Source organism: Hydrogenophaga sedimenti (genome assembly GCF_051857515.1).
Lineage (GTDB): Bacteria > Pseudomonadota > Gammaproteobacteria > Burkholderiales > Burkholderiaceae_C > Hydrogenophaga.
Genome location: NZ_JBPZHA010000018.1, coordinates 1 through 51,613, shown reverse-complemented (window position 1 = coordinate 51,613; position 51,613 = coordinate 1). Strand labels below are relative to the sequence as shown.

58 protein-coding genes and 1 riboswitch are annotated in these 51,613 nt (G+C 68.7%); of the genes, 44 read left to right on the top strand and 14 right to left on the bottom strand.

Translation table 11 applies throughout. The annotated features are described in order from the left end of the window. Positions 1 to 147 precede the first annotated feature (147 nt). From phnF to ACS5NL_RS21665, 4 genes are all read left to right on the top strand, one after another. Entirely contained in the window at positions 148 to 906 is a 759-nt protein-coding gene (phnF, locus tag ACS5NL_RS21680; RefSeq protein ID WP_439356062.1) for a phosphonate metabolism transcriptional regulator PhnF, read from the top strand. Next, a complete protein-coding gene (locus ACS5NL_RS21675; RefSeq protein ID WP_439356060.1) occupies positions 896 to 1,609 on the top strand; it encodes a DUF1045 domain-containing protein in 714 nt (237 codons plus the stop codon). The genes phnF and ACS5NL_RS21675 overlap by 11 nt, the downstream gene beginning before the upstream one ends. Next, positions 1,606 to 2,175 (top strand): phosphonate metabolism protein/1,5-bisphosphokinase (PRPP-forming) PhnN, encoded by a 570-nt coding sequence (gene phnN / locus ACS5NL_RS21670; protein WP_439356058.1) that lies wholly within the window; start codon positions 1,606 to 1,608, stop codon positions 2,173 to 2,175. The genes ACS5NL_RS21675 and phnN overlap by 4 nt, the downstream gene beginning before the upstream one ends. Before the next feature lie 218 nt (positions 2,176 to 2,393). Continuing rightward, complete coding sequence (locus tag ACS5NL_RS21665) at positions 2,394 to 2,693, top strand: hypothetical protein (protein WP_439356056.1); 300 nt, start codon at positions 2,394 to 2,396, stop codon at positions 2,691 to 2,693. A gap of 5 nt (positions 2,694 to 2,698) precedes the next feature. Here ACS5NL_RS21665 and ACS5NL_RS21660 read toward each other — a convergent pair whose 3' ends face one another. Continuing rightward, positions 2,699 to 2,878 carry a hypothetical protein gene (locus ACS5NL_RS21660; protein WP_439356054.1) on the bottom strand — a complete coding sequence of 60 codons (180 nt, stop codon included), beginning with the start codon at positions 2,876 to 2,878 and terminating at the stop codon, positions 2,699 to 2,701. 69 nt (positions 2,879 to 2,947) lie between these two features. Here ACS5NL_RS21660 and ACS5NL_RS21655 point away from each other — a divergent pair, with 69 nt between their 5' ends. After that, a complete protein-coding gene (locus ACS5NL_RS21655; protein ID WP_439356053.1) occupies positions 2,948 to 3,967 on the top strand; it encodes a M14 family zinc carboxypeptidase in 1,020 nt (339 codons plus the stop codon). A 12-nt stretch (positions 3,968 to 3,979) separates the two neighbouring features. Next, entirely contained in the window at positions 3,980 to 4,747 is a 768-nt protein-coding gene (locus tag ACS5NL_RS21650) for an alpha/beta fold hydrolase (RefSeq protein WP_439356051.1), read from the top strand. Between the two features lie 180 nt (positions 4,748 to 4,927). Here the strand turns inward: ACS5NL_RS21650 and ACS5NL_RS21645 are convergent, their stop codons facing one another. The 4 genes from ACS5NL_RS21645 to ACS5NL_RS21630 are packed head-to-tail and all read right to left on the bottom strand — an operon-like array spanning position 4,928 to position 8,315. Further along, positions 4,928 to 5,947, bottom strand: a complete 1,020-nt coding sequence (locus ACS5NL_RS21645) for a TRAP transporter substrate-binding protein (protein ID WP_439356049.1) — start codon at positions 5,945 to 5,947, stop codon at positions 4,928 to 4,930. A 37-nt stretch (positions 5,948 to 5,984) separates the two neighbouring features. Next, positions 5,985 to 7,277 carry a TRAP transporter large permease gene (locus ACS5NL_RS21640; protein WP_439356047.1) on the bottom strand — a complete coding sequence of 431 codons (1,293 nt, stop codon included), beginning with the start codon at positions 7,275 to 7,277 and terminating at the stop codon, positions 5,985 to 5,987. Between the two features lie 4 nt (positions 7,278 to 7,281). Continuing rightward, on the bottom strand, positions 7,282 to 7,788 hold the full coding sequence (locus ACS5NL_RS21635; protein ID WP_439356045.1) for a TRAP transporter small permease subunit: 507 nt from the start codon (positions 7,786 to 7,788) through the stop codon (positions 7,282 to 7,284). Continuing rightward, entirely contained in the window at positions 7,785 to 8,315 is a 531-nt protein-coding gene (locus ACS5NL_RS21630; RefSeq protein WP_439356043.1) for a gluconokinase, read from the bottom strand. The genes ACS5NL_RS21635 and ACS5NL_RS21630 overlap by 4 nt, the downstream gene beginning before the upstream one ends. Positions 8,316 to 8,473: 158 nt before the next feature. Between ACS5NL_RS21630 and gntR the strand changes: the two genes are divergently transcribed. The 19 genes from gntR (at position 8,474) to ACS5NL_RS21535 (ending at position 25,460) form a co-directional block, all read left to right on the top strand. Then, positions 8,474 to 9,517 carry an HTH-type transcriptional regulator GntR gene (gntR, locus tag ACS5NL_RS21625; protein WP_439356042.1) on the top strand — a complete coding sequence of 348 codons (1,044 nt, stop codon included), beginning with the start codon at positions 8,474 to 8,476 and terminating at the stop codon, positions 9,515 to 9,517. Positions 9,518 to 9,639: 122 nt separating this feature from the next. Beyond that, on the top strand, positions 9,640 to 10,329 hold the full coding sequence (locus tag ACS5NL_RS21620; RefSeq protein WP_439356040.1) for a glutathione S-transferase family protein: 690 nt from the start codon (positions 9,640 to 9,642) through the stop codon (positions 10,327 to 10,329). 84 nt (positions 10,330 to 10,413) lie between these two features. Beyond that, positions 10,414 to 10,655, top strand: a riboswitch (cobalamin riboswitch). Positions 10,656 to 10,964: 309 nt separating this feature from the next. After that, on the top strand, positions 10,965 to 11,747 hold the full coding sequence (gene cobM, locus ACS5NL_RS21615; protein ID WP_439356039.1) for a precorrin-4 C(11)-methyltransferase: 783 nt from the start codon (positions 10,965 to 10,967) through the stop codon (positions 11,745 to 11,747). Continuing rightward, on the top strand, positions 11,744 to 12,634 hold the full coding sequence (locus tag ACS5NL_RS21610) for a sirohydrochlorin chelatase (RefSeq protein WP_439356037.1): 891 nt from the start codon (positions 11,744 to 11,746) through the stop codon (positions 12,632 to 12,634). The genes cobM and ACS5NL_RS21610 overlap by 4 nt, the downstream gene beginning before the upstream one ends. Further along, positions 12,631 to 13,314 carry a precorrin-8X methylmutase gene (locus tag ACS5NL_RS21605; protein WP_439356035.1) on the top strand — a complete coding sequence of 228 codons (684 nt, stop codon included), beginning with the start codon at positions 12,631 to 12,633 and terminating at the stop codon, positions 13,312 to 13,314. The genes ACS5NL_RS21610 and ACS5NL_RS21605 overlap by 4 nt, the downstream gene beginning before the upstream one ends. Positions 13,315 to 13,321: 7 nt before the next feature. Then, the gene (locus ACS5NL_RS21600) at positions 13,322 to 14,524 is read left to right on the top strand and encodes a cobalt-precorrin-5B (C(1))-methyltransferase (RefSeq protein WP_439356034.1); all 1,203 of its coding nucleotides are present in this window, start codon (positions 13,322 to 13,324) and stop codon (positions 14,522 to 14,524) included. Further along, a complete protein-coding gene (cbiE, locus tag ACS5NL_RS21595; protein WP_439356032.1) occupies positions 14,521 to 15,870 on the top strand; it encodes a precorrin-6y C5,15-methyltransferase (decarboxylating) subunit CbiE in 1,350 nt (449 codons plus the stop codon). The genes ACS5NL_RS21600 and cbiE overlap by 4 nt, the downstream gene beginning before the upstream one ends. Continuing rightward, a complete protein-coding gene (gene cobI, locus ACS5NL_RS21590; protein WP_439356031.1) occupies positions 15,863 to 16,669 on the top strand; it encodes a precorrin-2 C(20)-methyltransferase in 807 nt (268 codons plus the stop codon). The genes cbiE and cobI overlap by 8 nt, the downstream gene beginning before the upstream one ends. Further along, the gene (locus tag ACS5NL_RS21585) at positions 16,666 to 17,436 is read left to right on the top strand and encodes a cobalamin biosynthesis central domain-containing protein (RefSeq protein ID WP_439356029.1); all 771 of its coding nucleotides are present in this window, start codon (positions 16,666 to 16,668) and stop codon (positions 17,434 to 17,436) included. Before cobI ends, ACS5NL_RS21585 begins: the two co-directional genes overlap by 4 nt. Next, a complete protein-coding gene (locus tag ACS5NL_RS21580) occupies positions 17,433 to 17,873 on the top strand; it encodes a cobalamin biosynthesis protein (RefSeq protein WP_439356027.1) in 441 nt (146 codons plus the stop codon). Before ACS5NL_RS21585 ends, ACS5NL_RS21580 begins: the two co-directional genes overlap by 4 nt. Positions 17,874 to 17,937: 64 nt before the next feature. Further along, positions 17,938 to 18,123 (top strand): CbtB domain-containing protein, encoded by a 186-nt coding sequence (locus ACS5NL_RS21575; RefSeq protein ID WP_439356025.1) that lies wholly within the window; start codon positions 17,938 to 17,940, stop codon positions 18,121 to 18,123. Positions 18,124 to 18,133: 10 nt separating this feature from the next. Further along, entirely contained in the window at positions 18,134 to 18,979 is an 846-nt protein-coding gene (locus ACS5NL_RS21570) for a CbtA family protein (protein WP_439356023.1), read from the top strand. Next, positions 18,969 to 19,985, top strand: a complete 1,017-nt coding sequence (cobJ, locus tag ACS5NL_RS21565; RefSeq protein WP_439356022.1) for a precorrin-3B C(17)-methyltransferase — start codon at positions 18,969 to 18,971, stop codon at positions 19,983 to 19,985. Before ACS5NL_RS21570 ends, cobJ begins: the two co-directional genes overlap by 11 nt. Before the next feature lie 108 nt (positions 19,986 to 20,093). Beyond that, entirely contained in the window at positions 20,094 to 20,444 is a 351-nt protein-coding gene (locus tag ACS5NL_RS21560) for a (2Fe-2S) ferredoxin domain-containing protein (protein ID WP_439356021.1), read from the top strand. After that, positions 20,434 to 21,192, top strand: a complete 759-nt coding sequence (gene cobA / locus ACS5NL_RS21555) for a uroporphyrinogen-III C-methyltransferase (protein ID WP_439356019.1) — start codon at positions 20,434 to 20,436, stop codon at positions 21,190 to 21,192. Before ACS5NL_RS21560 ends, cobA begins: the two co-directional genes overlap by 11 nt. A 30-nt stretch (positions 21,193 to 21,222) precedes the next feature. Beyond that, the gene (gene bioA, locus ACS5NL_RS21550; RefSeq protein ID WP_439356017.1) at positions 21,223 to 22,602 is read left to right on the top strand and encodes an adenosylmethionine--8-amino-7-oxononanoate transaminase; all 1,380 of its coding nucleotides are present in this window, start codon (positions 21,223 to 21,225) and stop codon (positions 22,600 to 22,602) included. After that, positions 22,592 to 23,272: a dethiobiotin synthase gene (bioD, locus tag ACS5NL_RS21545; protein WP_439356016.1), complete on the top strand. Its 681-nt coding sequence runs from the start codon at positions 22,592 to 22,594 to the stop codon at positions 23,270 to 23,272. The genes bioA and bioD overlap by 11 nt, the downstream gene beginning before the upstream one ends. A 17-nt stretch (positions 23,273 to 23,289) precedes the next feature. Continuing rightward, complete coding sequence (locus tag ACS5NL_RS21540) at positions 23,290 to 24,516, top strand: aminotransferase class I/II-fold pyridoxal phosphate-dependent enzyme (protein WP_439356063.1); 1,227 nt, start codon at positions 23,290 to 23,292, stop codon at positions 24,514 to 24,516. A 35-nt stretch (positions 24,517 to 24,551) separates the two neighbouring features. Then, positions 24,552 to 25,460, top strand: a complete 909-nt coding sequence (locus tag ACS5NL_RS21535; RefSeq protein WP_439356014.1) for a DMT family transporter — start codon at positions 24,552 to 24,554, stop codon at positions 25,458 to 25,460. Between the two features lies 1 nt (position 25,461). On the opposite strand, the gene ACS5NL_RS21530 is transcribed toward ACS5NL_RS21535, so the two are convergent. From ACS5NL_RS21530 to ACS5NL_RS21520, 3 genes are read right to left on the bottom strand one after another with little or no spacing between them, the layout of a single operon-like run. Beyond that, entirely contained in the window at positions 25,462 to 25,914 is a 453-nt protein-coding gene (locus tag ACS5NL_RS21530) for an RNA-binding S4 domain-containing protein (protein WP_439356013.1), read from the bottom strand. Continuing rightward, on the bottom strand, positions 25,904 to 27,343 hold the full coding sequence (locus tag ACS5NL_RS21525; protein ID WP_439356011.1) for a sensor histidine kinase: 1,440 nt from the start codon (positions 27,341 to 27,343) through the stop codon (positions 25,904 to 25,906). Before ACS5NL_RS21525 ends, ACS5NL_RS21530 begins: the two co-directional genes overlap by 11 nt. Before the next feature lie 19 nt (positions 27,344 to 27,362). Next, entirely contained in the window at positions 27,363 to 28,043 is a 681-nt protein-coding gene (locus ACS5NL_RS21520) for a response regulator transcription factor (RefSeq protein WP_439356010.1), read from the bottom strand. Positions 28,044 to 28,162: 119 nt separating this feature from the next. Between ACS5NL_RS21520 and ACS5NL_RS21515 the strand changes: the two genes are divergently transcribed. The 18 genes from ACS5NL_RS21515 to ACS5NL_RS21430 all read left to right on the top strand — a co-directional run bounded on the left by ACS5NL_RS21515 (position 28,163) and on the right by ACS5NL_RS21430 (position 48,352). Next, complete coding sequence (locus ACS5NL_RS21515) at positions 28,163 to 29,128, top strand: Bug family tripartite tricarboxylate transporter substrate binding protein (RefSeq protein ID WP_439356008.1); 966 nt, start codon at positions 28,163 to 28,165, stop codon at positions 29,126 to 29,128. Positions 29,129 to 29,207: 79 nt separating this feature from the next. Further along, entirely contained in the window at positions 29,208 to 29,744 is a 537-nt protein-coding gene (locus ACS5NL_RS21510; protein WP_439356007.1) for a tripartite tricarboxylate transporter TctB family protein, read from the top strand. A gap of 13 nt (positions 29,745 to 29,757) precedes the next feature. Next, on the top strand, positions 29,758 to 31,251 hold the full coding sequence (locus ACS5NL_RS21505; RefSeq protein WP_439356006.1) for a tripartite tricarboxylate transporter permease: 1,494 nt from the start codon (positions 29,758 to 29,760) through the stop codon (positions 31,249 to 31,251). Positions 31,252 to 31,461: 210 nt separating this feature from the next. After that, complete coding sequence (locus ACS5NL_RS21500; protein ID WP_439356005.1) at positions 31,462 to 32,145, top strand: response regulator transcription factor; 684 nt, start codon at positions 31,462 to 31,464, stop codon at positions 32,143 to 32,145. Between the two features lie 61 nt (positions 32,146 to 32,206). Continuing rightward, positions 32,207 to 33,226 (top strand): sensor histidine kinase, encoded by a 1,020-nt coding sequence (locus ACS5NL_RS21495; protein WP_439356004.1) that lies wholly within the window; start codon positions 32,207 to 32,209, stop codon positions 33,224 to 33,226. Then, positions 33,219 to 34,280 carry an ABC transporter ATP-binding protein gene (locus ACS5NL_RS21490; protein WP_439356003.1) on the top strand — a complete coding sequence of 354 codons (1,062 nt, stop codon included), beginning with the start codon at positions 33,219 to 33,221 and terminating at the stop codon, positions 34,278 to 34,280. The genes ACS5NL_RS21495 and ACS5NL_RS21490 overlap by 8 nt, the downstream gene beginning before the upstream one ends. 62 nt (positions 34,281 to 34,342) lie before the next feature. After that, entirely contained in the window at positions 34,343 to 35,365 is a 1,023-nt protein-coding gene (locus ACS5NL_RS21485; protein WP_439356002.1) for an ABC transporter substrate-binding protein, read from the top strand. A gap of 24 nt (positions 35,366 to 35,389) precedes the next feature. Next, positions 35,390 to 37,582, top strand: a complete 2,193-nt coding sequence (locus ACS5NL_RS21480; RefSeq protein WP_439356001.1) for an ABC transporter permease — start codon at positions 35,390 to 35,392, stop codon at positions 37,580 to 37,582. A 16-nt stretch (positions 37,583 to 37,598) separates the two neighbouring features. Then, positions 37,599 to 38,645, top strand: a complete 1,047-nt coding sequence (locus ACS5NL_RS21475; protein ID WP_439356000.1) for an ABC transporter ATP-binding protein — start codon at positions 37,599 to 37,601, stop codon at positions 38,643 to 38,645. Further along, a complete protein-coding gene (locus ACS5NL_RS21470) occupies positions 38,642 to 39,277 on the top strand; it encodes an HAD family hydrolase (protein ID WP_439355999.1) in 636 nt (211 codons plus the stop codon). The genes ACS5NL_RS21475 and ACS5NL_RS21470 overlap by 4 nt, the downstream gene beginning before the upstream one ends. 138 nt (positions 39,278 to 39,415) lie before the next feature. Then, positions 39,416 to 40,891 carry a sigma-54 interaction domain-containing protein gene (locus ACS5NL_RS21465; RefSeq protein WP_439355998.1) on the top strand — a complete coding sequence of 492 codons (1,476 nt, stop codon included), beginning with the start codon at positions 39,416 to 39,418 and terminating at the stop codon, positions 40,889 to 40,891. A 164-nt stretch (positions 40,892 to 41,055) separates the two neighbouring features. After that, on the top strand, positions 41,056 to 42,252 hold the full coding sequence (locus ACS5NL_RS21460; RefSeq protein ID WP_439355997.1) for a substrate-binding domain-containing protein: 1,197 nt from the start codon (positions 41,056 to 41,058) through the stop codon (positions 42,250 to 42,252). Positions 42,253 to 42,376: 124 nt separating this feature from the next. Then, entirely contained in the window at positions 42,377 to 43,855 is a 1,479-nt protein-coding gene (locus tag ACS5NL_RS21455; RefSeq protein ID WP_439355996.1) for an extracellular catalytic domain type 2 short-chain-length polyhydroxyalkanoate depolymerase, read from the top strand. Positions 43,856 to 43,887: 32 nt separating this feature from the next. Continuing rightward, positions 43,888 to 44,661 carry an ABC transporter ATP-binding protein gene (locus ACS5NL_RS21450; protein WP_439355995.1) on the top strand — a complete coding sequence of 258 codons (774 nt, stop codon included), beginning with the start codon at positions 43,888 to 43,890 and terminating at the stop codon, positions 44,659 to 44,661. Then, entirely contained in the window at positions 44,658 to 45,395 is a 738-nt protein-coding gene (locus ACS5NL_RS21445) for an ABC transporter ATP-binding protein (RefSeq protein WP_439355994.1), read from the top strand. The genes ACS5NL_RS21450 and ACS5NL_RS21445 overlap by 4 nt, the downstream gene beginning before the upstream one ends. Continuing rightward, a complete protein-coding gene (locus ACS5NL_RS21440; RefSeq protein WP_439355993.1) occupies positions 45,392 to 46,378 on the top strand; it encodes a branched-chain amino acid ABC transporter permease in 987 nt (328 codons plus the stop codon). The genes ACS5NL_RS21445 and ACS5NL_RS21440 overlap by 4 nt, the downstream gene beginning before the upstream one ends. Before the next feature lie 10 nt (positions 46,379 to 46,388). Continuing rightward, the gene (locus ACS5NL_RS21435) at positions 46,389 to 47,489 is read left to right on the top strand and encodes a branched-chain amino acid ABC transporter permease (protein ID WP_439355992.1); all 1,101 of its coding nucleotides are present in this window, start codon (positions 46,389 to 46,391) and stop codon (positions 47,487 to 47,489) included. Next, the gene (locus ACS5NL_RS21430) at positions 47,486 to 48,352 is read left to right on the top strand and encodes an alpha/beta fold hydrolase (RefSeq protein WP_439355991.1); all 867 of its coding nucleotides are present in this window, start codon (positions 47,486 to 47,488) and stop codon (positions 48,350 to 48,352) included. Before ACS5NL_RS21435 ends, ACS5NL_RS21430 begins: the two co-directional genes overlap by 4 nt. Before the next feature lie 440 nt (positions 48,353 to 48,792). Here the strand turns inward: ACS5NL_RS21430 and ACS5NL_RS21425 are convergent, their stop codons facing one another. Next, the gene (locus tag ACS5NL_RS21425) at positions 48,793 to 49,248 is read right to left on the bottom strand and encodes a GNAT family N-acetyltransferase (protein WP_439355990.1); all 456 of its coding nucleotides are present in this window, start codon (positions 49,246 to 49,248) and stop codon (positions 48,793 to 48,795) included. An 84-nt stretch (positions 49,249 to 49,332) separates the two neighbouring features. Beyond that, on the bottom strand, positions 49,333 to 49,632 hold the full coding sequence (locus ACS5NL_RS21420) for a DUF705 domain-containing protein (RefSeq protein ID WP_439355989.1): 300 nt from the start codon (positions 49,630 to 49,632) through the stop codon (positions 49,333 to 49,335). On the opposite strand from ACS5NL_RS21420, the gene ACS5NL_RS21415 reads away from it, so the two are divergent. Continuing rightward, positions 49,631 to 49,786, top strand: coding sequence for a hypothetical protein (locus tag ACS5NL_RS21415; protein ID WP_439355988.1), 156 nt, complete (start codon positions 49,631 to 49,633; stop codon positions 49,784 to 49,786). The genes ACS5NL_RS21420 and ACS5NL_RS21415 overlap by 2 nt on opposite strands. A 214-nt stretch (positions 49,787 to 50,000) precedes the next feature. Here ACS5NL_RS21415 and ACS5NL_RS21410 read toward each other — a convergent pair whose 3' ends face one another. From ACS5NL_RS21410 to ACS5NL_RS21395, 4 genes are all read right to left on the bottom strand, one after another. Beyond that, positions 50,001 to 50,333 carry a hypothetical protein gene (locus tag ACS5NL_RS21410; RefSeq protein WP_439355987.1) on the bottom strand — a complete coding sequence of 111 codons (333 nt, stop codon included), beginning with the start codon at positions 50,331 to 50,333 and terminating at the stop codon, positions 50,001 to 50,003. Positions 50,334 to 50,395: 62 nt separating this feature from the next. Continuing rightward, positions 50,396 to 50,776 carry a hypothetical protein gene (locus ACS5NL_RS21405; protein ID WP_439355986.1) on the bottom strand — a complete coding sequence of 127 codons (381 nt, stop codon included), beginning with the start codon at positions 50,774 to 50,776 and terminating at the stop codon, positions 50,396 to 50,398. A gap of 23 nt (positions 50,777 to 50,799) precedes the next feature. Further along, positions 50,800 to 51,108: a DUF8220 family protein gene (locus ACS5NL_RS21400; RefSeq protein ID WP_439355985.1), complete on the bottom strand. Its 309-nt coding sequence runs from the start codon at positions 51,106 to 51,108 to the stop codon at positions 50,800 to 50,802. Positions 51,109 to 51,266: 158 nt separating this feature from the next. Beyond that, complete coding sequence (locus ACS5NL_RS21395) at positions 51,267 to 51,470, bottom strand: hypothetical protein (RefSeq protein WP_439355984.1); 204 nt, start codon at positions 51,468 to 51,470, stop codon at positions 51,267 to 51,269. Between the last annotated feature and the right edge of the window lie 143 nt (positions 51,471 to 51,613).

Here is a 51,613-nt window from a genome sequence, read left to right as displayed (position 1 = left end):
GCACGGTGGGTGCGCGAGCACGGCTGGTATGTCCAGCGAACGCGGTCGAATCGCGCCGCTTGCCCGCGTCGGCAACCCTTTGCGCAGCGGGCCACTCAATTCGGCTACTTGTTCAGCGCAGCCTTAGGTTTCACCTGTGTCCCTTTCATGACAAGAACACCCGCCCCTTCCGCTCTTCTCCTGCCCGACCCCGGACACAGCTTCTGGGCCCGCATCGCGCACGAACTGGCCACCGCGATCGGCAGCGGCATCTACGCGCCGGGCGAGCGGCTGCCCTCGGAGCATTCGCTGGCCGAGCAGTACGGCGTCAACCGCCACACCATCCGCCACTCGCTGGCCAGCCTCGGGCAGATCGGCCTGGTGAGATCGAGCCAGGGCAGTGGCACCTACGTCGAGGACTTCGCGGTCGACCTCGTGCTGGGCCGGCGCACGCGGCACCGCCAGAGCCTGGCGCAGGCGGGCCTGCCCGGGGGCATGCAGGTGCTCGGCGCGCAGACCGTGCGCGCCAGCGCCGATGTGGCCAGGGCACTGGAGATCCGCGCGGGGGCCACGGTGCTGCACCTGCAGGTGATCGGCGACGGTGGTGGCCAGCCGCTGCACGTCAGCGACCGCTTCTTTCCCTGCCCGCGGTTCGCCGGCCTGGATGAACTGGTGCGGCAGAGCGGCTCGATCACCCAGGCCTTCGCGGCGCGGGGCGTGCCCGACTACACGCGGCGCCAGAGCCGCATCTCGGCCCGTCTGCCCGAGGCCGGGGTGGCCGCGCAACTGAAGCAGCCTGCCGCGCGGCCCGCGCTCTATGTCAGCAGCGTCAACGTCGATGCCGCCGGCGTGCCGATCGAATACGCCTGCACCTGGTTCGCGGGCGACCGCGTCACGCTCACCGTGGACCACGACCATGGCGCATGACTCCCTGGTGCCGCACCGTGTGGCGATCTATGCCGCGCCCGTGCCCGGCAGCGACTGGTGGGAGCGTGGCAGCGAATGGCTGGGCCGCTGCGCGTTCCGCCGCTGTGCGCTGCCGATGCCGGTGATCGACGGCATTGCGCCGCCGCTGCAGGAATCGGTGACGGCCGATCCCCGCCGCTACGGCTGGCATGCGACGCTCAAGGCGCCGATGCGTCTCTCTTCTGGGGCCGATCTGCAGGCCTTGCGCGATGGCCTGGCGGCCATCTGCCGCGATCACCGGGCCATCGAACTGGCGGACCTGCAGGTCGCCCGGCTGGGCCACTTTCTGGCGCTGCGTCCGACCGTTCCGGTGGCCGCGCTGGATGCCCTGGCCAGCGACTGCGTGCGGCGCCTGCAGCCGCTGGCCGAGCCGCTGAGCGAGACCGAACTGGCACGCCGTCGCCGCGCGCCGCTCACCCCGGAGGAAGACGCGCTGATGCTGGCCTGGGGCTACCCGTGGGTGCTGCAGAAGTTTCGCTTCCACTTTTCCCTCACGGGCGCGCTGGACCGCCTGTCCGATGACGCCGTGGAGCCGCTGCTGGTGGCGGCCCGAGACCGCTTCGAGGGGCTTGCGCCGCTGCGGCTGGACCGACTCTCGATCTTCATTGAACCGACACCGGGCGCCGATTTTGTGCTGCTCGAACAGCTGGAGCTTGGCGCATGACGCAACGTCTCATCTACGTGGTCGGCCCTTCGGGTGCCGGCAAGGACAGCGTGCTGCACCGCCTGCGCGAGACCTGGGTGAACATGCCGTCTGCCTACTGGACACGCCGCACCATCACCCGCGCCGCGCAGGCCGGCGGCGAGGCCAACGAATGCGTGAGCGAGCGCGAGTTCGAACGGCTGCGGCAGGCCGGGGCGTTTGCCATGGACTGGCAGGCCAACGGCCATTGCTACGGCATCCGCCGGCCAGAGCTGGCGCCTTTGTCGTCCGGGCACAGCGTGTTTGTCAACGGATCGCGCGCCTACCTGCCGCAGGTGCTCAGGCGATGGCCGCAGGCCACGGTGGTTCAGATCACGGCCCGCACCGAAGTGCTGCTACAGCGCCTGCGGACCAGGAACCGGGAAAGCGTGCAGGCGATTTCCGACCGGCTGGCGCGGGGAGTCGACCTGGAGCTGCCGGACAACGCCATCCGCATCATCAACGAAGGCCCCATTGCCGATGCGGTCGAGATGCTGTCCAGCGCCTTGCGGATCCGGCTGGAGGCCGTCGAGGCGATGGTCCGGTGAACGGCGGCTGGTGGTTGTTGGCTGGTCAATCTGCATCTGACGCAGTTGCCCGATCGCGGCGGCCTGCGCTGCGGGGGGGCGCTGTTCCTGACCATGAACCGAATTTGGTTTTTCATCATTCGGTCATCAAATTTCTCTGGCCCGGCCGGTACCCTCAGGGAAATCCCTGTTGAACAGAATGTTTGACAGTTCCATCCCACCAGGAAAGCAGGAACAAGATGAAAGCACTCAAGAAAGCACGGCAACTGATCGAGTCTGCGCCGGAGTCTGCGGCTGCCCGCGTCCTGTCGGGCCTGGTCGTGGCACTGGAATCCGAGGTGCCATATGCCATCGATGCGCTGTACACCCTGGGTTACGACGACTTCGAGCTGGCCCTGGAGCTGCTGCAGGAGTGGCGGCTGGACCGCTACTACATGAGCAAAGTGCGTCTGCTGGACCTGTCGGTGCAGGTCGGGGAGATGTCCCGGGCCGAGGGTACCGCCGGCGCGCCCGAGTCCGCGGCCCCGCAGGCTGCCTAGGACTTCTAGTACCACCAGGGGATCATGGCCAGACGGCGGTCCCTCCTGAGGCGCCGCCGTTGCAGGGCAAAAAACTCCACCAGACCACCCGCCAGTCCGCAGACGATCACGGCCACCTGCATCCCGCGGGTGGCGGCTGTTGACCGGGCAGGACGCGGTGTCGATGGCTGGGTGCGGATGGACATGGGTTCGAAGCGGGCTGGACGGGTTTCCAAGTTAACGGCTGTCTGTGACAGTCCTGTGTCGCGCATGGCATGAAATCAGAACGCTTCGATCTGCCGGAGCTGCAAACGCTGGAGCGGCTGGTGGGTCTGGGTGGAAAGCACCTGGACTGCCGGGAGGTGCGGCGCATCGTGGTCGCGGGTGGTCCCTCGCTCCCGGTCTACGCCATCACGCTCGGCAATCCCGACGCCCGCTGCCCCGCGGTGGGCTACTTCGGTGGCGTGCATGGGCTGGAGCGCATCGGCGCCGAGGTGGTGATCGCGTACCTGCAGAACATCGTCACCCGCCTGCACTGGGACCGGACGCTGCACCGCCTGCTGGAAGAGGTGCGGCTGGTGTTCATGCCGATCGTGAATCCCGGTGGCATGTGGGCCTCGACGCGGGCCAATCCGCGTGGTGTGGACCTGATGCGCAACGCACCGGTCGAGGCTCAGCAGAAGGTGCCCTACCTGCTCGGGGGGCAGCGCTGGAGTGCCGGCCTGCCCTGGTACCGCGGCCAGCGGGGAGCACCGCTGGAGGCCGAGAGCCAGGCGCTGTGCGAGGTGGTGCAGCAGGAACTGCTGGTCCGGCCGTTTTCCCTGGCGCTGGACTGCCATTCGGGATTCGGCATCAGCGACCGCCTGTGGTTCCCGTTCGCACACACCCGCGAGCCGATGCCCCACCTGGCCGAGGTGCATGCGCTCAAGTCCATCTTCGAACAGGCGCACCACCACCATCCCTACATCATCGAGCCGCAGAGCGCCCAGTACCTCACGCACGGCGACCTGTGGGACCACCTCTACCTGCAGGCCTGTGCCGACCACTCGCGCACCTTCCTGCCGCTGACGCTGGAGATGGGGTCGTGGCTCTGGGTCAAGAAGAATCCGCGCCAGCTGTTTTCGCGCAAGGGCATCTTCAATCCGCTGATCAGCCACCGCCAGCAGCGGGTGCTGCGGCGCCACCTGGCGTTGCTGGACTTCATGGCCCGGGCCGCGGGCAGCCATGCGCAATGGGTGCCTGTCGGGCCGCAACGCGCCAGTGGCCACGCGCAGGCGCTGGCGGACTGGTTCTGAAGGAGGCGCCGGATGTCTGAATGGGTTCTGCTGAGAGGGCTGACACGCGGGGCGGCCCACTGGGGCGACTTCCCCGCCCGCTTGCAGGCGGCGCTGCCGGCGGCGCGCGTCCACCTGCTGGACCTGCCGGGCAATGGCGAACGCGACCTGGAGCGCAGCCCGGCCACGGTGGCCGCCATGGTGGCCGACTGCCGGCAGCAACTGGCCGTCCGGGGCGTGCGCACGCCGGTCCATCTGCTGGCGCTTTCTCTGGGCGCCATGGTGGCCACCCAGTGGCTGCAAACGGCTGCCGAAGACATCCACTCTGCCGTCCTGGTCAACACCAGCATGCGCCCCTTCAGCCCCTTGCACCACCGGCTGCGTCCGCACAACCTGCCGCGGTTGCTGAGACTGGTGTGCGGGCCATCCGCGGAAGTCTCGGAACGCCTGGTCTGGCAAATGACCAGCCGGCAGACGCCGGCCGACGCCTCGGTGCTGGCCGACTGGGTGCGCGCCCGGCAGGCGCACCCGGTGCGCGCCGCCAACGCCTGGCGGCAGCTGCTGGCCGCTGCGCGGTTCCGGGCCTCGCCCACGCCCCCCGACCGGCCGGTGCTGCTGCTGTGCAGCGAACAGGACCAGCTGGTGAGCCCGCGTTGCTCCCGGGCGCTGGCGCGGGCCTGGGGATGTTCTCTGGCGCAGCACCCGAGCGCCGGCCACGACCTGCCGCTGGACGACCCGCAGTGGGTCATCGAACAGATTCTGGCGAGCGCTGCCTCCGGCGGCCTGTGGTCATCGGCCTGAGGCCGCCACGTCGCCGGAATCCCGGGCGGCGGCGCCTGCGGGATGCCATGCGGGAAGGTGCCTTGTTTTTGTGCATCGCACGCTGAGGCCAGTCAGGGCGCGGGTCTGGCGCGTTCGTGCACGAGATATCCACAGGGTTCTTCAGGGCAGATGGGGACAATCCCGCGGCCGGCCATTTGTTTACTTGGCGCTGCGAACCTTGGTGACCGCCGCCTGGGCCTCGTTCCACAGGTCCATGCCCACGTTGGTGGCGATGCTGGCGTTCACGCGGGTCAGCTGCGAACGCATGCGGTTGGCCTCGGCCGGCGCGAGTTCGTTGATCTGCATGCCTTTGGCCTTGAGCTCGCCCAGGGCCTTGCCGGCCTCGGCGCGGGTGTCCTGACGCTCGAAGTCGCGGCTCTTCTTCGCCGCGTCCATCAGCACCTTCTTCTCGTCCTTGGACAGGCCGTCCCACCACTTCTTGCTCACGGTGACGATCCACGGGCTGTAGACGTGGTTGGTCACGGTCAGGTACTTCTGCACCTCGTAGAACTTGCTCGACAGGATGGTGTTGTACGGGTTCTCCTGGCCGTCGACGGTCTTGGTCTCCAGCGCGGTGAACAGCTCCGAGAACGGCAGCGGCACGGCGTTGGCGCCCAGGGTCTTGAAGGACTCTAGGAACACGTTGTTCTGCATCACCCGCAGCTTGATGCCATTGAGGTCTTCCAGCTTGTTGACCGGCTGCTTGTTGTTGGTGAGGTTGCGGAAGCCGTTCTCCCAGTAGGCCAGCCCGACCAGGCCTTTCTCCTGCAGCTTGTCCATCACCTTCTGGCCTGTCGGGCCGTCCAGCACCACGTCGGCCTCTTTGGCGTTGTTGAATAGGAAGGGCGTGTCCCACAGCGCCATTTCCTTGGTGATGCCCACCAGGGTGGCGGTGGAGCCGACCATCATTTCCTGCGCCCCGCCGATCAGGGCCTGCTGCATCTGCACGTCGGAGCCGAGCGCGGCGGCGCCGATGGCGCGCACCTTCATCTTGCCGCCGGAGGTCTTCTCGACTTCTTCGGCAAACAGCTTGACGGCGCGGCCCTGGTTGGACTGCTCGTTCAGGCCATAGCCGAAACGGATCAGGCGCGGCTTGATGTCCTGTGCGAAGGCGGCGAAGGGCGCGGTGAGGGCGGCCGCTGCGGTGGCGGCGATCAGGGTGCGGCGGAAGATGGACATGACAGTCTCCTTGGGGTGAAAAGCGGTTGGACAGGAATCAGCGCATCCACGCCACCGGGGCGGTGACGATCTGCGGGAACACGACGAACAGGGCCAGCACCAGCACGTAGCTGATGAGGAAGGGGTTCACGCCCTTGATGACCTGGTGCATGGACAGGCGGCCCACGCCGGCCACCACGTTGAGCACGGTGCCCACGGGCGGGGTGATGAGGCCGATGGCGCCGTTGAGCACGAACATCAGGCCGAAGTACACCGGGTCGATGCCGGCCTTGACGGCGATGGGCAGCATCACCGGCGCGAAGATCAGGATGGTGGGCGTGAGGTCCAGCGCGGTGCCGATCAGCACCAGCACGATCATCATCACGGCCATGAGCAGGCGCGGGTTCTCGATCAGCGGGCCGAGCCAGCCGCTGAGCACGCCGGGCAGATCGGCCAGGGTGATCATGTAGCTGGCCACCTGGGCGCCGGCACACAGGAACATCACGATGGCGGTGGTCTTGGCGGCCCGGGTGAGCACGCCGTAGAGCTCGGGCAGCCGCATCTCGCGGTGGATGAACAGGGCCACGACCAGCGCGTAGAACGCAGCCACCACGGCCGCCTCGGTGGGCGTGAACACGCCGCTCTTCATGCCGCCGATGATGATCAGCGGCATCAGCAGCGCCCAGAAGGCCTTGGCCGTGGCGCGCAGGCGGCCGCTCAGGGGCACCGGCGCGTGGTCCTTCAGATCCATGTCCTTGAGCACGATCTTCCAGGTCACGATGAGGGCGGCGCCCATCATCAGCCCCGGAACGATGCCCGAGAGGAACAGCGCCGAGATGGAGGTGTTGGTGGTCACGCCGTAGATCACGAACGGCATGGACGGCGGAATGATGGGCGCGATGATGCCGCCCGAGGCGATCAGCCCGGCCGAGCGGTGCATGGGGTAGCCGTGCTCGCGCATCATGGGCAGCAGGATGGTGGCCAGCGCCGCGGTGTCGGCCAGGGCCGAGCCGCTCATGGACGCCATCAAGACGGCCGCACCGATGGCCACGAAGCCCAGGCCACCGCGGATGTGGCCGACCCAGGTCTGGGCCATGTCGATGATGCGCTTGCTGATGCCGCCGCTGTTCATCAGCTCGCCGGCCAGGATGAAGAAGGGCACGGCCAGCAGCGGGAAGCTGTCGATGCCGGCGACCATGTTCTGCGCCAGCAGCTGGGTGTCCCAGAAGTCCATCACCCAGGCCATGCCGGCACCGGTGAGCAGCAGGGCCAGGGCCATGTTCATGCCGATGCCCATGAGGGCCAGCATGCCGACCACGAAAACGATGAAGGCTTGTGCTTCGAGGCTCATCAGATCACTCCACATCCACGCCGTGGCCGAGGTCCAGCGGCCTGGCGGTCACGATTTCCCACACCACCATCGCGCCGATGGCCGCGGCGCACAGCAGCGCCGGCAGCGGCAGCAGCGCCACCGGGTAGCCCAGCACCACCGAGTTGCTGTCCAGCCCCACCACGACCTGCTGCCAGGCACCCCGGCCCAGCAGCACGGCAGCCAGCAGCACCAGCAGGCGGATCACCAGGGTGACCGCCTTGAACGTCCGCGGACGCTTGCGCACCAGGCCCACCAGACTGGTGAAGGCCATGTGTTCGCCGGCGGGGTAGGCCGCCGCCGCCCCGATGAAGACCATCCACACGAACAGCAGGCGCGAGAGTTCTTCGCTGGCCGCGATGCCGCTGCCGAAGCCATAGCGCAGCACCACGTTGAGGAACACGGAACAGGCCATCACCGCCAGGCAGGCGGCCATGAGGGCCAGCGCCACGCGCTGCAGTGCGTGTGTCTTGGGGGATTCGTGGGTGCTCATGCGGCCTCCGGGGGTTGGGAACGGTCGGCAACCGTGGCCCAGGCGGCCACTCGTTCCAGCAGTTGCGGCAGCGGATGGGCCGCGTCCACGCGCAGCACGCCGGGTTCACCGACCGGGGTTTCGAGGGTGGCGAACTGGCTGTCCACCAGCGCGCTGTTGAAAAAATGCGCGGCGCGCGCGGCCACGCGTGCACGGGCCTGCTCCGGCGTGATGTCCAGGAACACGAAACGCAGGCCGGGCGAGGCGATGCGCAACTGGTCGCGGTAGTGGCGGCGCAGGGCGGAGCAGGTGAGGACCACACGGCTGCGCTGCGCGAGCAGGCCGCCCAGGGTGGACAGCCAGCCGGCGCGGTCGCTGTCGGTCAGCGGCGTGCCCTGCTGCATCTTCTCGCGGTTGGCCGCACTGTGGTGGTCGTCGCCTTCGATCAGCGCGAAGCCCAGGCGCTGCGCCAGGGCGGCACCCAGGCTGGACTTGCCGCAGCCGGCCACGCCCATGATCACCAGCGATGCATTCGGATCGGTTGACATGTGTGAGATAGCGCTATCTTTAAAACCCGGAAAAAACGGCCTGGACACCAGACCGTGGGGCTCAGGACGACGGATTCGGGTTTCCGAGGCTGTACGTCTTTCTGAGATAGCGCTATCTTATGGTCTGATTTCCAGCTGCCCAACCCGTACAAACCCTGATGCCACCCACCTCTGTCTCCCCAGCCTCATTGCCACGGCCCCGGGCCACCGGCCGGGTCACCCTGGCCGACGTGGCCGCCCTGGCTGGCGTCAGCCCCATCACTGTCTCCCGCACGCTGCGGGGCGAGCGCACGGTGGACCCGCTGCTGGCCGAGCGGGTGAGGGCCGCGGCCGCCGAACTGCGCTACATGCCCGACCCGGCGGCACGCGCCCTGGCGTCGAGACACAGCTCGCACGTCGCGGTGCTCATTCCCATGCTGTCCAACGCGCTGTTCGTCGACCTGCTGGAAGCGGTGCAGCGCACACTGCGCCCTTCGGGCTACCAGACGCTGATTGGCATCACCCATTACGACCCCGACGAAGAGGAGCAGTTGCTGCGCGAACAGCTGCTGCACCGGCCGGCGGGCCTGCTGGTGACCGGCATCGACCACAACGCACGCACGCGCGAACTGATCGACCGCAGCGGAGTGCCCTGCGTGCACCTGATGGCGCTTTCACCCGCGCCCGAGGTCTACTGCGTCGGCTTCTCCCAGACCGACGCGGGTGCCGCCATCACCCGCCACCTGCTGGACCGTGGTCGGCGGCGCATCGCCTTCGTCGCTGCCCAGCTGGACCCGCGGACCCTGCAGCGCGCCGAGGGTTACCGCCGCGCACTCGGTGCGGCCGGGCTGTACGACCCGGCCCTCGAACTGCTGGACGCCCGCCCTTCGTCCATGGCGCTGGGTGGCGAACTGTTTGCGCAGTTGCTGGGAGCGCATCCGGACTGCGACGCGGTGTTCTTCTGCAACGACGACCTGGCCCAGGGTGGCCTGCTGGCGGCCTTGCGACTGGGGGTGCCGGTTCCGCAGCAAGTGGCCGTGGCGGGTTTCAACGACCTTTCGGGCAGCGACCAGATGCTGCCGCCGCTGACCACGGTGGCCACGCCACGCGGCGCCATCGGCGAAGCCAGTGCGCAGATGCTGCTGGCCCTGATGCGGGGGGAGGCGCTTCCTGCCCACTCGGTGGATCTGGGCTTCGAACTGCGCGTGCGCCAGAGCAGCTGAGGCGCTCCGGCCGGCGGGGCGTCCTCCGGCACGATGGACCGCTGTCGCGCCCGGTGGCGGGCTCTCGACGCGGCGGGTGGTCGGTCCTATATTTCCCGGGTACGGAAAACACCGAGGCCTTCATGACGACACCCACCCTGCATTACCACCCGCTCTCTTCCTATTGCCAAAAGGTGCTGATCGCACTCGACGTGCTGGGGATCGGGTTCGACAGGCAGTTGCTGAATCTGGGAGACCCGGCGGAGCGTGCGGCGTACCTGGCCCTGTGGCCGACGGGCAAGATGCCGTTGCTGGTGGACCAGGGGCGGCCCGTCCCGGAGACCAGCATCATCATCGAGTACCTGCAGCGGCACCATGCCGCTCCCGGTCGCACGCTGATTCCTCCGGACCCGGACGCCGCGATCGACGTGCGCCTGTGGGACCGCCTGTTCGACCTGTACGTGATGACGCCCATGCAGGCGCTCACCGCCGACCTCCTGCGTCCCGAGGCTGACCGGGACGCACTCAACGTGGACCAGGCGCGCCAGCAGCTGTCGACCGCCTACGCGTTCATCGACCGGCATCTCGACGGGCGGACCTGGGTGAGCGGCAACGCATTCAGCATGGCCGACTGCGCCGCAGCGCCCTCCCTGTTCTACGCCGTGACCTACGTGCCGTTGCTGCCGGAGCAGGTCCACCTGGCGGCCTATGTCGAGCGGCTGATGGCCCATCCTTCGGTGGCGCTGGTCATCGATCAGGCCCGCCCGTGGTTCAAGTTCTATCCCGGGCGAGCCGGCCTGTCACGGCGCTTCTTCGACCCGGCCGCGGCCTGAGAAGCGCGCGATCGGCGAACCGGCGCGACCTGGACCGGCCGTTGCGGAACCCGGCCCCTCGCGTGCCGCTGCCACAAAGCTCGGGTATAGAATGCCCGTGTTGGTGCTCGCCGTGTCGTTCAGACATGGCAGTTCAACGGGAAGCAGGAGGGGGAGTCCCACCCGGACGAACCTAACCTGCGCTGCCCCCGCAACGGTAAGCAGACGGGTGGGCCAAGGCATTGCCGAAGTCCCCCATTTCTCAAAATGTCGCCACTGGTTCACACCGGGAAGGCTTTGAGGAACGTTCTGTCAGCCCGGATACCGGCCAACAAGGAAGCTGCGCCCCTGGCGTGGCTGTATTACCCAAACACCGTCGGGGAAGGCGGTGAGGGGTCTTCGCCGGTGTCCTCCTTTGTCCCTACGCTGCTTTTGCGAGCTTGAGCCAACGCTTGTGCGTTCGCTCGCCCCGGGCTTCCCGTTCGCCGTCGAAACCACCCGTCGCCTCTCCCTTGGGCATGCCATTGCCATCCGCGTTGTGTCTGACGCGTTCAACCCAAGGAGTCACTTCATGCACATCGAACCAGGTCTGGCCGTTCGCCACCGCCGGTCGCTGAAACACCGCCTTCACCCGACCACCTGACCGCGAGCACACCATGGGTGCCGGAACGGTCTGGTTCGTTGGCGCGGGTCCTGGAGACCCGGAGCTGATCACGGTCAAGGGGCGCGACCTGGTGGCGCGTGCGGGCGCCATCCTGTTCGCCGGGTCGCTGGTGAATGAGGCGGCGACCCGCTGGGCGCCGCCGGGTTGCGTGATCGCCGACAGCAAGGACATGACGCTGGAGCAGATGTCGGCCTGGCTGATCGCACATGCCGCGCGCTGCGACACCGTGGTGCGGCTGCAGACCGGCGACCCGGCGCTCTACGGCGCCCTGATCGAGCTGGTGCAGCCGCTGGACGCCGCGGGCGTGCCGGTGGCGGTGGTGCCGGGGGTGTCGTCCGCCATGGCCTCGGCGGCGGCGGCGGTCGAGAGCTTCACGCTGCCGGAGGTGACGCAGACCACCATCTTCACCCGGGTCGAGGGCCGCACGCCCATGCCCGAGGGCGAAGACCTGGCGGCCCTGGCGGCGCACCGCACGACGCTGTGCATCTTCCTGTCCATCACCTTGCTGCACAAGGTGGAGGCCGGGCTGCGCGCCGCCGGCTGGGCCGAGGACGCGCCGGTGCTGGTGGTGCACAAGGCCAGCTGGCCCGGCGAGGAGCGCATCGTGCGCGGCACGCTGGCCACCATCAAACAGCGGTGCCGCGAGGCCGGCATCGTCAGCCAGGCCATGGTGATCGCCAGCCCCACGCTGGGCGCGCGCCAGTGGCCGGAACTCACCCGGTCCCGCCTCTACGACCCCAGTTTCACCCACCGTTTCAGGAAAGCCACGACATGAAAGACACCACCATCCTGCTCGTGGGCCACGGCTCGCGCGAGGAATCCGGCAACCAGGAAATCCGCGACTTCGTCGCGCAATGGCAGGCGCGCCAGCCGGACTGGCGCATCGAGGTCTGCTTCATCGAATTCGCGCCGCCCTCGCTGCAAGACGGCCTGCTGGCCGCCGCCAGAAACAGCCGGCGCGTGCTGGTGCTGCCGCTGATCCTGAACGCGGCCGGCCACGTGAAGATGGAGATTCCGGAAGCGATCGAACACGCGCGCGAGCACCTGCCGGGTGTGGCGTTCCACTACGGCCCGCACCTGACGGCCTGCGACCCCATCCTGGCCATCCTCAAGCGCCGCCTGCGCAGGGCCATGGCCGAACTGGACATGCCCGATCCGACCACCACCGGCGTGGTGCTGCTGGGGCGCGGTTCGTCCGACCGCGGCGCCAACGGCGACATGGCCAAGATGGCGCGCTGGCTGCAGGAGGAGGGCGACCACGAGCTGGTGGAGCTGGCGTTCACCGGCATCACCTGGCCGCGGCTGGAGCGCGTGGTGCAGCGCCAGGTGCTGATCGGCATGCGGCAGGTGGTGGTGCTGCCGTACTACCTCTACACCGGCACGCTGATGCAGCGCATCCACCGCCAGGTCGAACACCTGCGCCTGCAGTACCCGCAGATCCGTTTCGCCTGCGGCACGCACTTCGGCTTCGAGAAGGAAATCTTCGAACTGCTCGAGCAGCGTGTGCACGACCTGCTGGCCGGTGTGCCCGACAGCAAGCTGCCCTGCGACGGCTGCAGCTACCGCGAGATCGCGCACGACCTGGGGCATGGCCACTCCCACGAGCACACGCACGCCACCGTGCAGGTGCACGCCCACGCTCCCGAGGTGTTGCCTGCATGAGCACGGTCAACACCATCACCGAACAGCTCACCCGGGCCGGCCAGGCCATCGAGCACGACAGCTTCGCCATCATCGACGCCGAGGCCGGCCCGCACGGCTACACCGGGGCGCAGTGGCCGATCGTGCGCCGCATGATCCACGCCAACGCCGACTTCGAGTTCAACGGCCTGACCGACTTCCACCCCGACGCGGTGGCGGCCGGCATCGGCGCCATGCTGCGCGGCGGCACGCCCGTGGTGGCCGACGTGGAGATGATCTGCTCCGGCCTGTCGCGGCCGCGCCTGAAGCACTTCGGCATGGCCACACACCAGTTCATCAGCGACCCCGACGTGATCGCCCAGGCCCAGGCCGAGGACAGCACGCGCGCCGTGCAGGCCATGCGCAAGGCGCACCGGCTGGGGCTGCTGGACGGCGCCATCATCGGCATCGGCAACGCGCCCACGGCGCTGATCGAGCTGGTGCGCCTGATCCGCGAGGAAGGCGTGCGCCCGGCGCTGGTGGTGGGCATGCCGGTGGGCTTCGTCTCCGCCGCCGAGTCCAAGGACCTGATGGCCGGTGTGGCCGGTGTGCCCTGGATCGTGATCCGTGGCCGCAAGGGCGGCTCCACCCTGGTGGTGGCGGCGCTGCACGCGCTGCTGTCGCTGGCCGAAGCGCAACAAAAGGGCGGCACCGCCGCCTGAGACCGGCATGAAAGACCAGGACACCCCGCGCGGCACCCGCACCGGTTTCACCACCGGCGCGTGCACCGCCGCGGCCGCCCGCGCGGCCGTGGAGGGACTGCTGACGGGGCAGGTGCCCGAGGCCGTCGAGAGCCTGCTGCCCAACGGGGACCGGGTGCACTTTGCCGTGCACGACGGCCGCTGTGACCAGGAGCGCGCGCACGCCATGGTGGTGAAGTTCGCGGGCGACGACCCGGACTGCACCGACGGCGCCCACCTCACGGTGGACCTGCGCCTGCTGCCCGGGCGGGTGGGCGAGGTGAGCTTCGTGGCCGGCGAGGGCGTGGGCACGGTCACCATGCCCGGCCTGGGGCTGGCAGTGGGCGGGCCGGCGATCAACCCGGTGCCGCGCCAGAACATCGCGCACAACCTGCGCGAGGCTGCGCCGCAACTGCTGGCGGAGCACGGGCTGGAAGTGACCGTGAGCGTGCCCGGTGGCCAGGAGATGGCCAGGAAGACCACCAATGCGCGGCTGGGCATCCTGGGCGGCATCAGCATCCTGGGCACCACCGGCATCGTCAAACCCTATTCCACCGCGGCCTGGCGTGCCAGCGTGGTGCAGGGCATCCAGGTGGCGGCCACGCTGGGCCACGGCGTGGTCGCGCTGACCACCGGCGGGCGCACCGAAAGTTTTGCCATGGGTGCGCTGCGCGCCGAGCGCCCGGAACTGCCGGCCGCCTGCTTCGTGCAGATGGGCGACTTCCTGCGCTATGCGCTGGACGAGGTGGTGGCCCAGGGGTTGAAGGAAGTGGTGCTGGGCGTGATGGTCGGCAAGCTGACCAAGATCGCGCAGGGCGAGACCATCACGCACGCCAACCGCAACGTGGTGGACACCGACCTGGTGGCCACGATCGCGCGCCAGATCGGCGCCAGCGCCGAGGACTGCAGCGCCATCGCCGCCGCCGAGACCGCGCGCTTCGGCGCCGAGCTGATGGTCGAGCGCGGCCTGGGCGAGCCTTTCCACCGGGCCCTGGCGCAGGCCGCCATCGACACCCTGACCGCGCCCGAACGCTATGGCCGGGCGTTCCAGCTGCGCGTGCTGGTGTGCGACTTCGCCGGCCAGCCCGTGGCCGACGTCCGCTCCGCCCCGGCCGAGCCACGGCCGCTGCCCGCCACCGCCGGCCGCACCGGCATCGGCCACACGCAGCACATCGATTTCGACACCGAATGAGCGACACCGAAGACGCCATGGAGACCCGAGTGAAAGACCCCAACCCCTGCCGCGTGATCGGCGTGCTCGACGACGGTGCCGCCAGCCTGGGCGCCACCGCACTGGCCCACCTGCGCACCGCGGACCTGGTCATTGGCGGCGCGCGCACGCTGGCCCTGTTCCGGCACGAGCTCAAGGCCGGCGCGGTGACGCGCGACCTGACCGGCCAGCTGAAGGCCGTGCCCGGGTGGGTGCGCAGCGCGCGCGACGCGAACCAGAGCAGCGTGGTGCTCGCCACCGGCGACCCGCTGTGCCACGGCATCGCGCCCTACCTGGCGCAGCACCTGTGCCTGGACGCGCTCGACATCCTGCCCAACCTCTCCACGCTGCAGCTGGCCTGCGCCCGCATCGGCCTGGCCTGGCAGGACGCGCGCATCGTCTCCGTGCACCGCCAGGACGCGGGCGAGTGGGTGCGCGGCAGCTGGCCGGACCACGGCCTGTATGTGCTGGCCCAGGCGCTGCGCTCCGAACAGCGGCTGCTGGTGCTTACCAGCCCGGCCAACAGCCCGGACCGCATCGCCCGCCTGCTGCAGGCCGAAGGCCTGGGCGAGGATTTCCAGCTGGCGGTCGCGGAAAACCTGCTGCAGGCCGACGAACGCATCCACCCGCAACTGAGCCCGGCACAAGCCGCCGAGATGCGCTTTGCCGAGCTCAACGTGGTGCTGCTGTGGCGCAGCCGCGCGGTGGCGCAGCCGGTGCGCTTCGGCCTGGCCGACAGCGCCTTCGAGCAACGCCAGCCCGAGAAGGGGCTGATCACCAAGCAGGAGGTGCGCGCCGTCAGCCTGGCGCGCCTGCAGCTGCGCGAACGCAGCGTGGTCTGGGACATCGGCGCCGGCTCCGGCTCGGTCGGCCTGGAAGCGGCGCGCCTGTGCCCGCGCGGCCACGTCTTTGCCATCGAGAAGAACGAGGCCGACCACGCCATCGCCGGACGCAACCACGCGGCCTTCTGCGTCAGCAACTACACGCTACAGCACGGCAAGGCGCCCGAGAGCCTGGACGCCTGGCCCGACCCGGACGCGGTGTTCATTGGCGGCTCCGGCGGCGAGCTGGCCGGGCTGATCGGGTTGTGCCTGCGCCGCCTGCGCCCCGGCGGCCGGCTGGTGATGAACTTCGTCACCCTGGAAAACCTGGCCACCGCCACGCAGGCGCTGCAGAGCCTGAACGCGGAATGGGACGTGCTGCAGCTGCAGGCCGCCCGCAGCCGGCCCATCCTGCACATGCACCGCATGGCGGCCGAGAACCCGGTCTGGCTGGTCTGCGCCGGCATGGGCAGCGGCCAGCCCGACACGGAGCACCGCCATGACTGACACCATGCCCCCCGTCGGCACGCTGCACGGCATCTCGCTCGGCCCTGGCGACCCCGGCCTGATCACGCGCGCCGCCTGGGCCGCGCTGCAGCGGCGCGACGCGATCTGGGTCTACCCGGTGCGCAGCGGCAAGACGCCCAGCTACGCGCTGGACATCGTGCAGCGCGCCGGCCTGGCGCCGCCCGACGTCCACACGCCGCTGCTGTTCCCGATGACGCACGACGGCGAGAAGCTGGCCCGCGCCTGGCTGAAGGCCGCGCACACCGTGCTGCCCTGGCTGCAGGCCGGGCGCGACGTGCTGTTCCTGGTCGAAGGCGACGCGTCCACCTACGCCACCTTCGGCCACCTGGCGCGCACCGTGCGCGGGCTCGATGAACGGGTGCCGGTGCGGGTGGTGGCGGGCGTCAATTCCTTCACCGCCGCCTGCGCCGATGTGGGTGAACCCTTCGCAGAACAGGACGACACCGTGGCCATCGTGCCCGCCGCCTACGGCGTGCGCGCGGTGGACCGGCTGCTGCCCGACTTCGACACCCTGGTGCTGATGAAGATCAAGCCGCTGATCGAAGACCTGCTGGACTGGCTGGAGGCGCGCGGGCTGCTGGCCGGCGCGCACTTCGTCGAACGCGTCGGCGCGCTGGACGAACGCCGCCTCTCGGGCGCGGACCTGCTGACGCTGCGCGGCAGCAAGGTCAGCTACCTGTCGCTGCTGATCGTGAAGAACCCCCACCGCGTGCGTGGCGAGCGCATCAAGGGCTGCCTGAAGAAGGACAGCCCCCCATCCCTGGAAGCCACCGCATGACCACCACACCTTCTCTGCCCCGGGTCTGCCTGGTGGCCATCACCAAACACGGGGCCGCGCAGGTGGCGGCGCTGGCGCGGCAGCTGCCGCAGGCCTCGATCTGCGTCGCCGCCAAGTTCGCCGAAACCATGCAGGGCCTGCCCAACCCGCTGCTGGCCTACGACGGTGCTTTCAAGGACCGCATCGCTCCCCTGTTCGAGGACTTCGACCAGATCGTCTTCTTCGTCTCGCTCGGCGCGGTGGTGCGGCTGATCGCGCCGCACCTGAGGAGCAAGGACGAAGACCCCGGTGTGCTGGTGGTCGACGACGCCGGGCAGTTCGTCATTCCCGTGCTCTCGGGCCACGTCGGCGGCGCCAACGCGATGGCCGACACCGTGGCCGCGCTCCTGGGCGCCACGCCCGTGCTCACCACCGCCTCGGACGTCGGCAAGACGATCCCGGTGGACATCCTGGGCCGCGAACTGGGCTGGACGGTGGAAGCGCCCAAGCTCAACATCACCCGCGTCTCGGCCGCCGTGGTCAACGAGCAGCCGGTGGCGGTGGTGCAGGAGGCCGGCAGTGCACGGTGGTGGACCCGGCCCACGCCGCTGCCGCCGAGCATCCACCGTTTCGAGCGCCTGGTGGACGTCGACCTGGAACGCTACGCCGCCGTGCTGTGGATCACCCATGCCGAGGTGCCGCCTGCGCTGTGGGAACGCCTGCACGAGCGCCTGGTGGTCTACCGGCCGCCGGCGGACGCCGTGCGCAGCACGGAGGTCGTCCAGTGAGCGCGGGTCCATCCCGGGTCTGCCTGGGCATTGGCTGCGACCGCGGCACGCCCGAGGCCACGCTCGAGCGCGCGGTGCAGGAGGCCCTGGCGCTGGCCGGCGTCAGCGGGAGCGCGGTGGAACAGGTGGCCAGCATCACGCTCAAGGCGGACGAACCCGGCCTGCTGTCGCTGGCGGCCCGGCGGGGCTGGCCGCTGCGGTTCTACCCCGCAGCGCAACTGGCCGAGGTGCCGGTGCCCCACCCGTCGGAGACCGTGCGCCGCCACACCGGCACACCCTCGGTGTCCGAAGCCGCCGCGCTGCTGGCCGCCGGCGGCGCCAACGCCGCCGCCCTGTGCGTGGAAAAACACCGGCTGCGTGGCGACGACGGACGCCACGCCACCGTGTCCGTGGCATGGGCCGGTGCGGGTGCGGTCTGCGCCCGCGAGATGCCCTGAACACTTTCTTTCCCTTTGTCCGTTTTTTTTCAGTCGATTTGTTTTTCAACCCCAGGAGATGAGCATGAACACCAATGTCCCGACCACCGCCGCAGTCCCTTCCGTGAACACCACCACCCTGTGGCCCGCCCTGGCCGGTGCGGCCGCGCTGGCGCTGGTAGTGCTGTATGGCGTGGCCTTCGCCGACAGCCCGCTGGCCCACAACGCCGCGCACGACGTGCGCCACGTCACGGTCAAGCCGTGCCACTGAGGGGGCTTGCATGAAGCTGTTCAACCGACTGATCTGGGCCGCCCTGGCGGTGGCCCTGGCCGTGGGCACGCTGCAGACCGTGCTGCACCAGCTCTGGGCCGTGCCCCTCATCCTGCAAGCGGAGCGCTTCGAGGATCAGAAGGCCGCGCCCGCGCAGGCCCACACGCACGACGCAGGACACGACCACGCACAGGCGCAAGAGCAACAGGCGCATGAGCATGCCCACGATGAGAACGGCTGGGCGCCCGCCGACGGCGCCGAGCGCACTTTCTGGACCTGGGTCGCCAACGTGCTGCACGGCTTCGGACTGGCGCTGCTGGCCCTGGTGGCGCTGACGGCCTGGGTCTGGCGGCGCGGGTCCGGCCCGACCTCGTCCGTCCGCGCCACCCCGGTCTGGTCGCTGGCCCTGGGCGTGGCGGCGGCGGGCTTCCTGAGCCTGCACCTGTGGCCCGCGCTGGGCCTGCACGCCGAGATTCCCGGCATGGACGCCGCCGACCTGGGCGCGCGCCAGCGCTGGTGGCTGCTGGCGGTGACCAGCGCCGCCGCGGCCTGCGCCTGCGTGGCGTTTGCGCGCGGTCGCTGGCGCTGGGCGGCGGCCGCTGCGCTGCTGGCGCTGCCCTTCGCCGTGGGGGCGCCGCAGCTGCAGGCCGACCCGCTGGCGGGCTTCGGGCCAGAGGCCCAGGCGGTGCTGCGTCCGCTGGGCCAGCAGTTCGTCGCCGTGACCCACGGCATCGCCGCCAGTCTCTGGGTGTCGATGGGCGTGGCCTGCGCCGGGGCCTTCACGCGCTGGCTGGGCCCGCTGGTGGCGCCGGCGGGCAGTGCGCCGCGCGCCGAAGGAGTCGCTCATGGCGCCTGACACCATCAGCGCCGGACAGCCGGCGGGCACCGGCCGCATCAGCCTGGTGGGCATCGGCCCCGGCCACGCGGACCACATGACGGCGCGCGCGCGCGCCGCCATCGCCGAGGCCGACGTGGTGGTCGGCTATGTCACCTACATCAAGCTCGTGGCCGATCTGCTGGAGGGCAAGGAGGTCGTGCGCAAGGGCATGACCGAGGAACTCGACCGCGCGGTGCACGCCCTGGAGGCGGCCCGCGCGGGCAAGAAGGTGGCGCTGATCTCGTCCGGCGACGCCGGGGTCTACGGCATGGCCGGGCCCACCTACGAGGTGCTGTTCCAGGCGGGCTGGACACCCGAGGACGGCGTGGAGGTCGAGATCGTGCCCGGTGCCTCGGCGATCAACGCCTGCGCGGCCCTGGTCGGGGCTCCGCTGACGCACGACTTCTGCTCCATCTCGCTGTCCGACCTGCTGACACCCTGGCCCGCGATCGCCCGGCGGCTCGACGCGGCGGCGGCGGCCGATTTCGTCGTGGCGCTCTACAACCCCAAGAGCGGACGCCGCACCCAGCAGATCGTGCAGGCGCAGGCGCTGTTCCTGCGGCACCGCCGGCCCGACACGCCGGTGGCGATCGTCAAGAGCGCCTACCGGCGCCGCCAGCAGATCGTGCACACCACCCTGGACCAGATGGCCGAACAGGACATCGGCATGCTCAGCACGGTGCTGATCGGCAACAGCAGCACCTTCCTGCGGGAGGGCCTGATGGTCACCCCGCGCGGCTACGCCAACAAGTACGACGTGGACCAGGGCTTCGAGACCCGCGAGGGCGAGAAGGCCGGGCGCTCGCTTTCCACCGGCCTGCTGGGCTGGGTGGAGAACCTGCGCGCCGACCACGCCGACGGCGCAAGCCTGGCGGCGCTGGCGCAGCGGCACCGGCTGCCGCTGGACTACATCGAGGCGGTGCTGAGCACCCCGGTCGAGGCTGCGGTGGATGCCCCGGCGGACACCGAGGAACAGGCCGGGTAGGGCCGACAAGGGCGGGCAGGGCGCGTCCACGCGCGATACTTCGCGCCCCGAACCCATTCGACACCGCCGGCCTGCGGCTCCCGTGAACCCCTTTTTGACCCCACTGGCATGCACGAGATCATCAAACCCCACATCGGCGGCTACAAGCGCCACCTGCTGCTCTGCACCGGCCCGCGCTGCACGCAGGACGGCGCCTCGCAGGCCCTGTTCGACAGCTTGGGCGACAAGTTCAAGGCCGCCGGCCTGCACGAGGGCGCGCTGCGCGTGAAGCGCAGCCGCGTGAGCTGTTTTGCCGCCTGCAAGGGCGGGCCGGTGATGTGCGTGCAGCCCGACGGCACCTGGTACTACAACGTGACCGACGCCAACATGGACCGCATCATCGATCAGCACCTGGTCGGCGGCCAGGTGGTGCAGGACCTGGTGTTCCACCAGGGCCCCGGAGGCGCCGATGCCGAATGAAGCGGACGCCCGGGGCTTTGTCTCCATCGTCGGCGCCGGCCCGGGCCCGGCCGATCTCATGACCCTGCGCGCGCTGGACCGCCTGCAGCGTGCCGAGGTTGTGGTACACGACCGGCTGATCGCGCCCGAGGTGCTGGCGCTGATCCCGGCGGGCGCGCAGCGCGTGTACGTGGGCAAGGCCCTGGGCCACCACGCCGTGCCACAGGAAGGCATTCACGCCCTGCTGGTGCAGCACGCCCGGGCCGGCCGGCGGGTGGTGCGCCTGAAGGGCGGCGACCCGTACGTGTTCGGGCGTGGCGGTGAAGAGGTGCAGGCGCTGCAGGCCGAAGGCATCGCCTTCGAGGTCGTGCCCGGCGTCACGGCCGCCAGCGGCTGCTCGGCGGCGGCGGGCATCCCGCTCACCCACCGCGACCTCGCGGCCAGCTGCGTGTTCCTGCCCGGCCACCTGGCCGACGACGAGGCCACACACGACTGGCGGGCCCTGGCGCGTCCCGGACAGACGCGGGTGTTCTACATGGGCATCCAGCGCCTGGCCCACATCGCCGGGCAGCTGATCGCCCATGGCCTGTCCCCCGACACCCCGGCGGCCATCGTGCGCGACGGCACCCGGCCGACGCAGACCGTGGTCGCGTGCAGCCTGCGCCGCCTGGTCGAGCAGGCCCCGGCCTACGGCCCCCAGCCCGGCTTGCTGATCATTGGCGAGACGGTGCAACTGAGTCCCGACTTCCACGCCGATGGCAGCCCCTGAACCGGGCGGCCTGTGATGAAAGAACCCTGCATGGACCGCATTTCCCCCAACGGGTCCTGGCGCCAGCGCAGCCTGGCCGCCGTGTGGCACCCCTGCACGCAGATGAAGCTGCACGCGCCCGAAGGCGCGGCGTTGCCGCTGATCCCGGTGGCGCGGGCCGAAGGCGTGTGGCTGCACGACCACGAAGGCCATCGCTACCTCGACGCCATCAGCTCCTGGTGGGTCAACCTGTTCGGCCACAACCACCCGGCGATCCGCGCCGCGCTGATCGATCAGCTGCGCACGCTGGACCACGTGATGCTGGCCGGCTTCACCCACGGGCCGGTGGTGGAACTCTCCGAGCGCCTGGCCGCGCTCACCGGCCTGGGCCACGCCTTCTACGGCAGCGACGGCGCCAGCGCCACCGAGATCGCGCTGAAGATGAGCGCCCACCACTGGCGCAACGCGGGCCGGGCCGAGAAATGCCGGTTCGTCGGCGTGGCCGGGGGCTACCACGGCGAGACTGTGGGTGCGCTGGCGGTGACCGACATTGCGCTGTTCCGCGAGGCCTATGCGCCGCTGGTGCGTCTGGCCACCACCGTGCCCAGCCCCGACGCCCGGCAGGCCGCGCCCGGTGAAACCCCGGCCGACGTGGCCGAGCGGGCCGCCGTCGCCCTGGGCGACTGGCTGGCCGCTCACGCGCACGAAACCGCCGCCGTGATCATCGAGCCGCTGATCCAGTGCGCCGCCGGCATGGCCATGCATCACCCCGTGTACCTGCGGCGCGCGCGCGAACTCTGCGACCGGCACCAGGTGCACCTGGTGCTCGACGAAATCGCGGTCGGCTTCGGCCGCACCGGCACCCTGTTTGCGCACGAGCAGGCGGGCATCCGTCCCGACTTTCTCTGCCTCTCCAAGGGCCTGACCGGCGGCACGCTGCCGCTGTCGGTGGTGCTCACCACCGACACGGTGTACGCCGCGTTCTACGACGACGAGGTGGCGCGCGGCTTCCTGCATTCGCACAGCTACACCGGCAACCCGCTGGCCTGCCGCGCCGCGCTGGCCACGCTGGACCTGTTCGAGCAGACCGACGCGCTGCGCCAGAACCTGGGCACCAGCGAGCGGCTGGCCGCGCAGTTCGCGCCGATCTCCAGCCACCCGCGTGTGCGCCACGCGCGGCGCCAGGGCATGGTCTTCGCGTGGGACGTGGTCAGCAGCCTGCCCGACTTCGGCCGCCGCTTCACCCGCCACGCACTGGCGCAGGGGCTGCTGCTGCGCCCCATCGGCCACACGCTCTACGCCATGCCGCCCTATGTGATCGACGAGGCCGAGGGCGAGCTGCTGGCGCGGGGCGCGCTGGCCGCGCTGCAGGCCACGCTGGCCGAAGAAACCGGCCCGGCGCCGGTGAGCGGGGTGCCTGATGGCGTTTGACGGCTGCTTCGTCACCGGCACCGACACCGGCGTGGGCAAGACCCTGGTGAGCGCCGCGCTGCTGCACGCGCTGGCGCGCCACCACGCCCGCGTGGTCGGCATGAAGCCGATGGCGGCCGGCCTGGTGCAACAGGGCGACGCTTGGGTGGCGGAGGACGCTCTGGCCTTGCGCGCCGCGTCCACCGTGGCCGTGCCACCCGCGCTGGACAACCCGGTGGCGCTGCCCGAGCCGCTCTCGCCCCACCTGGCGGCCGCGCGCGCGGGCCGGCGCGTGGGCGTGGCCGAGCTGGTGGTCGCGCACCGCGAACTGCGCGGCCTGGCCGACGTGGTGCTGGTCGAAGGCTCGGGCGGCTGGCGCGTGCCGCTCAACGACGACGAGACCCTGGCCGACCTGGCGGTGGCGCTGGCCCTGCCGGTGGTGCTGGTGGTGGGCCTGCGGCTGGGTTGCCTGAACCACGCGCTGCTGACGGCCGAGGCCATCCGTGCCGACGGCCTGCGGCTGGCCGGCTGGGTGGCCAACGCCGTGGACCCAGACATGGGCTGCCGCGACGAGAACATTGACACGCTGCGCCAGCGCCTGTCCGCGCCGTTGCTCGGCGTTGTGCCCTGGCAGCCACACCCCCCCGAGGCACGCCAGATCGTGCTGGACCTGCCTGCAACATGGCAATGAACCCTGGCAACGAAAGGATGGACATGAGCTGGCTGAACGAATTCGATCAACGACTGGCCGCGCTGGACGCGCAGTCGCTGCGCCGCGTGCGCCGCGCGGTCACGCCCGAGCCGGAGGCCCGGCTCAACGTGGGCGGCGTGTCGCTGCTGGCCTTCTGCAGCAACGACTACATGGGCCTCGCGCAAGACCCGCTGCTGCGCCAGGCGGTGCACGCCGCGGTGGACCGCTACGGCGTGGGCTCCGGTGCCTCGCCCATGGTCAGCGGCCACAGCGTGGCCAACGCGGCGCTGGAGCGCGAGCTGGCCGAGGCTGTGGGCCTGCCGTGTGCGCTGTATTTCTACGCCGGTTACGCCACCAACGCCAGCACCGTGCCGGCGCTGGTGGGCGAGGGCGACGCGCTGTTCTCCGACGCGCTGAACCACGCCTGCCTGATCGACGGCGCCCGCCTGTCCAAGGCCACGGTGCACCGCTTCCGCCACGCCGATCTGCGGCAGCTCGACACGCTGCTGGCCGCCAGCCCGGCGCGCCGCAAGCTGGTGATCAGCGACGCGGTGTTCAGCATGGACGGCGACGTGGCCGACATCGCCGGCCTGCACGCGCTGTGCGAGCGGCACGACGCGCTGCTGCTGCTGGACGACGCGCACGGCTTCGGCGTGCTGGGGCCGCAGGGCCGTGGCGCGCTGGCCGCCGCCGGCCTCACCGGCGCGGGCGCCTCGCCGCGCGTGATCTACATGGCCACGCTGGGCAAGGCCCTGGGCGTGGCGGGCGCCTTCGTGGCCGGGCCCGAGCGGCTGGTCGAGTGGCTGCTGCAGAAAACCCGCAGCTACACCTACGCCACCGCCGCGCCGGCCCTGCTGGCCGAGGCCGTGCGCGCCGGCCTGCGCTGTGTGCTCGGCGCCGAGGGCGAGCGCCGGCGCCAGCACCTGGCCGCGCTGATCGCGCAGCTGCGCGCCGGTCTGGCGCCGGGCGCACACCCGGCCATCGACGCCGCGGGCTGGACGCTGATGCACTCGGACACCGCCATCCAGCCGCTGGTGATCGGCGACAACACCGCCGCGCTGGACGTGATGGCGCGCCTGCGCGCGCAGGGCCTGTGGGTGCCCGCCATCCGCCCGCCCACCGTGCCGGAGGGCACGGCCCGCCTGCGCATCGCCCTGTCCGCGGCCCATGGCGCCGAGGATGTGCACCGGCTGATCGAGGCCTTGCGGCAGGCAGCCGAAGAGCAACTCTTGGCGCACCGGTGACGCCCGACGGCAGCTCCCCCGCACACAATCCCCGGATGTCTGCTTCTCCTTCCAAAGCCCTGTCCGGTTCCGCCTTCGCGACGCTGCTGCTCATCGCACTGATGATGGGGGCCAACCACGTCGCGGCGCGGCTGGCGTTCGACCACGGCGTCACGGTGTCGACCGCGGTGCTGTTCCGCAGTGCGGTGACGGCCGTGGTGGTCTGGGCGATCGTGCGGGTCGCAGGGGTGCCGGTCCACCTGTCCGGCGGGCAGAAGACGGCGCTGCTCAGGATCGGGCTGCTGATCGGCCTGCAGAGCCTGTGCCTGTATTCGGCGGTGGCGCGCCTGCCGGTGGCGCTGGCGCTGCTGGCCTTCAACACCTATCCCCTGTGGACCGCCATGTGGGCCCGCACGCTCAAGGGCGAACGCATCGAGCCGCGGCTGCTGCGCGCCATGCCGGTGCTGCTGCTGGGCCTGGCGCTGGCGCTGGACGTGGCGGGTGCCGCCTCGGGGCTGGGCGCATCGGCCCACTGGGGCCGCATCGGGGCCGGTGTGGCGTTTGCGCTGACCGCCGCCGCCTCGTTCGGTCTGGCGCTGGTTTTCACCCAGCACGACACCGCCGGCCTCGACGGCCGGGTGCGCACGGCCGCCACCATGGCCCTGGTCGCGGCCTGTGCCCTGGTGGGCGTGGTGGGGCAGGGCGGGCTGTCGCTGCCGGATGCGCCGGCTGGCTGGTGGGGTCTGCTGGGCCTGACGGCGCTGTACGGCACCGCGTTCACCATCATGTTCACCGTGCTGCCCCGCCTGGGCGTGGTGGGCGGTTCGCCGATCATGAATGTCGAGCCGATCTTCGCGCTGGTGCTGGCCTGGGCCGTGCTCGGCCAGTCGGTGGCGCCGGTGCAGGTGATCGGCGGGCTGCTGGTGGTGGCGACGGTGGTGTGGCTCGGCCTGCGCCGGCGCTGACTCAGTCGTCGCTGCGATCGATCGACGCGCTCCAGCGGTCGTTCCAGTCGGCCGCCGGCCGGCGCATGGCGTCCAGGTCGCGGCGGTCCCGCTTGCTCGGGCGTCCCTGCGCGATGGATTCGGCCGGCTCGGGCGCCAGGCGGCGCCGTTCGGCGGTGGCGAGCCGTTGTGCCACCGATTCCGCCGTTTCCTCGTAGAGCAGGGCGGCGGCCGACGCGGGGCCGCGCACGCCGCTGAGCGCGCGCACGTCGACCGTGCGCGTCACCGGCCCGGTGCGCAATTCGATGCGGTCGCCGACGCGGACCTCGCGCGCCGGTTTGGCCGCGGCGCCGTTGACCGACACGCGCCCCTTGTCGATCTCTTCGGCGCTGAGCCCGCGGGTCTTGTAGAAGCGCGCGGCCCACAGCCACTTGTCCAGCCGGACCTTGCCGCTGCCCTGGGTTTCATGGGTCATGGATGACCTCCGTGTCGGGGGATGCCAGTGGCAGGCGGACGGTGACGTCCAGCCCGGTGATCCGGCCGTGGGTTTCGCGGTTCTGCATGTCGATGCTGCCGCCCAGCGACTGCACGATGCCGTGGCAGATCGCCAGCCCCAGCCCCGAACCGGCGCTGCTGGGGCGCGCGCCGTGGTCGGTGGCGAAGGGCTGGAACAGGCGCTCGCGCAGGTGTTCGGAAATGCCCGGGCCGCTGTCGCTGATCGAGAGCGCGGCGGTGCGGCTGTCGCAGGCCATCGCCATCGACAGCCGGGAGTCGGGCGGGCAGTGCTTGATGGCGTTGTGCAGCAGGTTGCGGCAGAGTTCGCGCAACGCCCACTCGTGCGAGCGGACCAGCGCCTTCTGCACGTCCAGCGAAAAATCGAGCCCCCGGTCGGCGATCAGCGGCGCCAGGTCCAGCGCGACCGACCGCACCACCTCGCCCCAGTCGACCACCGGCGCGTCGCGCTCCTGGCGCAGCTGCTCGACCTTGGCCAGCGCCAGCATCTGGTTGGCCAGTTCGGTGGCCCGGTCGACCGTGTGGCCGATCTCTTCGAGCGCCTGCAGCGGCGGCACGTCGCCCCGGCGCGCCGACTGCACCTGGGTCTTGAGCACGGCCAGCGGCGTGCGCAGCTGGTGCGAGGTGTCGCGCACGAAGCGTTTCTGGTGGTCCAGCAGCTGCGACAGGCGCTGCATGTGCTGGTTGGTCGCTTCCAGCAGGGGCAGCACTTCGCGCGGCGCGCTGTCGGTCGGCAGCGGCGACAGGTCGTTCTCGCTGCGCCGGGCCAGCGCCTGGCTGATCGATCGCACCGGGCGCGTGGCGCGCTGCACGACGATCACCACCACCAGCACGATCACCACCACCAGCGCCGCCTGGCGCCACAGCGTGTCGATCAGGATCTGCCGCGCCAGCGTCTGCCGCAGTTCGAGGGTTTCGGCCACCTGGATGGTGGTCATGCCCTGCGCCTTGCTGCTGGCGACCGGCTGCAGCAGCACGGCCATGCGCACCGGCACGCCGCGGTAGTCGTCGTCGTAGAAGTGCACCAGGGCGGCGTAGATCTTCTGGTCGGGCAGGCGGGCCCTGGGCGGCGGCAGGTCGTCGAAGCCCGACACCATCTCGCCGGCAAAACCGCTGACGCGGTAGAAGATGCGGCTGCGGTTGTCGGCCTCGAAGGCTTCCAGTGCCGAATAGAGCAGCGACGAACGCACCTTGGCCTCGGGGCCTTCGCCCACCACCGCGAGCTGTTCGCTCAGCGACTTGGCGGTGGCCAGCAAGGTGCGGTCATAGGCGGTGTCGGCGGCGGCCAGCGCCTGCCGGTAGAGCACCACGGTGTTGATGATCACGAAACCGAACAGCGGCAGCAGGATGCCCAGCAGCAGGGTGCGCCGCAGCGACATCGGCGCGTTCATCGAGCGATCCGACCTGCGCTCACGCCGCCGCCTTGAGCAGGTAACCGAGGCCGCGCAGCGTCACCAGCTGTGCGCCGGTGTGCCCGATCTTCTTGCGCAGCCGGTAGGCCACGACCTCGATCGCCTCGGGCTGCACATGCGCCTCGCCCGGGAACACCAGCTCGAACAGGCGTTCCTTGGTGATCGCCTGCCCGGGTTGCGAGAGCAACGCGCGCAACAGGGCCAGTTCGCGCGGCGCCAGTTCCATCGGAACCCCGTCGTGGTAGACCGCGCCGCTGTCGCGGTCGATCTGCATGCCGCACCAGCCGGCACTGCGCGCGGGCAGGGCGCCGTCGCTGTCGGCCGAGCGGCGCACCAGGGCGCGCACACGGGCTTCGAGCTCATCCAGGTCGAACGGCTTGGGCAGGTAGTCGTCGGCGCCGGTGTTCAGACCGATGATGCGGTCGCCCACGGTGCCGCGCGCGGTCAGGATGATGACCGGCGTCTTCAGGCCTTCGGCCCGCGCATCGCCCAGCACCTGCAGGCCGTCCCGTCCGGGCAGGCTCAGGTCCAGCAGCACCACGTCGGGCACGCTGGCGCGCCACAGGGCGAGGGCCTTGTCGCCGTCGCCGCAGGTCAGCACCTGCATGCCGCGGCGCTCCAGCGTGCGCTGCAGGGTGGCCTGCATGGTGGGGTTGTCTTCGATCAGCAGCAGTTTCATGCTGGGGACATTATCGGCAGGGTGGCGGATTAGGGTTTGTCCGGGGTGGTGCGACAGCCGAATGACAGCGGCCGACAGGAAGATCACCCTCGTCGATCAACCTCCCTCGGAGACAACACATGCGTCGCGATACCTTCATCAAATCCCTGGCCGCGATGGCCGCCGCCGGCGCCCTGCCGAACCTGGCCTGGGCCGCCGGTGCCAACGTCAAGATGATGATTCCCGCCAACCCCGGCGGTGGCTGGGACGGCACGGGCCGCGCCCTGGGCGAGGCCCTGCGCGACGCCAAGGTGGCCGACACCGTGACCTTCGAGAACAAGGGCGGCGCGGCCGGCGCCATCGGCCTGGCCCAGTTCTACAACGCCGCCAAGGGCGACCCGAACGCCATGATGGTGATGGGCGCCGTGATGCTGGGCGGCATCATCACCGGCAAGCCGCCGGTCTCGATCACGCAGGTGACCCCGATCGCCCGCCTGACCACCGAATACAACGTCTTCGTGCTGCCCGCCAGCTCGCCCTTCAACACCATGAAGGACGTGGTCGAGGCCCTGAAGAAGGACCCCGGCAGCATCAAGTGGGGCGGCGGTTCGCGCGGCTCCACCGAACACATCGCAGCCTCGCAGATCGCACAGGCCGTGGGCGTGCCCGCCGCCAAGATCAACTATGTGCCCTTCCGTGGGGGCGGTGAGGCCGTCGCCGCCATCCTGGGCGGCAACGTGACCGTCGGTGGCTCCGGCTACAGCGAGTTCCAGCAGTACATCGAGAGCGGCAAGATGAAGGCGATCGCCGTCACCTCGCCGACCCGCGTCAAGGGCATGGACAAGATCCCGACGCTCAAGGAGCAGGGCATCGACGTCGAGATCGGCAACTGGCGCGGTGTCTACGGCGCCGCCGGCATCACCCCCGAGCAACGTGCCGCCCTGACCGACATGATCGTCAAGGCCACCAAGAGCAAGGCCTGGCAGGACGCGCTGGAAAAGAACAACTGGACGCCCGCACTGCTGACCGGCAAGGCCTTCGACGAGTTCGTGGACAAGGACTTCTCCGCCCTGCGCGCGACCATGGTCCGCGCCGGCATGGTGTAAACGGCCCACAGAGCCGGCCCCACACAGCGGCCGCGGCGTTCGCGTCGCGGCTTTTTTGTTCCTGCGAGGAGTTGCAAACATGTCCACCGAATCCCTGGACGCGTCCGGAACGCGCCCCGATCACCGACCCGGCCAGCTGGCGATGGGCGTGGCCGCCATCGTGCTGTCCGCCGTGCTTGCCTATGGCGCGGCCAACATCCCGTCCGACGCCGGCTACGCGGGCGTCGGCCCCGATTTCCTGCCCTGGATCGTGTCGGCCGTCATGGCGATCTGCGGCGTGATGCTGATCTGGGAAGTGCGCACCGGCGGCTACCGCAACATGGAAGAGCCCTCGGGCGCGGCCCGCGGCGACTGGCATGCCCTGGCCTGGGTGGCGGCCGGCATCCTGGGCAATGCGGCCCTGATCACGACCATCGGCTTCATCCTCAGCTGCGCGCTGTGTTACCTGCTGGCGGTGCGCGGCCTGCGCATCAGCGAAGGCAAGCCCGGTGGCGACACCATGCAGCTGGTGCGCGACGCGGTGGTGGGCATGCTGATCTCGGCGCCGACCTACTGGCTGTTCACCAAGTTCCTGGCGGTGAACCTGCCGGGCCTGACCAGCGGCGGCTGGATCTGATCGGGGAAACACCATGCTTGAACTCTGGAACCATCTGCTGGGCGGTTTTGCCACCGCCGGTACCCCCATCAACCTGCTGTGGGCGCTGGCCGGCTGCGCGCTGGGCACCGCCATCGGCGTGCTGCCCGGCCTGGGCCCGGCGGTCACGGTGGCCATGCTGCTGCCGATCACCGGACAGGTCGAGGCGACCGCCTCGATGATCTTCTTCGCCGGCATCTACTACGGCGCCATGTACGGCGGCTCGACCACCTCCATCCTGCTCAACACCCCGGGCGAGACCGGCACCATGGTGACCGCGCTCGAAGGCTTCAAGATGGCCAAGAATGGCCGCGCCGGAGCGGCCCTGGCCACCTCGGCCATCGGCTCCTTCGTCGCCGGCACGGTCGCGACCGTGCTGGTCACGCTGTTCGCGCCCTTCCTGGCCGAGTTCGCGGTCAAGCTCGGCCCGCCCGAGTATTTCTGCCTGATGCTGCTGGCCTTCACCACCGTGAGCGCGGTGCTGGGTCAGAGCACGCTGCGCGGCATCACGGCGCTGTTCATCGGCCTGGCCATGGGCCTGGTCGGCATGGACCAGATCACCGGCCAGGTGCGCTACACCGGTGGCGTCATCGAACTGATGGACGGCATCGAGGTGGTGCTGGTCGCGGTGGGTCTGTTCGCGGTCAACGAGACGCTCTACAACGCGCTCTACGAAGGCAAGGCCGACGCCACGATGAACAAGATGAACAAGGCGCACATGACCAAGGCCGAGTGGAAGCGTTCGTGGCCGGCCTGGATCCGCGGCACCATCATCGGCTTCCCGTTCGGCACCATCCCGGCCGGCGGCTCCGAGATCCCGACCTTCCTGAGCTACGCGACCGAGCGCAAGCTGGCCAGCCCCGAGCACAAGAAGGAATTCGGTACCGTGGGCGCCATCGAAGGCGTGGCCGGCCCCGAAGCCGCCAACAACGCCGCCGTGACCGCGACCCTGGTGCCGCTGCTGACGCTGGGCATCCCGACCTCGGTGACCGCCGCCATCCTGCTGTCGGCCCTGCAGAACTACGGCATCAACGCCGGCCCGCAGCTGTTCACGACTTCGTCGGCCCTGGTCTGGGCGCTGATCGCCTCGCTCTACATCGGCAACGTCATGCTGCTGGTGCTCAACCTGCCGATGGTGGGCCTGTGGGTCAAGCTGCTGAAGATCCCCAAGGCGCCGCTGTACGCCGGCATCCTGATCTTCGCGACCGTGGGTGTGTATGGCATGCGCCAGAGCTCGTTCGACCTGTTCCTGATGTTCGGTCTGGCGCTGGTGGGCGTGGCGATGCGCCGCTTCGACTTCCCGACCGCGCCGGTGATCGTCGGCCTGATCCTGGGCCCGCTGGCCGAGGCGCAGTTCCGCAACGCCATGTCGATCGGCGAGGGCAGCTTCACCGTGTTCTTCCAGCGCCCGATGTCGGCCACCCTGCTGGTGATCGTGCTGCTGGTGCTGGTGACGCCGCGTTTGCTGGCCTGGCACCGGAAGAACTAGAGCCCCCACGCTCCGCTGCTGCTGTGCGGGTCGCTGCCCCCCGAGGGGGCTGGGCCTGCCTTGGGGCGGCCCGGCGGCTGGCCCGTCGGCCCCCAAGCTTCGCCGCCCTGAGCGGCGCCTGAAAGCCGGACGAAGATTTCGTCCGGCTTTCGCGTTTCTCTAAGGTTTCCTCTATGCAGCCGGGCAGGGCCGCCGGGCATGATCGTTGGCATGAAAGTGCTGATGGTGGAAGACGATCTGGCGCTGGGGGACGCACTGGGCCGGGTGCTCCAGGCCCGGGGTTTCGAGGTCACGCGCTGCGCCGATGGCAGCGAGGCGCTGGCCATGTTCCGGCGCCGCAGCCACGACGTGGTGCTGCTGGACCTGAGCCTGCCGGGGCTGGACGGCATGGAGGTGCTGCGGCTGATGCGCGATGGCGGCTCCAGCGTGCCGGTGCTGGTGATGACGGCGCGCAGCGCGGTGCAGGACCGCGTGCTGGGCCTCAACGAAGGCGCCGACGACTACCTGACCAAACCCTTTGACATCGAGGAACTCGCGGCACGCCTGAAGGCGCTGGTGCGCCGCAGCCACGGTGCGCAGGAGCTGCGCTGCGCGCTGCTGCGGGTCGACGGTCAGACCGGCGCGGTGTTTCGCGGCGCGGCGCCGCTGGACGTGTCGACCCGCGAGCTGGCGCTGCTCAAGACCCTGCTGGCGCGCCCCGGGCAGGCGATCGGCAAGGAGGAGCTGCACCGCGCGGTGTTCGGCGACGAGCCGGTCGGCGCCGACGCGATCGAGGTGCTGGTGCACCGGCTGCGCAAGCGCATCCAGGGCTCCGGCGCGCAGCTGGTGACGCTGCGGGGTGTCGGTTACCTGATGATCGACGAGGCCATCACCGAAGGGCCGGTCGCGGCCTGAAGAGCGCATGGTGTCGTCCGCGCCCCCCACACTCCCGGGTACCACCGGCGAAACGGCGCCAGTGGCTCCGCTGCGGCCCTGGTCGATCACGCTGCGGCTGGTGTTGTGCCTGGCCCTGTGTCTGCTGCTGGCCGAGCTGTTGCTGCAGGCGCTGCTGCCGGAGCTGGTGGCGGCTCCGGTGTGGGGTGGTCTGGCGCGGCTGCTCGCGGTGTTGCCGCTGTTTGCCTGGTGCGCGCGGCGTGCGCTGGCACCCCTGCGCGGGCTGGAAGACGCCTTGCGCGGCGGCGCCGCGCATGAAACCCCGCAGCCGGTGCCGGCCGAACTGCAGCCCCTGTCCGACGCGGTCCACGGCATGCTGGCGCGGCAACGCGAGGCCACCGAACAGCAGCGCCGCTTCCTGGCGGACGCTTCGCACCAGCTGCGCACGCCGTTCGCGGTGCTGCGCACCCAGCTGCAAGGCACGATGTCGGGCCAGCTGGAGGTGAAGGACACCCTGCCCAAGATGCTGGCCACGGTCGACCGCTCCAGCGAACTGGTGCGGCAACTGCTGTCGCTGGCCAAGGTCGAGCAGCTGGTGGCGCAGGGACACTGGACCGAGGTGGATCTCGAAACCGTGGCGCGCGACGTCTGTCTGGAGTTCGGCCCCTTGCTGGCGCGCAAGCGGCTGGACTTTTCCTTCGAGGCGGTGCCGGTGCGGTTGACCACCGATCCCTGGCTGCTGGGCGAGCTGCTGCGCAACCTGATGTCCAACGCGATCCACCACGCACCGCGCGGCTCGGCCCTGGGCATGGTGGTGCGGGTGCTGCCGGACCAGGCCGAACTGCTCGTCTGGGACAACGGCGGCGGCATCGATGCGGCGGTGATGGACCGCCTGTTCGAGCCGTTCCAGTCGGCCGCGGGCGGCACCGGCATCGGCCTGGGGCTGTCGATCTGCCGCCAGATCGCGGAGTCGATGCGGGCGCAGGTGCAGCTGTTCAACCGGGTGCAGGACGACCGCGTGGTCGGCGTCGATGCCGTGGTGCGCTGGGACCTGGCGCCCTCGTCAGCAAGGGCAATCGCCACCGGGAGACCACATGCCTGACGCGGTCCGTCTCGACGCGGTGGAGAAGACCTTCGCCGACGGCACGCGCGCGCTGCGCGGCGTGCAGCTGCGGTTTGCGCGGCGCCAGCTGACCACGCTGCTGGGGCCTTCCGGCTGCGGCAAGTCGACGCTGCTGCGCATCCTGGCGGGGCTGGAGCAGCCCAGCGCCGGCCGGGTGTTCATCGGCGAGCGCGACCTGACCGGCACTGGTCCGGAGCAGCGGCCGATCAGCATGGTGTTCCAGAGCTATGCGCTGTTCCCGCACCTGGACGTGCAGGGCAATGTGGGTTACGGCCTCGGGCTGGACAGTCACGCGGCGGCGCGCGATGAACGGGTGCAGGCGGCGCTCTCGCAGGTGGGGCTGGCGGGACTGGCCGGCCGCAGCACGGCGGCGCTCTCGGGCGGGCAGCAGCAACGCGTGGCGCTGGCGCGGGCGCTGGCGCTGGCGCCCGAGGTGCTGCTGCTGGACGAGCCGCTGTCCAACCTGGACGCCGGCTTGCGGCGCCAGATCCGCGAAGAGATCCGCGGCCTGCAGCAGTCGCTGGGGCTCACGGTGATCTACGTGACCCACGACCAGAACGAGGCCATGGCGGTCAGCGACCGCATCGTGGTGCTGCGCGACGGGCAGGTACAGCAGGTCGGCAGCCCGCGCGAGATCTACGAGCGGCCGAGCTCCGAATTCGTGGCCGGTTTCATGGGCGATGCCGCCGTGTTCGACGCCGAGGCCGACGGGCAGGGCCGTCTGCGGCTGGGTCCGCTGACGGTGGCGACCGGCCTGGCCCGGCGCCGGGGCGCGACCCGTGTCGTGGTGCGGCCCGAGGCCTGGCGGCTGGCGCCGGCCAGCGGCCAGGGCCTGGCCGGCCGCATCGCGTCGCATGCCTACGAAGGCCGCCTCTCGCACTACCGGGTGCACACCGCGCTCGGCCTGCTGCAGGTGCACCGCCACCACGAGCGACAGACGCTGCAGGTCGGCGCACCAGTCAGCGTCTTTCTCGACGGTCCCGGAGTCAGCGTGCTGCTGGCCGGCGCCAGCGCGATGCCGGAAGGCCCCTGAGATCTCGACCGTCCACCAACGAATCCCGTTCCCGAACCCGTGTCCCTCCAAGGAGAAAACCGATGAAAAAGAACCTCTGGCTCGCCGCTCCCTTCCTGCTGCTGCCCTCGCTGTCCGCGCAGGCGCAGAGCAGCGAGTTCAACCTGATCTGCTCGGCCCAGGCGGCGTGGTGCAACATGCTCGCAGTCACCTTCGAGAAGAGCCAGGGTGTGAAGGTCAACATGACGCTCAAGGGCTCGGGCGAGGCGATCGCGCAGATCATGGCCGAGCGCGCCAACCCCAAGACCGACCTCTGGTTCGGCGGCACCGGCGATCCGCACCTGCAGGCGGCCGAGCAGGGCCTGACGCTGGAATACAAGTCGCCGACGCTGCCGAAGCTGCACGACTGGGCGCAGAAGCAGGCCGCGCAGTCGGGCTACCGCACGGTCGGCATCTACTCCGGCCCGCTGGGCTTTGGCTACAACACCGAGCTGCTGGCCAAGAAGAAGCTGGCCGTGCCCAAGACCTGGGCCGACCTGCTCAAGCCGGAATACAAAGGCGAGATCCAGTCGGCCAATCCGTCGTCCAGCGGCACGGCCTACACCATGATCGCGACGCTGGTGCAGCTGATGGGCGAAGACAAGGCCTTCGACTACCTCAAGAAGCTGCACGGCAACATCGCCACCTACACCCGCTCGGGCACCGGCCCGATCAAGGCGGTGGCGCGCGGCGAGTCCACCATCTCCATCAGCTTCGTGCACGACGGCCCCGGCGAGAAGGCGCAAGGCTTCCCGCTGGAGACGGTCACGCCCACCGACGGCACCGGCGCCGAGATCGGCTCGATGTCGATCATCAAGGGCGCACGCAACGTCGAGGCGGCCAAGAAGTTCTACGAATGGGTGCTCACGCCGTCGGCCCAGGCGCTCGGCGCGGCCACGCTGCAGTTCCAGCTGCCGTCGAACAAGGAGACCAAGGTCGACCCGCGCGTGCCCGACTTCCGCAAGATCAAGATGATCGACTACGACTACGCCAAGTACGGGCAGACGGCCGAGCGCAAGCGCCTGATCCAGCGCTGGGAAAAAGACGTCAACAGCCTGCCGCGCTGATCGCCCAAACCTCCGGGACTCCCCATGAACTCCTTGACCTCGCGGTCCGGGCGGTCGATTGCCGCCTGGACCTTGCTGGGGCTGGCGGCGTACGCGCTGCTGCCCTGGTACTTTCTTCAACAGCAGTCGCTCTGGGCCGCGCTGCCCGCGGTCTGGGGCGGTGACGCCACGGCCAGCGGCGTGGTGCAGGCGGCGCTGCACGGGCGGCCCTGGCTCTGGACCGGGCTGGCGGGTCTGCTGATCGCCGGCGCCGGCCTGCTGCTGCCCGTGGGGCGGGCGCAGGGCGGGGTGCTGGTGGGCGGCGCCTTGCTGGGCCTGGCCGGTCTGCTGGTGAGCGGCTTCGCCATCGGCGCGCCGGGCTGGAGCTTCCAGACCCTGGAGGCCTGGTTCGGTCCGCTGGAGCACGGCCAGTTCGGCATGGGCTGGGGCGGCTTCATCGCCATCGCCTGTCTGGTGATGCTGCTCGGCGCGGGGGTGGCGCGGCTGGGGTTCTTCCGCAGCGACGTGTTCATCGCCGGGGCGGTGGTCGGCTGCGTGAGCCTGCTGGCGCTGTTCGTGGTCTACCCGGTGTTGCGTTCGCTGTCGTCCGGCCTGTACGACGACATGGGCCTGTGGTCGCCCGGCTCCCTGGTCGAGCGGTTGGCGACCTCGCGCATCTGGGGCCTGGGCTGCGTCACAAGTGGGGCCCATTGCGGCGTCGCCTGGAACACCCTGTTCCTGGCGCTGCTGACGGCGGGCGGCACGACGGTGATGGGCACGCTGATGGCGCTGTGGGCCGAGCGCGGCGGCACACGGTTGCAGAAGCCGCTGAACGTGCTGGCGATGCTGCCGATCATCACGCCGCCGTTCGTGGTCGGGCTGGGCCTGATCCTGCTGTTTGGTCGCGCGGGCCTCTACAACCAGTTCATGGAATGGGCCTTCGGCGTGGCGCCCTCGCGCTGGTTCTACGGCGTGTTCGGTGTCTGGCTGGCACAGATGTTTGCCTTCACGCCGATCGCCTTCATGATCATGCGCGGTGTGGTGCAGGGCGTGAGCCCGTCGCTGGAAGAGGCGGCGCAGACGCTGCGCGCCGACCGCCTGCGCACCTTCCTGACGGTGACGCTGCCGCTGCTCAAGCCGGGCCTGGCGAACGCCTTCCTGGTCGGCTTCATCGAGAGCATGGCCGACTTCGGCAACCCGATCATCCTCGGCGGTTCGTACGCCGTGCTGTCGACCGACATCTTCTTCGCCATCGTCGGTGCCGCGCTGGACCCGGGCATGGCGGCGGCGCTGGCGCTGGTGCTGACCTTCTTCGCGCTGGCGGTGTTCTTCCTGCAGCGCGCGCTGCTGGGCCGCACCAGCTTCACCACCGTCACCGGCAAGGGCGACGCGGGCCTGCCGATGCCGCTGCCCGATGCGGTGCGGCGCCTGTGTTTCGGTGTCGCCGGGCCGTGGCTGGTGTTCACCGTGGTGGTCTACCTGTTCGCGTTTGTGGGCGGCTTCGTGAAGACCTGGGGCCGCGACTACACGATCACGCTGGACCACTTCCGCGGTGCCTTCGACCTGCAGTGGGGCGAGCACGGCCTGGTCTGGGCCGGCACAGCCTGGAACTCGCTGTTCACCACCGCCTCGCTGGCGGCGATGGCCGCGCCGGTCTGCGCCTTCCTGGGCCTGCTGATCGCCTGGCTGCTGGCGCGCACCGAGTTCCGCGGCAAGGCGGGCTTCGAGTTCGCGGCGCTGCTGACCTTTGCGATCCCCGGCACGGTGCTGGGCGTGAGCTACATCCTGGCCTTCAACGTGCCGCCGGTCGAGCTGACCGGCACCGGTCTGATCATCGTGCTGTGCTTCGTGTTCCGCAACCTGCCGGTGGGCGTGCGCGCCGGCACGGCGGCGTTCAAGCAGCTGGACCGTTCGCTCGACGAGGCCTCGTTCATGCTGCGCGCCGGCACGCTGACCACGCTGCGCCGCGTCGTGCTGCCGCTGCTCAAGCCGGCGCTGACGGCGGCGCTGATCTACAGCTTCGTGCGCTCCATGACCACGGTCTCGGCCGTGATCTTTCTGGTCTCGGCCAAGTACGAACTGGCCACGACCTACATCATCGGGCGCGTGGGCAACGGGGAGTACGGGCTCGCGCTCGCCTACTGCACCGTGCTCATCGTCTTCATGTCCCTCATCACCGCGCTGGTGCAGCGCCTGGTCGGTGAGCGGCAACTCGGCCGCCGCGCGGGCGGCCACTGATTCCGGAGAAACAGGCATGACCACACACGGCATTCAATTCCGCCAGGTGACCAAGCGCTACGGCGGCGCGGGCGCGCCCCTGGTCGTCAAGGGCATCGACTTCACCGTGCCCAAGGGCACGCTGACCACCATCCTCGGCCCCTCGGGCTGCGGCAAGACCACGACGCTGCGCATGATCGCGGGGCTGGAGTCGCCCAGCGGCGGCCAGATCCTGGTCGACGGCCGCGACGTGACCTCGCTCGGCCCCAGCGAACGCAACGTCAGCATGGTGTTCCAGAGCTACGCGCTGTTTCCGCACATGACGGTGCTCGACAACGTCGGCTACGGCCTGAGCGTGAGCGGCCTGCCCAAGGCGGAGATCGCCGAGCGGGCGATGGCGGCGATGGCGACCGTGGGCCTGGTCGGCATGGACGCGCGCCTGCCCAGCGAGCTCTCGGGCGGGCAGCAGCAGCGCGTGGCGCTGGCGCGGGCGCTGGTGATCGAACCGGCGGTGCTGCTGTTCGACGAGCCGCTGTCCAACCTCGACGCCCGGCTGCGCCGCAGCATGCGCGAGGAGATCCGCAGCCTGCAGCAGCGCCTCGGCCTGACCGTGGCCTACGTGACGCACGACCAGAGCGAGGCGCTGGCGGTGAGCGACCAGATCATCGTGATGGACGCGGGCCAGATCGCCCAGGCCGGCGCGCCGCAGGACCTGTACGAACGGCCGGCGACCGCCTTCGTGGCCGGCTTCATGGGCGAGGCCATTCTGTTCGACGGCGTGAGCGAAGGCGACGGCTCGGTGCGCGTCGGCCCGATCCGCCTGCGGCCGCGCCAGTCTTTGCCGCCCGGGCCGGTCAAGGCCGCGATCCGGCCCGAAGCCTGGTCCATCGGCGCGCGGGAAGCCGGCGGGCTGGGCGGTGCGCTGCTCAAGCAGGCCTACCTCGGCGCCTTCCAGGAACTGACGGTGCAGACCGAACTCGGCCCGATCTTCGTGGTCAGCCCGCAGGTGGACCGCGAATGGCAGCTGGGCGAAGAGCTGGGGTTGACGCTCAAGGACCACGGCGTGACGGTGGTGGCCGCATGAAACAAAACGTGGTGGTGTTCGACCTCGGCGGGGTCGTGTTCAACTGGCAGCCGACCGTGCTGCTGCGGCAGGTCTTGCCCGCGCGCGCGGTCGACGAGGCCAGCGCCCAGCACTGGGTGCGCGAGATTTTTCAGGCCTTCGATCCGGACGGCATCTGGTCGCAGTTCGACCTGGGCCATGTCACGCCGGAGGAACTGGCCATGCGGGTGGCGCGGCGCACCGGGCTGGCGGTGGACGAGGTGGCGGCGGTGATCGATGGCCTCGCGCCGCACATGCGCGTCAAGGACGACACGGTGGCGCTGATCCACGAGCTCAAGGCCGCGGGTCACCGCCTGGTCTACCTCTCGAACATGCCCCACGGCCTGTCGCACTGGATCGAGGACGACCACCCGTTCGCCGACTGGTTCGAGGACGGCATTTTTTCCGCCCGCGTGGCGCTGATCAAGCCCGACCCGGCGATCTTCCGGCTCACGGTGGAGCGGCTGGGCGTGCGCGACCCGGCGCCGGTGTTCATCGACGACGCCCAGCGCAACATCGATGCGGCCCACGCGCTCGGCTGGCGCGGCGTGCGGTTCGAGACGGCGGGGCACGTGCGGGCGCAGCTGGTGAATTCGGGTCTGTTGCCCGTCTGACCGATCGAACGGCTGCCGACGCTCCCCGGAGCGAGATGCCTAAATCCAGGATGCGGTGGAACCGGCTTCGCCGGGCCACTCGCATCGCCCCCTCGGGGGGTGACGCGAAGCGGCGCGGGGGGGCTCTATCATTCCCTCATGACTCCCGACACCCGCCTCCCGCGCGACGCCCAGAGCATCCTGGAACTGGCCGCACGCTCGATGTTCGACCTGTTCGCGAATGCCAGCGAGGGCATGCTGCTGGTGGACCGGGCAGGGCGGGTGGTGTGGATCAACGACCAGTACCGCCGCTTCCTGCCGGCGCTGGGCTTCGAGCGCGAGGAGGACTTCGTCGGGCATCCGGTGTCGAACGTGGTGCAGAACACGCAGATGCACCAGGTGCTGGAGACCGGCAAGCCGATCCTGATCGACCTGCTGACCAACAAGGCCGGCACCTTTGTGGTCAGCCGCATCCCGCTGCGCGACGAGGCGGGCGGCGTGATCGGCGTGCTGGGCATCGTGCTGTTCGACCACCCCGAGACCACGCTGCAGCCGCTGATCGCCAAGTTCGCGCGGCTGGAGCAGGACCTGAACGAGGCCCGGCGCGAGCTCGCCAGCCAGCGCCGCGCCAAGTACACCTTCGCCAGCTTCGTCGGCACCAGCGCGGCCGCGCAGGAGGTCAAGCGCCAGGCTCGCCGTGCCGCCCAGTCGGCCAGCCCGGTGCTGCTGCTGGGCGAGACCGGCACCGGCAAGGAGCTGCTGGCGCACGCGATCCACGCGGCTTCGCCGCGCGCCGGCCGGGCCTTCGTGGGTGTGAACATGGCGGCCGTGCCCGAGGCGCTGCTCGAAGCCGAGTTCTTCGGTGTCGCGCCCGGCGCCTACACCGGGGCCGACAAGAAAGGCCGCGACGGCAAGTTCAAACTGGCCGATGGCGGCACGCTGTTCCTCGACGAGCTGGGCGACATGCCGATGGCCGTGCAGGTCAAGCTGCTGCGCGCGTTGCAGGAGGGCGAGATCGAGCCGCTGGGCTCCAACCAGCTGCTGCGCTGCGACGTGCGCGTGGTGGCCGCGACCTCGCGCGACCTGGCGCAGCTGGTGCGCAACGGCCAGTTCCGCGAAGACCTGTACTACCGCCTCAACGTGCTGCCGATCCGCGTGCCGCCGTTGCGCGAGCGGCGCGACGACCTGCCGCTGCTGGTCGAGGCCTTGTGTGAAGACATCGCGACGCGTGGCGCCACCGCCCACCTGGACCTGGAACCTGCCGCGCTGGCGCTGCTGGCGGCCCAGCCCTGGCGCGGCAACATCCGCGAGTTGCGCAACGTGCTGGAGCAGCTGGCGCTGCGCAGCGACTCGCCGCAGATCGGCGCGGCCCAGGTCGAGCAGGTGCTGCGCGACGCGGGACAGGGGCGCATCGAACCCGCGGTGACCGTCCCGGCCGCCGTGCCGGTGGTGGCGGCCGACGACGACCTGCGGCCGCTGCCGTTGCGCATCGCCGAGCTGGAACGCAGCGCCATCGCGGCGGCTTTGAAGCGCACCGGCGGCAACCGGGCGGCGGCGGCCCGGTTGCTTGGCATCTCGCGCGCGAGCCTGTACGACAAGCTCGGTGAGGTGTCTGAAATTCAGACGATCGTCTGAATTTCAGACACAAATTCTGGCCTGAAGTTGTCTGAATTTCAGACGATGTCCGGAGGGTGATCCGCCAAGTCCTTGATTCACAAGGACTTCACCCGCTGGCACGCTCCCTGCAATGTGGCCCCGAAGGCACCGCCCCGGTGACCCGACCACACAGGAGACAAGACATGTTCCAGACCACGCGCCGCGTTGCGGTGATGGCCCTTGCCTGCACGGCTTCGCTGGGTTTTGCCCAGGCCAACAAGGGCGAAATCCGCATCGCCCACATCTACAGCAAGACCGGTCCGCTGGAGGCTTACGCCAAGCAGACCCAGACCGGGCTCATGATGGGTCTGAACTACGCCACCAACGGCACCATGATGGTGGCGGGCAAGAAGATCGTGGTCATCGAGAAGGACGACCAGGGCAAGCCGGACATCGGCAAGAGCCTGCTCGCCACCGCCTATGCCGACGACAAGGTGGACCTGGCCATCGGCCCCACCGCCTCGCCCGTCGCGCTGGCCATGCTGCCGGTCGCGCAGGAATACCAGAAGATCCTGCTGGTCGAGCCCGCCGTGGCCGACTCGATCACCGGCGACAAGTGGAACAAGTACATCTTCCGCACCGGCCGCAACAGCAGCCAGGACGCTGCCGCCAACGCCGCGGCGCTGGACCAGCCGGGCAACGTGATCGCCATGCTGGCCAATGACAACGCCTTCGGCCGCGACGGCGTGAAGGCCTCCAAGGACTTCATCAAGAAGGCCAAGATCGTCCACGAGGAATACCTGCCCGTGGGCACGACCGACTTCACCGCCGGCCTGCTGCGCATCGTCGACAAGCTCAAGGACCAGCCCGGCAAGAAGTACATCTCGGTCGGCTGGTCGGGTGCGCCCACGCCGTTCCCCAAGATCGCCGAGATGGAGCTGGAAAAGCGCTACGGCATCAAGCTGGCCACCGGCGGCAACATCCTGCCGGCCATGGTCGCGTACAAGAACTTCCCGGGCATGGAAGGCGCGCTGTACTACTACTTCGGCATCCCCAAGAACCCGGTGAACGAAGCGCTGGTGGCCCAGCACTACAAGGAGTTCAAGACCCCGCCGGACTTCTTCACCGCCGGCGGCTTCAGCGCCGCGATGGCCGTGGTGACCGCGCTCAAGAAGACCAACGGCGACACCAAGACCGACACGCTGATCAAGACCATGGAAGGCATGAGTTTTGAGACGCCCAAGGGCACGATGACCTTCCGCAAGGAAGACCACCAGGCCATGCAGAGCATGTACCACTTCAAGATCAAGGTGGACCCGGCGTTCGCATGGGGCGTGCCGGAACTGGTGCGCGAAATCAAGCCGTCCGAACTCGACATTCCCATCCGCAACAAGCGCTGAGTTCGTCGCGGGGGGCACCGCGCTCCCCGCCTTTCGCTGGTGCCGCCATTCCTGAAACGACCCCCCGCGCTGCGAGGGGGCAGGGTGGTGCGTGTTCGAAACCCCGATGTGCGGAGGTGTTCCCATGCGACAGCCCTTGGTGGATTTCCTTTGGAATGCAGGTAGCGGCCTTCGCCGCACCCTGCTGGCGTTGGCTCTGGGTGCGCCGGTGGCGTTCAACGCGGCGGCGGCGGTGCAGGCCCTGCCGCAACTGAACATCGATGGCACGCAGACCACGGTGTCCGGTGTTTCGTCGGGCGGCTACATGGCGGTGCAGCTGCACGTGGCCTATTCGGCGACGTTCCGCAAGGGCGTGGGCGTGGTGGCGGCAGGCCCGTTCTACTGTGCCGAAGGCTCGGTCACCTATGCCACAGGCCGCTGCATGACCCACAGCACCAGCATTCCGGTCGGCTCGCTGGTGTCGACCACCAACAGCTGGGCGACCAGCGGGGCCGTGGATCCCACGGCCAACCTGGCCAACAGCAAGGTCTACCTGTTCTCGGGCACCTCGGACTCTGTCGTGAAGACCGCCGTGGTGGACGACCTGAAGACCTACTACGGCAACTACGTGCCGGTCGCCAACATCGCTTACCAGAAGAACCTGCCGGCCGAACACGCCTGGCTCACCGACGACTACGGCAGTGCTTGCGCGACCAAGGCCGAGCCCTACATCAACGACTGCGACTTCGACCAGGCGGGCGCGATGCTCCAGCACCTCTACGGCACCCTGAATCCGCGCAACAACGGCGTGCTGGGCGGAACCTTCGTCGAGTTCGACCAGACCGGGTTCACCACCGGTCATGCCATGGGCACCACGGGTTGGGCCTATGTGCCGCAAGCCTGCCAGGCCGGCGCCACCTGCCGCCTGCACGTGGCACTGCATGGCTGCAAGCAGAACGTGGCCACCATCGGGCAGCAGTACGTGCGCAACACCGGCCTCAACCGCTGGGCCGACACCAACCAGATCGTGGTCCTCTATCCGCAGACCGGCACGACAGCCACCAATGCCTGCTGGGACTGGTGGGGCTACGACAGCGCCGACTACGCCAAGAAGTCCGGTCCGCAGATGAAGGCGGTCAAGGCCATGGTGGACCAGATCGGCAGCGGCGTGTCCAGTGGCAGCCTGCCGCCCACCACCTCGGTCGGTGCTGGCAATGCCACCGCCTCGACCATGAAGATCACCTGGCCCGCGGTGTCGGGTGCCAGCGGCTACCACGTGTACCGCAACGGCGCACGGGCCACGGCGTCGCCCGTCACTGCGGCTTCCTTCACCGACGCCGGGCTCAACCCCGGCACCAGCTACCGCTGGTCGGTGAAGACGGTCGACGCGAGCGGGAAAGAGAGCGGGTTCTCGCCCGTCGCGACCGCCAGCACCACCGGTTTCACGCCGGTGTGCCACACCGCCGACAACGTCAGCCACGTGGCCTGGGGTCGGGCGTATGTGCTCTGGGGCTACGACTACGCCTACGGGTCGAACCAGGGCATGGGGCTCTACAACGTGCTGATCAACACCACCCTGCGCCAGACCGGCGCGGGCTATTACGCCCCGGGCACGTGCTACTGAGCTGCCCGGAAGACAACCTGACACAGGCATCCATGATTTCACTCAAGACCACCGACCTGACCGTGCGGTTCGGCGGGCACTACGCGGTCAACGGGGTCAGCTGCGCGTTCGAGTCGGGCACGCTGACCTCGATCGTCGGCCCCAACGGCGCCGGCAAGACCACCTACTTCAACCTCATTTCGGGACAGATCAAGGCCACCTCCGGCAGGGTCCAGCTGCAAGGCCAGGACATTACCGACGACGGCGCTGCCGCCCGGGCGCGCGCCGGCCTGGGTCGCGCCTTCCAGCTGACCAACCTGTTCCCCAACCTGACCGTGCGCGAGAACGTGCGGCTGGCGGTGCAGGCGAGGGCGGGCGCCGGCCTGAACCTCTGGAAGATCTGGAGCGACCGCAAGGACCTGGTGGTGCGCGCCGACGAGGTGCTGGAAGCCGTGGCGCTGGCCGACAAGGGCGACCAGCTCGCGGCCAGCCTGCCGCACGGCGACCAGCGCAAGCTCGAGGTGGGCATCCTGATGGCGCTGGAGCCGCAGGTGTTCATGTTCGACGAGCCCACCGCCGGCATGAGCGTGGACGAAGTGCCGGTGATCCTGAACCTGATCCGCCAGCTCAAGGCCGACCGGACCAAGACCATCCTGCTGGTCGAACACAAGATGGACGTGGTGCGCGAACTCTCGGACCGCATCATCGTGCTGCACAACGGCGAGCTTGTCGCCGACGGCGACCCCGCGACCGTGATCGCTTCGCCGGTGGTGCAGCAGGCCTACCTCGGCATCAACCCGGAAGAAAAAGAAGAGGCCGCGGCATGAGCGAAGCACTGCTGAAGCTTGAAGGCGTACACACCCACATCGGCGCGTACCACATCCTCCACGGCGTCGACCTGGTCGTGCCCAAGGGACAACTCACCATGCTGCTGGGCCGCAACGGCGCGGGCAAGACCACGACACTGCGGACCATCATGGGCCTGTGGCATGCCAGCCAGGGCCGCGTCACGCTGGCCGGGCAGGACATCACTGCGCGCCAGACGCCCGAGATCGCCACCAGCGGGGTGGCCTACGTGCCCGAGAGCATGGGCATCTTTTCCGACCTGTCGGTGCGCGAGAACATGCTGCTGGCCGCGCGCGGCGCGCGCACGCTGGACGACATCGACACCACGCGGCTCGAATGGATCTTCGGCCTGTTCCCGGCCATGAAGAAGTTCTGGAACCACCCGGCCGGCAAGCTCAGCGGCGGGCAGAAACAGATGCTGGCCGTCTCGCGCGCCATCGTCGAGCCGCGCCAGCTGCTGCTGATCGACGAGCCCAGCAAGGGCCTGGCGCCCGCGATCATCCAGAACATGATCGAGGCCTTCCGCCAGCTCAAGGCGGCGCAGACCACGATCCTGCTGGTCGAGCAGAACTTCAACTTCGCCAAACAGCTTGGCGACAGCGTGGCCGTGATGGACGACGGGCGCGTGGTGCACAGCGGCAGCATGGCCGAGCTCGCATCCGACGAGGCTCTGCAGGGCCGTTTGCTGGGCCTTTCACTCGGAGCCCACCAATGAGCGCGCTCAAAGAACTCGACTGGAAACCCATGGCCCTGGTGCCGGTGCTGGCCCTGGCCGCGTTGCCGGCCATCGGCAGCCCGGCGACCTGGCTCACGCTGACCGTGGCGGGGCTGGCGATGGGCATGATCGTCTTCATCATCGCCTCGGGCCTGACGCTGGTGTTCGGCCTGATGGACGTGCTGAACTTCGGCCACGGCGTGTTCATCGCGCTGGGCGCCTTCGTGGCGACCACGGTGCTGGGCAGCATGACCGCGTACACCTCGGTCGACAGCCTCTGGATGAACCTGCTGGCGCTGCTGCCGGCCATGCTGGTCGCGATGGCCGTGGCCGGTGCGCTGGGCCTGGTGTTCGAGCGCTTCATCATCCGCCCGGTCTACGGCATGCACCTCAAGCAGATCCTGATCACCATGGGCGGGATGATCATCGGCGAGGAGCTGATCAAGGTGATCTGGGGCCCGGGGCAGATCGCGCTGCCCTTGCCTGAGGCGCTGCGCGGCTCGCTGCTGCTGGGCGATGCCTCGGTCGAGAAGTACCGCATCGTTGCCGTGCTGGTCGGTTCGGCCGTGTTCGCCGCCATGGTCTGGACGCTCAACCGCACCAAGGTCGGCCTGCTGATCCGTGCTGGCGTGCAGGACCGCGAGATGGTCGAGTCGCTCGGCTACCGCATCAAGCGCCTGTTCGTCGGCGTGTTCGTCGCCGGCAGTGCGCTGGCCGGGCTGGGCGGCGTGATGTGGGGCCTGTACCAGCAGAGCGTGACGCCGCAGATGGGCGCGCAGGTCAACGTGCTGATCTTCATCGTCATCATCATCGGCGGCCTGGGCTCCACGCTGGGCGCGCTGATCGGTGCGCTGCTGGTGGGGCTGATGGCGAACTACACCGGCTTCCTGATGCCGAAGGTGGCGCTGTTCTCCAACATCGCGCTGATGGTGGCGATCCTGCTGTGGCGTCCGCAGGGCGTGTACCCGGTCACGAGCCGGTGAGAGGTTGAAGATGCTGCAACGAATCCTCTCCAAAGACCTGCCGCGCAGCCCCTGGCTGGCGGCGCTGCTGGTGGTCCTGTTCCTGGGCCTGGCCTTCGCGCCCTTCCTGTTCCCGGGCGTGAAGGCGCTCAACGTGGCGGCCAAGATCCTGGTCTTTGTCGCCCTGGTCGCCAGCTTCGACCTGCTGCTGGGCTACACCGGCATCGTCAGCTTCGCGCACACCATGTTCTTCGGCATCGGCGCCTACGGCGTCGCGATTGCGCTGGGCTCGTTCGCGCAACCGTCCTGGGGCGCGATCGCCGTTGGTGTGCTCGGCGCGCTGCTGGTGTCCACGCTGCTGTCGCTGCTGATCGGCCTGTTCTCGCTGCGGGTGAAAGCGATCTTCTTCGCCATGATCACGCTCGCCGTGGCCTCGGCCTTCCTCACGCTGGCCTCGCAGCTGTCGGACATCACCGGCGGCGAAGACGGCCTGAGCTTCAGCGTGCCCGAGTGGCTCTCGCCGGGCTTCGAGCTGAGCGAAGCGCTGCTGTCGTTGCCCTGGGGCGACGTGGCGCTCAACGGCAAACTGATCACCTACTACCTGCTGTTCGTCGGCGTCTGCGCAATCTTCCTGACCATCCTGCGCATCGTGAACTCGCCCTTCGGCCGCGTGCTGCAGGCGATCCGCGAGAACGACTTCCGCGCCGAGGCGCTGGGCTACCGCACCGTCGTCTACCGCACGCTGTCCAACGTGCTGTCGGCCCTGTTCGCCACGCTGGCCGGCTGCCTGCTCGCGCTCTGGCTGCGCTACAACGGGCCGGACACCTCGCTGTCGTTCGAGATCATGCTGGACATCCTGCTGATCGTCGTGATCGGCGGCATGGGCACGCTCTACGGCGCACTCATCGGCAGCGTGCTCTTCGTGCTCGCGCAGAGCTATCTGCAGGACCTGCTGCGCATGGCCGGCGAGGCCGCGTCGGGCGTGCCGCTGCTGCCCGCGCTGCTCACGCCCGACCGCTGGCTGCTCTGGTTGGGCCTGCTGTTCGTGCTGTCGGTGTACTACTTCCCGACCGGCATCGTCGGCAAACTGCGCGAGCGCGCCGTGCTCGCCCAACTCAAGGGGTCGAAATGAGCGCTTCGTCTGTCACACCCCAGTCGCGCTACCTGACCTGCGAGGGCCGCGAGATCCACTTCATGGACTGGCCGGCCGCGCCCGGCACCACCGATCGCGGCACCGTGATCGCCTGGCACGGCCTGGCACGCACCGGACGCGACATGGACGCACTGGCGGCGCACCTGAGCGGGCTCGGCTACCGCGTGATCTGCCCCGACACGATCGGTCGAGGTCTGTCGCAATGGAGCCCGGAGCCCAAGGCCGAGTACTGCCTGGCCTTCTACGCGCAGCTGGCGTGCTCGCTGGTCGACCAGCTCGGGCTGGAGCGCTTCCACTGGGTCGGCACCTCGATGGGCGGCGCCATTGGCATGGTCGCGGCCGACGGACTGCTGCGCGGGCGCATCCGGCGCCTGGTGCTCAACGACAACGGCCCCAAGCTGGCCGACGCCGCCATCGAGCGCATCCGCAGCTACGCCGGCAACCCGGCGAGCTTCGCGACGGTGAGCGAACTGGAGCAGTACTTCCGCACCGTCTACAAACCCTACGGCCACCTCAGCGACGCGCAATGGAAGCTGCTGACCGAAAGCTCGGTGCGCCGCCTGCCCGACGGCCGCGTGACGCCGCACTACGACCCGGCCATGGTGATGCAGTTCACCGAACACCCGGGCGACTACGACCGCTGGCCCGAGTACGACCGCATCGACATCCCGGTGCTGTGCCTGCGCGGCGCGGAGTCGGACCTGCTGCTGGCCGACACCGCGGAACAGATGCGCGACCGCGGACCGCGCGCGCTGGTGGTGACGATTGCCGGTTGTGGGCACGCGCCGGCGCTGAATGTGCCGGATCAGCTGGAGCTGGTCAGCCGGTTTTTGGCGGGGTAGCGAGGCGCGGGCATCAACCCCCGTTCGCCTCCAGAGTGTCCAACAAGGCTTTGATGACCAAAGGATCAAAGGGTTGCTCCACCTGGTGTCCAGCGGAGTTCACAACGATCTTTACGGGTGATATGTTGATTGACGATTGCTCCTGGTTGGAGTGCTGGATCGTCACGTAGACGTTCGGGACATAGCTGACAAAGCTGGGGGACCAACCAGATGGGTGCTGTTTCAACCACTGCGACATTGCGCGAAGCTGGGCTTCGGTGAGTTTCCAAGTCCTTACAGGAGCTCCTCGTTCGTAGCGAGAGACAGTCGCAGAAGTTGCTGGGGGTACTTCGACGGTGCAGCCCGCAAGCAGCATGAGAGTGAACAGCAGGGCAACAAGGCGCCGTAGAAGTGTCATTGGGTGTGAGGTCGTCGACAGAGAAAGTCGTTCTTCTGATGGATCACGCCTCGACGCGCTTGCTGTAGCCCAGAAAGACTTCGTCGAGTTCCCACCCGAGCGACTCGTATGCCGACTGCGCGGTCTTGTTGGTCCTGGCGGTCGTCAGTTCCATCTTGATCCGACCCGTCTGGGCAGCGTGCTTCTCGGCAGCGACCAGCAGGGCACGTCCAGCCCCTAGCCGCCGCGCCTCGGGACTCACGAATAGGTCTGACAGGATGTAGATGCGCTTCGCCTCGATCGAACAGAAGCTCGGGTACAGCTGACAGAAACCCACCAGTTGGCCCGCGTCGTCTTCAGCAACCAGGATCTCCGACTCCTTCAGTTCAAAGCGGGCCTGGATGAAGTTTCTGGCGGCCTCCAAATCCGGCGCCTGTTCGTAGAACTGACGGTATGCATCGAACAGCCCGGCGAGGGGGGCGAGATCGGCAACAGTAGCGATGCGGGTGTGAATGGTCACGCGTAAGGGCTCCTCAAGAACAGACGTTTGACACAAGAGGCGACGCCTGGATGGTCAGCCGTGGTACCCCAGCGAAATGAGCTGCTAGGCGTCACCCGCATTTGCGGGCAACACGTGCTTGCAGAATCGCCACTCGTGGACGGCCTGGTCGTCGATGTAGACATGCGGCTTGGGAAGGAAAGCGACAAAGCAGTGTTCCAGGTTCAGCTCCTTGGCCGATGCGCGTGCGTACTCGGAACCACCTGAACTCCATAGGTACAGCTCGGCGCCTTGCTCATGGAGTTGGCGAATCGCGGCGACCGCACCAGGCATCGGAATACGTGTTTGGCCGAAAGACCTGACGAGGGTGTCGTCGACGTCCACAAAGATGATTCGGGGGCTCATGGCGCCAGCATACGGGTTGTCTGCCTACGACCGCTGGTCCGAATACGACCGCATCGACATCCCGGTGCTCTGCCTGCGCGGCGCGGAGTCAGACCTGCTGCTGGCCGACACCGAGAACAGGTGCGCGACCGCGGGCCGCGTGCGCTGGTGGTGACGATTGCGGGCTGCGGACACGCGCCGGCGCTGAATGGCCCGGGGCAGTTAGTTGTGAGTCTGGCAACGGGGAAATGGAAGACGCCAATGCCACTGTCGACGCTCCGCTTCGAGTGTTTTGATTAATTGCCGAAAAATAAGGTAAGCCGCACCAGAGTGTGAATCACTGATGGAACCAGGCCGAGCAACGGGGTAGTGTCGGTCTGACGGAATTGTCAGGCTCCGCGTTTACTTGCGAACAATTTGTCAAGCAGTAACACGAGCACCGTAGATACGATGGGAAATGCTATTAAGACGATCGTGATGAAATTTGCATTCTTGCGGTAGGGTATATCTCCAATGGTTGCCCAAGAGATAAGTACTCCGATCAAGCAGCCAACAAAGCCTGCGCCGGAATATCGCTTCAATGCCGGCACAATGGTAAGAAGTGCAAATAACGTGGCTACAGTCACGACCTCTGCAAAAATACTTCCAAGCACCTCTTCCCCATGGGCTTCGGCTATGGTCGGTATTGCGAGCACGATTAGGGCAGAGAAATTGCGGCGCATCTGAGTTGGATCTGACGATTTAAGCTGGCGGAGGCCGTAGACCGTCCGTGCTGGGGCGTTTTTTAAGTGTCACCATGTCTTAGCCGCTCTAGTTCAGCTTCTTTTGCGTTTAGGTAGGTTTGAAGTCCTGCTTCGTTGCCTCGCAGGCGGTACACAATTACTTCGTCCAGGGCTTCCGACAACAGATAGGATGTTTGCCGCTCATCTGGGTTGTCAACCCCTTCGCCAGCCGCCATGCAGACAAAGCGACTGCGCATCGCCATGAGTTCTCCAACCGATAGCTCCGCGAAACTAGACGCAAACTCTTGCACCATCGCAAAAAAGCCAAGCGCATCGAATTCGTCGGCCGCAGCCTCGTAGCTTCTATTTGACATGAAGGTGATCTCTCGGGGGTTAACGTTTGAGATGAGAGGCTTGCCCCAGCTTGCCGGGGCAAGCTTCACGATTGGAGAGGGTAGACCCCAGGCTACCGAAGACGGCTTCCATTGGGATTGATTGCCTCTTCATCTCGCCGCGTTGGGTAATAGGCCTTCTTGTTGTCCAACTCGTAGAACAGAAGGCCGTGAATTCCCATTGCCATTCTCTTCGATATGCGCCTATTCCAGATTGCGTTGAACGCAATGTCTAGGACTTGAGCGTCTCCGTGGTCATAGACTTCGTCAATGAACGCCACGTCTGTTTCGTTTTGAAAAATGCTGGCGAACTCGTCCTCTGTCGCCTGAAAGATGTCGTAGACGCAGTTCTCTGCACCATCAATGACTTGGATGTTCTTCACTTGGCAAAGTCTTGCAACTTGTGTGATGTTTGGTCTACCGCCGGCGTTAAGGGGAGACAAACCGCGCAGCGGGTTGGCGTCCCCTTGAACAACATGTTAGGCCATGGCGCGAAGGCAGAGCGGTGGATAATATGTTATTGAAGGCGGGTTGATGCTCGCTAATTTGATGTATTTGAATTTTCTTCGCAGTTTTTTAGCAATGCTCGGTCATTACTTTTGGTGACGAGGCTAATGCATTTTGATGTTGTGCCGTCATCGGTTGAGATATGCACTTCTAAGTCTTGGTCTTCAAACGTTTGAAGTTCAATGATCAATTGGCGGATTGTCTTGCCGCGTGTGACCCAGTCTGGTTCGATGCTCATAAGTGTTCTCTGTGGCCTAAGGATGGTGTTCAAAACCCCCGGTCAAGCCCGAATGGCATGAGCGAGGCACGACAGGAACAATGGCGTGATGACCCAACGAGAACTTGGCCTGAATCTGAGTACGCGGCGCACGCGCAAAGCGG

Excerpts from the sequence above, each read along its gene's own strand:
- ACS5NL_RS21470 (WP_439355999.1), top strand. The coding sequence starts at position 38,642 with ATGAAACAAAACGTGGTGGTGTTCGACCTCGGCGGGGTCGTGTTCAAC.
- ACS5NL_RS21530 (WP_439356013.1), bottom strand. The coding sequence starts at position 25,914 with ATGACCCATGAAACCCAGGGCAGCGGCAAGGTCCGGCTGGACAAGTGG.
- ACS5NL_RS21415 (WP_439355988.1), top strand. The coding sequence starts at position 49,631 with ATGGCGCCAGCATACGGGTTGTCTGCCTACGACCGCTGGTCCGAATAC.
- ACS5NL_RS21585 (WP_439356029.1), top strand. The coding sequence starts at position 16,666 with ATGACCACCACACCTTCTCTGCCCCGGGTCTGCCTGGTGGCCATCACC.
- ACS5NL_RS21445 (WP_439355994.1), top strand. The coding sequence starts at position 44,658 with ATGAGCGAAGCACTGCTGAAGCTTGAAGGCGTACACACCCACATCGGC.
- ACS5NL_RS21575 (WP_439356025.1), top strand. The coding sequence starts at position 17,938 with ATGAACACCAATGTCCCGACCACCGCCGCAGTCCCTTCCGTGAACACC.
- ACS5NL_RS21475 (WP_439356000.1), top strand. The coding sequence starts at position 37,599 with ATGACCACACACGGCATTCAATTCCGCCAGGTGACCAAGCGCTACGGC.
- ACS5NL_RS21500 (WP_439356005.1), top strand. The coding sequence starts at position 31,462 with ATGAAAGTGCTGATGGTGGAAGACGATCTGGCGCTGGGGGACGCACTG.
- ACS5NL_RS21675 (WP_439356060.1), top strand. The coding sequence starts at position 896 with ATGGCGCATGACTCCCTGGTGCCGCACCGTGTGGCGATCTATGCCGCG.
- cobJ (WP_439356022.1), top strand. The coding sequence starts at position 18,969 with ATGGCGCCTGACACCATCAGCGCCGGACAGCCGGCGGGCACCGGCCGC.
- gntR (WP_439356042.1), top strand. The coding sequence starts at position 8,474 with ATGCCACCCACCTCTGTCTCCCCAGCCTCATTGCCACGGCCCCGGGCC.
- ACS5NL_RS21510 (WP_439356007.1), top strand. The coding sequence starts at position 29,208 with ATGTCCACCGAATCCCTGGACGCGTCCGGAACGCGCCCCGATCACCGA.
- phnN (WP_439356058.1), top strand. The coding sequence starts at position 1,606 with ATGACGCAACGTCTCATCTACGTGGTCGGCCCTTCGGGTGCCGGCAAG.
- cobA (WP_439356019.1), top strand. The coding sequence starts at position 20,434 with ATGCCGAATGAAGCGGACGCCCGGGGCTTTGTCTCCATCGTCGGCGCC.
- ACS5NL_RS21540 (WP_439356063.1), top strand. The coding sequence starts at position 23,290 with ATGGACATGAGCTGGCTGAACGAATTCGATCAACGACTGGCCGCGCTG.
- ACS5NL_RS21520 (WP_439356010.1), bottom strand. The coding sequence starts at position 28,043 with ATGAAACTGCTGCTGATCGAAGACAACCCCACCATGCAGGCCACCCTG.
- ACS5NL_RS21610 (WP_439356037.1), top strand. The coding sequence starts at position 11,744 with ATGAAAGACACCACCATCCTGCTCGTGGGCCACGGCTCGCGCGAGGAA.
- ACS5NL_RS21410 (WP_439355987.1), bottom strand. The coding sequence starts at position 50,333 with ATGCGCCGCAATTTCTCTGCCCTAATCGTGCTCGCAATACCGACCATA.
- ACS5NL_RS21420 (WP_439355989.1), bottom strand. The coding sequence starts at position 49,632 with ATGAGCCCCCGAATCATCTTTGTGGACGTCGACGACACCCTCGTCAGG.
- ACS5NL_RS21465 (WP_439355998.1), top strand. The coding sequence starts at position 39,416 with ATGACTCCCGACACCCGCCTCCCGCGCGACGCCCAGAGCATCCTGGAA.
- ACS5NL_RS21605 (WP_439356035.1), top strand. The coding sequence starts at position 12,631 with ATGAGCACGGTCAACACCATCACCGAACAGCTCACCCGGGCCGGCCAG.
- ACS5NL_RS21645 (WP_439356049.1), bottom strand. The coding sequence starts at position 5,947 with ATGTCCATCTTCCGCCGCACCCTGATCGCCGCCACCGCAGCGGCCGCC.
- cbiE (WP_439356032.1), top strand. The coding sequence starts at position 14,521 with ATGAGCGACACCGAAGACGCCATGGAGACCCGAGTGAAAGACCCCAAC.
- ACS5NL_RS21395 (WP_439355984.1), bottom strand. The coding sequence starts at position 51,470 with ATGAGCATCGAACCAGACTGGGTCACACGCGGCAAGACAATCCGCCAA.
- bioD (WP_439356016.1), top strand. The coding sequence starts at position 22,592 with ATGGCGTTTGACGGCTGCTTCGTCACCGGCACCGACACCGGCGTGGGC.
- ACS5NL_RS21490 (WP_439356003.1), top strand. The coding sequence starts at position 33,219 with ATGCCTGACGCGGTCCGTCTCGACGCGGTGGAGAAGACCTTCGCCGAC.
- ACS5NL_RS21525 (WP_439356011.1), bottom strand. The coding sequence starts at position 27,343 with ATGAACGCGCCGATGTCGCTGCGGCGCACCCTGCTGCTGGGCATCCTG.
- ACS5NL_RS21435 (WP_439355992.1), top strand. The coding sequence starts at position 46,389 with ATGCTGCAACGAATCCTCTCCAAAGACCTGCCGCGCAGCCCCTGGCTG.
- bioA (WP_439356017.1), top strand. The coding sequence starts at position 21,223 with ATGGACCGCATTTCCCCCAACGGGTCCTGGCGCCAGCGCAGCCTGGCC.
- cobI (WP_439356031.1), top strand. The coding sequence starts at position 15,863 with ATGACTGACACCATGCCCCCCGTCGGCACGCTGCACGGCATCTCGCTC.
- ACS5NL_RS21515 (WP_439356008.1), top strand. The coding sequence starts at position 28,163 with ATGCGTCGCGATACCTTCATCAAATCCCTGGCCGCGATGGCCGCCGCC.
- ACS5NL_RS21505 (WP_439356006.1), top strand. The coding sequence starts at position 29,758 with ATGCTTGAACTCTGGAACCATCTGCTGGGCGGTTTTGCCACCGCCGGT.
- ACS5NL_RS21535 (WP_439356014.1), top strand. The coding sequence starts at position 24,552 with ATGTCTGCTTCTCCTTCCAAAGCCCTGTCCGGTTCCGCCTTCGCGACG.
- ACS5NL_RS21450 (WP_439355995.1), top strand. The coding sequence starts at position 43,888 with ATGATTTCACTCAAGACCACCGACCTGACCGTGCGGTTCGGCGGGCAC.
- ACS5NL_RS21480 (WP_439356001.1), top strand. The coding sequence starts at position 35,390 with ATGAACTCCTTGACCTCGCGGTCCGGGCGGTCGATTGCCGCCTGGACC.
- ACS5NL_RS21570 (WP_439356023.1), top strand. The coding sequence starts at position 18,134 with ATGAAGCTGTTCAACCGACTGATCTGGGCCGCCCTGGCGGTGGCCCTG.
- phnF (WP_439356062.1), top strand. The coding sequence starts at position 148 with ATGACAAGAACACCCGCCCCTTCCGCTCTTCTCCTGCCCGACCCCGGA.
- ACS5NL_RS21600 (WP_439356034.1), top strand. The coding sequence starts at position 13,322 with ATGAAAGACCAGGACACCCCGCGCGGCACCCGCACCGGTTTCACCACC.
- ACS5NL_RS21665 (WP_439356056.1), top strand. The coding sequence starts at position 2,394 with ATGAAAGCACTCAAGAAAGCACGGCAACTGATCGAGTCTGCGCCGGAG.
- ACS5NL_RS21630 (WP_439356043.1), bottom strand. The coding sequence starts at position 8,315 with ATGTCAACCGATCCGAATGCATCGCTGGTGATCATGGGCGTGGCCGGC.
- ACS5NL_RS21660 (WP_439356054.1), bottom strand. The coding sequence starts at position 2,878 with ATGTCCATCCGCACCCAGCCATCGACACCGCGTCCTGCCCGGTCAACA.
- ACS5NL_RS21655 (WP_439356053.1), top strand. The coding sequence starts at position 2,948 with ATGAAATCAGAACGCTTCGATCTGCCGGAGCTGCAAACGCTGGAGCGG.
- ACS5NL_RS21620 (WP_439356040.1), top strand. The coding sequence starts at position 9,640 with ATGACGACACCCACCCTGCATTACCACCCGCTCTCTTCCTATTGCCAA.
- ACS5NL_RS21430 (WP_439355991.1), top strand. The coding sequence starts at position 47,486 with ATGAGCGCTTCGTCTGTCACACCCCAGTCGCGCTACCTGACCTGCGAG.
- ACS5NL_RS21460 (WP_439355997.1), top strand. The coding sequence starts at position 41,056 with ATGTTCCAGACCACGCGCCGCGTTGCGGTGATGGCCCTTGCCTGCACG.
- ACS5NL_RS21560 (WP_439356021.1), top strand. The coding sequence starts at position 20,094 with ATGCACGAGATCATCAAACCCCACATCGGCGGCTACAAGCGCCACCTG.
- ACS5NL_RS21650 (WP_439356051.1), top strand. The coding sequence starts at position 3,980 with ATGTCTGAATGGGTTCTGCTGAGAGGGCTGACACGCGGGGCGGCCCAC.
- ACS5NL_RS21635 (WP_439356045.1), bottom strand. The coding sequence starts at position 7,788 with ATGAGCACCCACGAATCCCCCAAGACACACGCACTGCAGCGCGTGGCG.
- ACS5NL_RS21485 (WP_439356002.1), top strand. The coding sequence starts at position 34,343 with ATGAAAAAGAACCTCTGGCTCGCCGCTCCCTTCCTGCTGCTGCCCTCG.
- ACS5NL_RS21440 (WP_439355993.1), top strand. The coding sequence starts at position 45,392 with ATGAGCGCGCTCAAAGAACTCGACTGGAAACCCATGGCCCTGGTGCCG.
- cobM (WP_439356039.1), top strand. The coding sequence starts at position 10,965 with ATGGGTGCCGGAACGGTCTGGTTCGTTGGCGCGGGTCCTGGAGACCCG.
- ACS5NL_RS21640 (WP_439356047.1), bottom strand. The coding sequence starts at position 7,277 with ATGAGCCTCGAAGCACAAGCCTTCATCGTTTTCGTGGTCGGCATGCTG.
- ACS5NL_RS21455 (WP_439355996.1), top strand. The coding sequence starts at position 42,377 with ATGCGACAGCCCTTGGTGGATTTCCTTTGGAATGCAGGTAGCGGCCTT.